This is a genomic window from Streptomyces flavochromogenes (genome assembly GCF_000717595.1).
Classification (GTDB): Bacteria; Actinomycetota; Actinomycetes; order Streptomycetales; family Streptomycetaceae; genus Streptomyces; species Streptomyces flavochromogenes.
This window is the reverse complement of the sequence record NZ_JNZO01000013.1, coordinates 54548-110456: the sequence shown is the minus strand read 5'-3', so window position 1 is coordinate 110456 and position 55909 is coordinate 54548. Positions and strand designations below refer to the sequence as shown.

The following is a 55909-nucleotide window of genomic DNA, read 5'->3' as shown; positions in this document are numbered from 1 at the left end:
TCCCTGCAGAACTGGCAGTCGGAACTCCTGACCGTGGCGGCGATGGCCATCCTCTCCGTCTACCTGCGCCGGCGCGGCTCACCCGAATCCAAGCCTGTAGGGGCCTCGCACGAGGCCACCGGCATCGAGGGGTGACGTCGGCGACGGCAGAGCCGGTCCGGTAGGGCCGGAAGGCCAGGGTTCCGTGGGACCGCGGCTCTACGGCGCCGTGGGCCGGAGGGTCAGGGCACGGTTCTCATTCGTCCATCGGAAGGCCGACGCTCCCGGAGAGGTTCGTGCCCGAGCCGGTCTGTCCAGGCGAGCCGGCCTGTCCGGGAGTGATGCGGCCGCGCCATCCGCCGGTTTCCCGTCCTCGCTCCTCGATGAAGCCCTTGAACCTCCGAAGATCGCCCTTGACCCTGCGGTCGAGGATGCCCATCATGTCGCCCGCCCGCTCGGCCATGCCCTCCGGCTGGAAGTCCATGGCGAGGATCACCCGCGTGTGCCCCTCGTCGAGGCTCTGGAAGGTGACGACTCCCTTCTGCTTGGCGTCGCCGCCCACCGTCCGCCAGGAGATCCGTTCGTCCGGCAGCTGGTCGACGATCTCGGTGTCGAACTCACGCTCGACGCCACCGACCTTCGTCCTCCAGTGGCAGTGCTTGTCGTCGAGCTGGCGAACGTCTTCCACGCCCTCCATGAAGCTCGGGAACTCCTCGAACTGCGTCCACTGGTTGTACACGTGGTGCAGCGGTATGTCGACGTCGATCGATTCCTTCACCATGCTCACGAGAATTCTCCTCCGTGATCCGTGGGCTGTCTGCGGACAATTCGGCGCCTACCCGTCATGCAGGGTGATACTCGCGAAATCGGTCGCCCGTGAGGGGCGCAACGCCCTGCGGCCCGTGACAGCGGTGACCGGCGTAGGCTCGGAGCAGACCTCGAAAGGGATGGTCCGTATGTGCCGCTGGCTCGCGTACTCGGGTTCGCCCCTGTTGCTCGACGCCGTGCTCTACCGCCCTGAGCACTCTCTGATCAACCAGAGCCTCCACGCGCGGATGGGGGTCGAGTCGACCAACGGTGACGGTTTCGGAGTCGGTTGGTACGGCTCGGACGGCGACGGGACGCCGGCGGTCTTCCGCGATGTCGGACCGGCCTGGAACAACCGCAACTTGCGGGAGCTCGCGTCCCATGTCCGCTCTTCCCTGTTCTTCGCCCACGTCCGAGCCTCCACGGGCTCCGCGGTCCAGCAGACGAACTGCCATCCGTTTCGCCACGGTCGCTGGCTGTGGATGCACAACGGAGCCATCGCGGACTTTCCCCGGCTGCAGCGGGACCTGTGCATGGCCGTCGACCCGGTGCTCTTTCCCTCCATGGAGGGGTCGACGGACTCCGAGGTGATGTTCTACCTGGCCGTCACCTTCGGCCTCGACCAGGACGTCCCGGGAGCGGTCGCCCGCATGGCCGGCTTGGTCGAGCGCCTCGGCAAGAGTCACGGCGTCCCGGAACCTCTGCAGATGACGGTGGCCGTGAGTGACGGAGAGCGCGTATGGGCATTCCGCTACTCCAGTCAGGGCAGTGCCCGGTCGCTCTTCTACAGCAGCCGGGCCGAGACCGTGCGGCGCCTTCACCCCGAGCTGGACTACCTGCGGGAGATCTCCGACGAGACCCGCATCGTGGTCTCCGAGCCCCTGGGCGATCTGCCGGGGGTGTGGAACGAACTGCCCGAGGGCAGCTACGCGGTCATTCCTTCAGGCTCGGCCGCGGACTATGTTCCCTTCTCGCCGAGATGAACCGGGACGCCGGCCATCGCGTCCCGCGTCCCCCAGAGGTGTACGTCCCGCCTGACGGGGCAGCCGCCGGTGGAGCGCGCGCTCGAAAGCCGCCGTCCGGCCTTCCCCCCTTCCGGGCGGCGGCGCGGCGCCACGGGCGGCGTCAGCCCGGCTCTCTGCCCCGGCCGAACACCTCGTGACTCTCTTCCGGCCGCACACCTCGTGAACGGCGGGACGCCGAAGGACGGCTTCGGTCGGTGGTGGCCCCACCACGGCGAGATCCTGCGGTCCTCCCTCGCCGGACCGCGCTGGCGTCTGTGGACTCATCTCACTTGTGACGAAATGCCATAGGGGGCATCCGGGTGGCTTTCCTCTCGGATCGCAACGGCCGGCAGTGTTCACGTCGTCGTCATCTGCACGTTGCCCGACGACTGAGGAGACGCTCATGACCGAGTTCCAGGCGCTCACCACGGCTCCGCGCGCACTGTTGGACCTCGACCCGTACCGCTTCCCCGCCGTGTACCTCGACGACCGGCCCGGGGAGACGTCGGCGGCCTTCGGCACCATGGACCGCGACGACTGGCTCGAGCCGGATGCCGCGCCTTCAAGCGGCCTGTCCGACCGTCTCCAGCCGGTCGACCGCCGCCGGCTGGAGCTCCACGCCGCTCTCACCACGGCGGGGATCGCACCCCTGCCGGGCGACCTCGACGCCATCGAGGTGCTGTCCACCCTGGACGACACCACCCACAGTGCGCTCCGCCGATGGCTCGGCCGGTCTGGCACCCACTGACACATCACAAGAGTCGGCCGGTTGAATTCGCCATGCTCCGCCTCCCTGCTCAGGCCGCTTCCGGTCCGGGATAGTCAGCCACTTCGTCGGCTGAAACCGGGAACGAGGTACGTAGAGATGAATTCCTCTGTGCGGTCGGTACGGTGGCTGGCCTCCGTCTGCGACGACCCCGCCGTGTGTCTGAGCGAGTGGAGGCTGAGCGAACGGGGTGTGGTGCTCCTGCCGGCGGGGCGGCTCTGGGACGCCCTCGCCGTCCCGGAGGCACTGGGACACAGCCTGCTGAACGCGGTCGCCCGCTGCGGGCGTTCGACGACCGGCCCGGTGCTCCGCGACAGCAGGCGTCGGGAACTCCTGCTGTTGATGACTCCGGGCAGCCCGGTCACGAGGCCTGGGCGGGCGGCCCGGTACCTGACGACCGGCACCTGGCTGGCCGTCCCCGACCCAGGCCGGAGGGTCACCGGCCTCTCGTGGCTCGTACCACCCGATGGGCGGGGAACGCTGTTCTCCCCACACGAGGTCTATGCCGCACTCGAGCCACGGGCCGGAAGATGAATGAAGGAGCGAGAGAGGAGAGCGGCCGCGTACGCGAGGCTCGGGAGGGTTCACCGGCTGTGGACGTCCGCGACCCGGCTGAGAGCAGCCCGTCTCGAATGGTCTGTCGTGCTGCTCCGTCGCCTGGTCTGGGGGGCCAGCCACGATGTCTACCGACTGAGAGGGAGGCCGCCTGAGGCCTCGGAGCCGAAGGACCGGGAGGTGTAGCGCCTGGTGCCCGGTCGACGGCCGCGTCAGCCGGTCCCACCGGTGCAGGACCGAGTCCTGTGCCGGTGGGTTCAACGGTGCGGGGGGTGCCATTCGGCGAGGAGCAGGGTGGCGTCGTCGTGCAGGCGTTGGTCCTGGTGCACGAGGATCTGCTGGATGAGGCGCCGCAGGGCTTCGGGCGCGGGGAGGCCGTCGGTCAGGGCACGGACGACGGCGTCGGCCAGGCGTAGTTCGCCGAACAGCTCGCCGGCGGCGGAGCGTGCGTCGGTGACACCGTCGGTGAACAGCAGCAGTCGGTCGCCGGGCTGCAGGTGGGTGCTGTGGACGGGCGGGGGCGGCAGGTCATAGCCGGTCAGCCCGAGTGGTGGATGGGGGGTGCGGTCGAGTGCGCCGGTCACCACGCGGCGGTCACGGATCAGCAGCGGTGAAGGGTGGCCGCAGTTGATCCAGTCCAGTCGGCCGGTGGTGGTGTCGAGGTTCGCGATGACGCAGGTCAGCAGGCGCCCCGGGATCCACCGGTCCAAGGTGCGGTCGATCTCTACGGCGATGTCGTCGAGGCGGCCGCCTGCACGCCGGGCGGAGCGGCAGGCGGCCAGCGCCGTGGCGCTGCAGCCGCCGGACGCGAGGTCGTGGCCCATGGCGTCCAGAAGCGTCAGGTGCAGCACTTCTCCGGCCAGGCTGTGGTCGTACGCGTCCCCGCCCACCTCGTACGCGGGTTCCAGGACCGCGCTGGACGTCACCGCCGCGGTGCCGATGGTGCGCGGTGGCAGGAAGGCCCACAGCAGCTCGGCCTGCAGGCTCATCGGCCGGGTGCGCATGGTCTGGGCCAGGAGGTCGCTGTACGGCTGCTTCGCCGCCAGGATCATGGCGACCAGGTCGGCGAGGGCCTCGCACCGGTGCAGCAGGGAGGCATCGAGTTCCGGCGCGGTCACGCGCAGCGCCCCCACCCGGCCGATGCCGTCCACGACCGGGATCCATCCCGTCCGTTCGGAGTCGTCGGCGTCCGGACGGCTCAGCTGCACGGTTTCGGTGCGGTAGGCGCGTCCGGCGAGCGAGTTGTCGATGGGCAGTGTCTCCAGGTCCGTGGTCCCGCCGTCGGCGGTGGACCTTTGCGCCTGCTCGGAAGCCGGCAGCGCGACGAGATCGCGCTGCTGCAGGTCGGACACGTACACGCGGGCACCGGACAGCCCCAGCCGCCGGCCGGCGTCCTGTACGAGACCGGGGATCGCGCGGGGCGCGAGGCGGTGGGCCGAGGCCATCACGTCGGCAAGGACCGAGCCCAGAGTGTCGTTCTCCACCGGCACCAGCCTGCCTTTCGCCGCCGGTCACCGGGCCGACCCCGGTGACCTGCTCATCATGCGCCGGAACAGGACCGACCGCGGCGGGCGCCGCGCGCGACCGGGGCGCTTCCACGAGGCCGGCCCACGGAACAGCGCTCATGCGCGTGCCTCGTCCGGGGTGTCGGCGGGCGCGGCGACGCCCCGCGCCGTACGTCGCGCGGGGCGTCGTTCCACCGGCCTGCAGGGCCGGGTCGGCAGCCGTCAGCGGTGGCCGCGCAGCTTGGAGAGGAGGCGCTGCACCTGGGTGCGCCTGCGGGGGTCGGCGGCGGCCCGGCGGACGGACGCCGCCGCGCTACGGCCCTGGGGGCTGTGGGCGAATCGCTTGATACGGGTCAGCAGTGCGGTCATGGGAATCTCCTTGGATCGCCAGGGCGGGAGGTCTTGCGGGGGATCGCCTATCGGAAGAACGCGAGGTAGTAGTCGACGAGCCCCATCCGGTGCGGCCGCTCGTCGTCCCGGTCGTGGTCGGGGCCGGGTTCGAACGGCGGGGCCTTCTCGATCCGCTGCTTGGAACAGCCGATGTGGAGCCTCTCCGTGCCGGAGTCGACCGCGGTCACGACGCCCGCCGGAACGATGACGCGTCTGCCGGGGATCCAGGGAGCCGTGTCCACCACGACATGGGCCCGGCCGGCCGTGGGCTCGTGGGTGTCGACCGTGCCCGCGAACCCGTCCGTGGCCTCGACCCTGTACCCGGTCAGGTCGAGATGCGCCGCATGGGCCGCGGTCTCTCCGTAGGTCCAGATGTCGTGCGCCATGGATGCCTTCCTTCCGTCGAGGGTGAGTGCCACCGGGCTTCGTGCTCTGCCACTCCGTGTTGCCCGCCGTCGCCGTCCCACACCAACGGATCCGCCCGATCGCGAAGTTCTCCAGGGCGATCCGGCCTGCCCGCCTGTTTCCTGATGCCGGGACAGGGGATCGGGCCCGACCGGGCCTGGGGACGGCGGAATGATCCCCGGAGGGCCGGGTACGCGGACGCTGTCCAACCCGTATGGGAGGAGCAACCATGGGCCTGGGACTGTTCATCATCATGATCGCAGTCGGCGCCATTCTCACCTTCGCGTCCGACTGGGAGCTCGAAGCGGTCGACCTCGATCTGGTCGGCCTGATTCTCATGGCGGTCGGATTCCTCGGAACCGCCGTGTACACGAGCGTCCTTCGCCGCCGCCGGATGGTGGTCCCGCCCGTCGCGCCCACGGTCACCGACGACGACCGGCGTGACCTGCTCTGAGGAGGCCCGCGCGTTCGGTGCCGTGACGTGACGACGCACAACGACAGACGTGACGACGCACAACGACAGAGGAGTGACAGTGATGACCGATCACATCTGGTCCTACAGCACGGAGTCCGGCCACCTGGCGGGCATCGACCTCACCGGATGGCGGGTCGAGGCGGCCGACGGACACATCGGCAAGGTGGACAAGCACTCCGACGAGGTGGACGACGCCTATCTGGTCGTGGACACGGGAGCCTGGATCTTCGGGAAGGAGGTGCTGATCCCGGCGAGCGCCGTGACGCGCGTCGATCTTGAGAACTACACGATCCACCTCGCCCTGACCGAGCAACAGGTGAAGGACGCTCCCGAGTTCGTCTCCGACAAGCACCTCGCAGACCAGCAGTACCGCGAGGAGATCAGCCAACACTACCGCACCGGCGGCCCCTTCTCGGGCGGCACCGGGGCCATCTGACAAGCCCTGGCCGGGGTTTCCCCCAGGTCACACGACGGCGTGGGCCGGACGAGTCTCTGTCCGGCCCACGCCGTCGTACGTCCGTCGTGGTGCGGGGTCTGTCGCGCGACACCACGGGGGACACGAGGTGCCGCGCGTACGACGCACCAGGTTTACTGCAGGCGACTCCGGTGAGACGGCCCTCATGAGTGCTTCGGAGAAGAGTGGACAGAACCCGTTCCCCTGGACCGGGCCGTACGCGGTGCCGGACTATCCGGCCATGGCGGAGACGTACGGACCCGACACGGCGGAGGCGTACGGCCCCGCAACGTCGGAGGTCCACGCGGGCACGGGAGAGCTGCGTGCCCTCCCCGACCTCTTCCCCGAGAAGGGCCGTACGGCCGCGCAGGCGGTCCGCGGCGCCGGGAACACGCTCTGGACCGAAGGTCGTGCGCACAAGGCGGCGACGGCGGGTGCCGTCGCCGGCGCGGCGGCCGCACTCACCCTCGCGTACGCGATGGGCCGGCGGGCAGGGCGACGCCGCCTCGGACCGGTGGCCCTGTTCTTCGAACGCCGCTTCTGAGGAAGAGAGGCCCCCGGCCCTTCCCGGCGGCGCGTCCACCCCGTACCCCGTCCATCCGTCTCTTTCACCACCGTCCTTCGGAGGTAGATGCACATGCTCCCCCTGATACTTGTTCTCCTGCTCATCCTGCTGCTCTTCGGCGCCGGCTTCGCGATCAAGGCGCTCTGGTGGATCGCCGTGATCGTTCTCGTCCTGTGGCTGCTGGGCTTCGTGGCCCGACCGAAGGGCGGCACGGGCCGCTGGTACCGCTGGTAGGCGGTCTCCGTAGTCCACCGGCGGGATGGATCCACCCCCGCCATGAACGAGCCCGGCACGCTCCGAACGGAGCGTGCCGGGCTCGTCCGCGTGCTCGGACGGTCAGCGCCGCATCGCCCTCGGAACGCCATCCTGTGGCCCGTGGAACCCGGGCCGACGGCTTGTTCCGGCCGTCTGACGCGTCACCGCCCTCCTCTTGTCGATCACGGAGGGGTAGTGTCGTCATCATTGCCGTGCGGCAACGATCGTGGCCGGACTCGTCCTGGGGGAGCGGGCGTCCGGCCTGGTGACCGGGGTCGAACGGTCCGTAAGCGGAATCTTGTTGGCGAACGAGGATGGGGCATGTCTGAGACCACGACCGAAGGCTCCTCGACCCGGGTGCGGCCTGGGCCGGCCGCGGTGGGCGAGCCCGAGCTTCGACAGCTCCTGGCGGGACTCACGGCGGTGCGGGACGGTGACTTCGGTACCCGTCTGCCCGACGGGGCGGATGGCCTGATGGGCGAGATCTCCACGGTGTTCAACGGGATGATCGACCAGCTCTCCCTGTTCACCTCAGAGGTGACGCGGGTCGCCCGCGAGGTCGGCACGGAGGGGACACTGGGCGGGCAGGCCGTGGTGCCCGGCGTCTCCGGGACCTGGGCAGACCTCACCGACTCGGTGAACGCGATGGCCGGCAACCTCACCACACAGGTCCGGGACATCGCCCAGGTGGCCACCGCGGTCGCCAGGGGAGACCTCTCCCAGAAGATCGACGTGGACGCGCACGGCGAGATCCTGGAGCTCAAGAACACCATCAACACGATGGTCGACCAGCTCTCCTCCTTCGCCGACGAGGTCACGCGTATGGCCCGAGACGTGGGCACGGAGGGCATTCTCGGCGGGCAGGCCGACGTGAAGGGCGCTTCAGGCACCTGGCGCGATCTGACCGATTCCGTCAACTCCATGGCGGGGAACCTCACCGCTCAGGTGAGGGCGATCGCCCATGTCGCGACCGCGGTCGCCAACGGCGATCTGTCGAAGAAGGTCGACGTCGACGCCCGCGGCGAGATCCTGGAGCTGAAGACGACCATCAACACGATGGTCGACCAGCTGTCGGCCTTCGCCGACGAGGTGACCCGCGTCGCCCGCGAGGTGGGCACCGAGGGCAACCTCGGTGGGCAGGCCACGGTCCGGGGTGCCTCGGGTACGTGGAAGGACCTGACGGACAACGTCAACGTGATGGCGTCCAACCTCACCGGGCAGGTGCGTTCGATCGCCCAGGTCGCCAACTCCGTGGCACGCGGTGACCTCTCCCGGCGGATCACCGTGGAGGCCAAGGGCGAGGTCGCCGCGCTCGCCGACACCATCAACACCATGGTGGACACGCTGTCGGCCTTCGCCGACGAGGTGACCCGCGTCGCCCGCGAGGTGGGCACCGAGGGCCGGCTCGGTGGCCAGGCCCGGGTGCCGAACGTGGCCGGCACCTGGAAGGACCTCACCGACAACGTCAACTCCATGGCGAACAACCTGACCGGTCAGGTCCGGAACATCGCCCAGGTCACCACGGCCGTCGCCAACGGCGACCTCTCCAGGAAGATCGACGTCGACGCCCGCGGCGAGATCCTCGAACTCAAGACGACCATCAACACGATGGTCGACCAGCTGTCGGCCTTCGCCGCCGAGGTCACCCGCGTCGCCCGTGAGGTCGGCAGCGAGGGCCGGCTCGGGGGACAGGCCGAGGTCGAGGGCGTCTCGGGGACCTGGAAGCGGCTGACCGAGAACGTCAACGAGCTGGCCGGCAACCTCACCCGCCAGGTTCGCGCCATCGCCGAGGTCGCCAGCGCCGTGGCCGAGGGCGACCTGACCCGCTCGATCACCGTCGAGGCCTCGGGCGAGGTGGCCGAACTCAAGGACAACATCAACGCGATGGTCGGCTCGCTGCGCGAGACGACGCGGGCCAATCAGGAACAGGACTGGCTGAAGTCCAGCCTGGCCCGGATCTCCGCACTGATGCAGGGCCACCGGGATCTGGCCGTCGTCGCGGATCTCGTCATGGACGAGCTGACCCCCCTCGTCGCCGCTCAGTACGGCGCGTTCTACCTGGCCGAGGAAGGAGCGGGCGGCGTCGAACTCGGCCTCGTCGGCTCCTACGGGCGACCCTCCGAAGACCAGTGGCGCGACCGGTTCCGGCTGGGGGAGTCGCTCGTGGGACAGGCCGCCCGCGGGCGCCGCACCATCGCCGCCGAGAACGTCCCCGCCGACTACGTCACGATCTCCTCGGGACTCGGCAGCACGGCCCGGGGCAGTCTCGTGGTGCTGCCGGTCGTCGTCGAGGACCAGGTGCTCGGCGTCATCGAGCTCATGTCCTTCAGCCCCTTCACCTCCGTGCACAGGGACTTCCTGGAGCAGCTCATGGAGACGGTGGGGGTCAATCTCAGCACCATCGTCGCCAACGCCCGAACCGACGAACTCCTCGACGAGTCCCAGAGGCTGGCAGGCGAACTCCGCTCGCGCACCGAGGAACTCCAGGTGCAGCAGGAGGAGCTCCAGCGCTCCAACGCCGAGCTGGAGGAGAAGGCGGCCCTGCTCGTCACTCAGAATCGCGACATCGAGGCCAAGAACCTCCAGATCGAGCAGGCCCGGCAGGAGCTCGAAGACCGCGCCCAGCAACTCGCGTTGGCCTCGACGTACAAGTCCGAGTTCCTGGCGAACATGAGCCACGAACTGCGTACCCCGCTCAACAGCCTCCTGATCCTGGCTCAGTTGCTGGCCCAGAACCCGACCCGCAACCTCACGGCCAAGCAGGTCGAGTACGCCGGCATCATCCACTCCGCCGGATCCGACCTGCTGCAGCTGATCAACGACATCCTCGACCTGTCCAAGGTGGAGGCCGGGAAGATGGACCTCAACCCGGAGCGCGTGCCCCTGCGCAGGCTCTTCGACTATGTCGAGGCGACCTTCCGTCCCCTCACCTCGCAGAAGAGCCTCGCGTTCTCGGTCGCCACGGCCGCCGGTGTCCCCGTCGACCTGGTCACCGACGACTCGCGGCTCCGGCAGGTGCTGCGGAACCTGCTGTCGAACGCCGTCAAGTTCACCGAGCACGGCAGCGTCGAACTCCGTATCGAACCGGCATCGGACAACGAGCTCCCCGTGTCCGTCCAGCGGGGCGGCCCCGTCGTCGCCTTCCGCGTGACGGACACCGGCATCGGCATCGCCCCCGAGAACCTGGAGGCCATCTTCGGCGCCTTCCAGCAGGCCGACGGGACGACCAACCGGAAGTACGGGGGCACCGGGCTGGGCCTCTCCATCAGTCGCGAGATCGCGTATCTGCTCGGCGGTGCCCTCACGGTCACCAGCGTGGTCGGCGAAGGCAGCACCTTCACCCTCTACCTGCCCGTCACCCGTACCGACTTCACGGAGACGCCCGACCCCGCCGCCCGGCCGGTGGAGGCCACCGCTGTCCGGGCACCGGACCGGGGTGCCCCTCTCGCTCTGCCCGCCGGGCCCGGCGCGGCGACGGCCCGGCCGACACGGCGCCTCCTCGTGATCGAGGAGCGCCCGCGCGGACTCCTCGCCGTCGTCGCCGAGAACGCGGTCGCGCAACTCTCCGCCGACGGAGGGCACGCCGAACGGGCGGACATCGAACTGATCGCGGTCGTCGGTCCCCAGGAGGCGGCCACCGCGCTCGCCACCCAGCCGTTCCACTGCGTCGTGCTCGATGTCGACATGGCGGACGGCGACGCGCTGCGCTTCCTCGACGCCATGGACGGCGACGAGGCGTTGCGTACGGTCCCGGTCCTCGCCCACAACAACCGCAGGCTTCTCGCCGACGACGAGAGCACCCTGCAGGAACTCGCCCGCCGCCGCCCGCTGGAGCTCCTCTCCAGCCTCGACGAACTGCGCGAGCGGATCGCTCTGCACCTGTCCGCCGAGCAGCCTGGTGACGTCGTGCCCCTGGTCCGCGGGGACCACTGGGCCCCGGCACCCCAGGCCATCGACACCACGCTGCACGGCCGGACCGTCCTCGTGGTCGACGACGACGCCCGCAACCTCTACGCCCTCAGCGGCATCCTGGAGCTGCACGGCGTCACGGTGCTGCATGCCGAGAACGGCCGGAAGGGCATCGAGACGCTCCTGGCGAACCCGGCCGTGTCACTCGTCCTGATGGACGTGATGATGCCGGAGATGGACGGCTACACGGCGACGGCACGGATCAGGCAGCTGTCGCAGTACGCGGAACTGCCGGTGATCGCGGTCACCGCCAAGGCGATGCCGGGCGACCGCGAGAAGAGCCTCGCATCGGGCGCCAGCGATTACGTGACCAAGCCCGTCGACGCCGACGAGCTCATCGCCTGCGTCGGCCGCTGGCTGAACGATGGGTAGTCCTCTGACCGTCGCCGTCGCCGTAGGGCCGTCCGGCGCACCGAGGCGAACCCCGCGCCGTTCCGGCGCACCATGTCCCCGTCCGTGCGGCGGCCGCGAGGCCGCCCTGACCCAGGAGTCGCCGTGAGTGGCCCCCGCTTCCGGGACGGAGACCCGCCCGCCGGGCTTCCTCGGGACGGTGTTCTTCCGACACCCGAGACGCCCGCCGGCGTCACGGGTCTCCCGCCCGCCGACAGTGAACGCCCCCCGACGCGGGACGACTGCGCCGATGGCCGGCTCGCCGCCACGGTGGAGCGGCTGCGCGGCGAGGTGCGCGCCGCGCATGCGGCGGCCGAGGGGCGCGCCCTGATCGAACTCGCCAAGGGAGTCCTCGTCGAGCGCCTGGGCTGCGGCCCCGCCCAGGCGGCGCGGCAGCTCGCCGAGCTCGCCGACAGGGCCGGGCTCTCCCGATTGGAGCTGGCCGCGGAGATCATCAACCAGGCGGCCCGCGACCGGGTCGCCGAGGTCGCGGGCGAGTTCGTGAGAACGACCATAGGCGAGTCCGGCACCGCCGGGCCCGCCGACTCGGTCGCCGTGCGTCTGCGTACGGCGGAGAGCGCCGCGCTCGGCGCCGGCGACACCCAGGCCGTCGCCGATTCGCTGCTGGCGCATGCCCTCGAACCCCTGGGCGCCGTCGCCGTGGCGATCTGGACCACCGGCCAGGACGCGTCGCTCAGCCTGCGCGGCCACGCCGGGTTCGGAGCCGACGAGGCGGCCCGCTGGCACTACGTACCGCCGGGGGTGACCACCGCTGCCCGAGAGGCGCTGACCGGCCGTCGCACCGTCTGGTACCCCTCCCTGGCCGCCGCGGGCATCCCCTCGATCGGACGGGCGCGCCACCCCGACGGCGGGCGGGTCGTCGTCCCCGCCGGGACCGGCGGCCGCATCCACGGCGTCCTGGAGATCTGCTGGGCCCGCCCTCTGGACCCCCAGCCGCAGGCCGTGGAACGCCAGATCGAGGCCCTCGCGGAACTCTGTGCCCACACCCTGGAGGCGCTGCCCGAGCAGGCGGCCCCGGCGCACTCCCTCGTCCCCGTCGGTGACGGATCACCGGAGCTGGCCGAACTGTCCGACGGGCTCTACGACCCGGCCCTCGTCCTGACCCCCCACCTGGACGAGGCGGGGAGGCTCGCCGACTTCCGTATCCGGCACGCCAACGCGCACTTCCAGGACCCGGCGGGCCGGCCCCGCGGCGCCGTCGACGGGGCGCTGCTCCTGGAGGCGTACCCCGCGACGGCCGGCGAGAGCGAACTCTTCGAACGGATCGAGCGGGTCTATGCCACGGGTGAGCCCTTCCGTGCCCGCCGCACCCGGCTCACCGCCCTGGTGGACCAGGTGCCGCTCACCTCGCTCGCCGACATCAGCATCAGCCGGCACGGAGGGAGCGTCCTCCTCATCTGGCGCGTCGAGGACGAATCGGCGCGCGTGGCCAGCCTGTTGCAGCACGCCCAGCGTCTCGGCCGGGTGGGCGCCTTCGAGGAGGACGCCCTCACCGGAGAGATCACCTGGCACGGCCAGCTCTTCGAGCTCTTCGGCCGGCGGCCGACGGAGGCGCCGGTCTCCCTGCGCGACCTGGCCGGCCATGCGCACCCCGACGACCACGGCACCATCCGGCACTTCCTCCAGACGGTGCTGCACCAGAGGCAGGTGGGCTCCGCGGCCTTCCGCATGCTGCGGCGCGACGGGGTCACGCGTCACATCCGGGTGACCGCCGAACCAGCCCTGGGAGTCGACGGCGACCTCGAGACCGTCCGGGGCGCCTACCAGGACATCTCGTCGCAGCACTGGACCGAGGTCGCCCTCACGGCCACCCGTGACCAGCTGGCCGCCACGGAGGAGGCGGCCGAGGAACGCAACAGGCTCACCCTCCAGCTCCAGCACGCCATCATGCCGCCGGTCAAACCGCCGCTCGACGCGCCGGCCCTCGACGTCGCCGTGCGCTACCGCCCGGCCGAGACCGAGTCCCTGGTCGGCGGCGACTGGTACGACGCCGTCGTGCTGCCGTCCAAGAAGGTGCTCCTGTGCGTCGGGGACGTCGCGGGCCACGGAGTGGAGGCCGCCACCGGGATGGTGGTCCTCCGCAACGCCCTCCGGGGTCTCGCCGTCACGGGCGCCGGGCCGGGTCAGCTTCTGTCCTGGCTCAACAGCGTCGCCCACCACCTCACCGCCCACGTCACGGCCACCGCCGTCTGCGGGATCTTCGACCCCGGGACCCGCACGTTGCGATGGGCCCGGGCGGGTCATCTACCGCCGGTGCTGGTCCGGGGCAACGAGGCGGCCGACATGCCGCTCCTGCGGGGACTGCTGCTGGGGGCGCTCGCCGAAGCCGAGTACGAGGAGGCGGAGCTCCGGCTCGAACCCGACGACATCGTGCTGATGTACACCGACGGTCTCGTCGAACGGCGGGACACCCCCGTCCAGGACTCCGTAGCCCAGCTGCTCGCCGTCGCCCAGCTGCCGTCCGACAGCCTCGAACAGCGGCTTGACCAGATGCTGGCGCGCAGCAAGTCGGACACCGACGACGACACGTGCGTGGTCGGTGTCCAGGTGTTCTGATCGCCGACCGTCCGTCCGACGACCTTCCCCCCACCTGGAAAGCAGGGAACATGCCCGAGCGAGAATCGAACCTGGATGTCGACGTCGAGATCCGCGACGCCCGCACAGCTGTGCTGTCCGTGGGGGGTGAGTTGGACATGGAGACAGCCGGCCGGCTCGACGGCCACCTGGCGGAACAGCTCAGCCAGGGTCGGCACCATCTGGTCCTCGACCTGTCCGCGCTCGACTTCATGGACTCGTCCGGCCTGAACGTTCTGATCAGGTCGCTCCACAGGGCCCGGGAGGCCGGTGGAGACCTGTATCTCGCCGCGCCGAACTCGGCGGTGCGACGCATCCTGGAGATCACCGGGGTGACGACGACGATCCCGCCGCACGACCGCGTGGCGGAGGCGTTGGCCGCGGCCGACGGCGGGAGATAGCGGAAGGGGGTTCGGTTCCCGGGCGCGGGAACCGGGTCCAGGGAGGAAGGAAGAGGGAGACCGTGTACGAGATCGCCGACGTCGAGCAGGCGCTCCGCCGGGCAGCTCCGCACCGGTTGGTGAGCGTCGTCGAGGACGCCCTCCGGGAGCGCTGCGACGCCCTGCGGGTGGAACTCCGCCTGGCCGACTACGGCTTGCGGACGCTCCAGCTCGTCGAGCGCACCCCCGGGGCGGATCTGTCGGTGCCGATCCACGACAGTCCCCAGGGACGCGCTTTCGATTCCCAGGAGCCGTATGCCGTCCAGGGGCCGGCGTCGGTCCTGCTCCACCTGCCCGTCACCGTCCGCGGTGACCGGCTGGGCGTCCTCACCGCCGAACTGCCTCCGGGAACCGACCCCCGCCCCCTGTTCCCCGGACTCGCCCAGGTCTGCGATGCCCTCGGCCATGAGATCCTGGTGGCCGAGCGTGACACGGACCTGTACGTCCTGGCGCGGCGGGCGACGCGGCTCACGCTCGCGGCGGAGATGCAGTGGCAGCTCCTGCCCGGCCGTTCGTGCGCCCGCCCCGAGTTCGCCCTCGCCGCTCATCTCGAACCCGCCTACGCGATCTTCGGCGACAACTACGACTGGTCGGTCTCCGACGGCCGTCTGACCCTCACCGTCACCAACGGCATGGGAGAGGGCATCGAGGCCGCCCTGCTGACGAACCTCGCGATCAACGCGCTCCGCAACGCCCGGCGGGCCGGTCTCGCCCTCGTGGACCAGGCTGCGCTGGCCGATCAGGCCGTGTACGCACAGTACCGGGGAGGCGCCTTCGTGTCGGTGCTCCTCCTGAGTTTCGACCTGACCACGGGCGAGGTGGAGGCCGTGGACGCCGGTTCGCCCCGGGTCTGGCGGCTCCGGGGCCATTCGGTCGAGTCCATCGACTTCGAGGCGCAGTTGCCCCTCGGCATGTTCGAGGACACCGTCTACGTCCCCGAGCGGTTCACGGTGCAGCCGGGGGACCGCCTGCTGTTCGGCAGCGACGGCGTGTACGCCGCCGTCTCGCCGGCCGGGGAGAGTTACGGCGACCGGGCGCTGGCCCGCGCACTCAGAGGGACGCGTCTGCTGCCGCCCACGCACGTCCCGCAGGCGATGCTCCGGGAGTTGACCGCCCACCACGGCGGCGGCTTGTTGGAGGACGACGCCCTCGTCGTCTGTCTCGACTGGTGCGGCGCCGCGTCAACAGTTGCCGTGTGACAACTGTATCCTTGGGGCAATGCCAGGCGTGTGCCCGGTAGGACACATCATGGGACGACCAGGGGTGGCGATGGGGACATGGGGTGTGCGCCCGGCCGGAGCCGGCGCCGCGCGGAGATCAGGCCGAGCTGACGTCCTTCAGCGGCGTGCGAGGGCGTGACGCGGAGGCCGGCCCGTTCTGCTCCAGGGCCTCGTGGAACCCCGTCAGCCCCCGCAGCAGAGCCTTGCGGCTCGTCGGTGACATGTCCGCGATGACCGCGAGCAGGGCTTTCTCCCGCTGGGCCCGAAGCTCCCGCAGGTACGCCTTGCCGTGCACGGTCAGATGCAGCTCCAGCTGCCTCCGGCTCACGGCGCTGGGCAGACGCTGGACGAAGCCCAGCGCCTCCAGCCGGTCGCACATGCGGCTCACCGAGGGCGGCGCGGAACCGAGCAGGTCGCCGAGGGTGCGCAGGCTGATGCCCTCCTCGCGGTCCAGGCTGTACAGCACGCGCAACTGACTCGCCGAGACCGGTGTCGCCGACACCATGTCCCGGCCGCGCTCCCACAGCACCTCCAGCAGCTCGATGAGCTCCCGGGCGGACTCGGCCGCCTGCTGCGGTTCCCGCGCGGACGGGGCGGGGTTGGTGTTCATGCCTGTCGACACTCCTCGGGCGTCCGGGGCCGAGGACGTCGGCCTTGCGACGGACCGGTCATCTCCACATCTCTCCAGAAGGCGGTACGGATCCGGTGGATCGACACGTGACAGTGGAAGGCGCACTGCGCGGGGCGGCACCACACCTCCTTCTGGACTCCCTCCGTACCAGTCTCACGCAGCTCTACGCCGCGTCCTCCGCCGACCTGCTGCTCATCGACTACGGCTTCACGTCCCTGCGCCCCGTGCCGCCTGTGCAGGCGCCTGCCGGGGTGCCACACGTACCCGTGGACGCGGGCCCCACCGGTCGCGTCTTCCGCACCCAGCAACCATATCTTTTCCGTGATGGCGGGCCCACGGCGACCGTTTACCTTCCCGTCACGGTCCGCGGCGACCGGTTCGGCGTGCTCGTCGTCGTCCTGCCCGCGGACCGAGCCACCCCGGAGACCACCGAAAGCCTCTGCCGTGTCGCCGAGACGCTCGGGCACGCCCTGCGCGTCGCCGACCGCCACACCGACCTGTACCGCAGCACCCGCAGGGCGCACCCTCTCAGCATCGCCGGGGAGATGCAGTGGGGCACCCTCCCGGGCCGGGCCTGCGCCGGGCCGGCGTTCGACCTCCACGCCCACTGGGAGCCCGCCTATACCTCGGGAGGGCATCTCCTGGACTGGAGCGTCACCGAGGACGAACTCCTGCTGATCGTCGCCGACGGCGTGGGCCCCGGCACCCCGGCCGCCCTGGTGAGCACCCTCGCCCTGACGGCGATCCGCAACGCCCGGCGGGCCGGACTCGACCTGGTGGGGCAGGCCAGCCTCACCGACCAGGCACTCTACGGGCAGTACCGGGGGAAGGACGCGCTGGCCGCCCTGCTGCTCCGCCTCGACCTGACCACCGGCGAGATCGAGGTGGTCGACGCCGGGTCGCCGACGCTCTGGCGGATCAGCGGCGCCGTGACCGAGCGCGTCGAACTGGACCGCCAACTGCCTCTCGGCATGTTCGAGGACACCGTCTACACGACCCAGCGCCTGCGTCTTCGGCGCGGCGACCGGCTGGTCTTCGTCGCCTGCGGCACAGGAGAGCGTCCGGCCTCCGGTGCGGACGAGGCACCGGACGGTCCCGTCGCGCGGGCGCTGGCCCTGACCTGCCACCTGAGCGGCGCGGACGCACCCGGAGCCGTCGTGCGGGCGCTGCGTGAGAGACCCTGTGGTACACCGGACGAGGTCCTCGTGCTCTGTCTAGACTGGCGCGGCCAGGGGACGGCGTCACCGGAACCGAGGCGTGACGGGACAGCCCCTTCGCCACCTCCCTGACGCGCCGCCGGTGTGTGATCCCCGTCGAGGGCGGTGTGGGAACCATGAAGACGGGAAAGGCGGAGTAGGAGGTGCCGTGCGCACCCACCGGACGAGGGGAGTACCAGCGCCATGACGGACGCGATGACCGCGGAGCCTGCGACACGGGAGCCCTTCCTGTCCGCGAGTGTCGTCTACGACAACGCCTCCCACGGCGGCACGATCGCCGCCGCCCGCGCCTTCACGGCCGACTTCCTCGCGGCCGCGCCTTCCGTGCGGCGTGAACCGGTGGCCGACGAGCGCGTCGAGCTGGCGCAGTTGGTGGTCAGCGAACTCGTGACCAACGCGGTCCGGCACACCGTCGGCCCCTGCCGACTGCTCCTGGAGCTGCGTCAGGACACCCTGGACATTTCGGTGTTCGACCGCGCGGCCGCCGCTCCCGTACCCCGCGGACACGACCCCCGCCGGATCGGACAGCACGGCGTCGAGATCGTCGTCGCCGTCTGCGAGAGCCTGAGCGTGGAGCCGCAACCGGACGGGAAGCGGGTCCGGGCGTGCCTCTCCCTCCTGCCGGAGTACGCCGGCGCGGCGACCCCGGCGGACCGGCGCCCGCACTGACACACCGGCCCCGGCACGGCGCAGCGGACCCACTCGGCTCCCGGCCCTCGGACGGGCTCTGGTTCCCGCGGCTTCTGCCGACCCTGCTGCCGCGGCCTCTGCCGGCTCTGCTTCCGCGGCCTGTGCCGGCTCTGCCCCGCGGCCTCCGGCGGCTTTGCTCCCGCGGCCACTGCCCCCGCGGCCTCTCCCGGCCCTGTGCCCCGGCTGCCTCCGCCGGCTCTGTTCCCGAGGCCTTCACGAAACCGCGACGCCATCGGCACATCCGTCTCGCGTGCGCGAGGTGTAACAGGGGTGGGACGGGTCAGGCGGACACCGCACCCCCTCGCCACGTCCCCTCAGTCGGAGGTCCTCATGCCCCAGCACCCCGTCGCACCCCTTCCCGCGCCGCGCGTCCTCACCCAGCCCATGGCCATGGAACTGATGACCCCGGACGCGGCGGTCCCGATCGAGACCACCATCAGCTACACCTCCCGGGACCCCCACGCGCTGAGCATCGTCTTCCACCTCCTGGGCGATCCTCCCGTCACATGGCGCGTCGACCGCGAGATGGTCCTCACCGGAGCGCTGACCCCCACCGGTGCGGGGGAGGTCCACCTGCGGCCCGCCCCCGACGGCGGGCTTCTCCTGCGACTGGGCCCGGCCGGGCACTGCGCCATGGTCAGGTGCGACCAGGACAGGCTCGCCCGCCTCGTACGCGACACCTTCCTCCTGGTGCCGCAGGGCACGGAGGAGCGTCACATCGACTGGCAGCCGCTGCTCGCCTCCCTCAGGCGCTGAGGCGGGGTGGGCGGGCCGCCGCCGTGTGTGGACGCCTACGTTGTACAGCCGAACATTTCCTCGCCTTCCCCGGGAGAGCCGCAGCCCTCATCGGCTTTCGCCGACTGATCGGGTGAGCTGGTCGGTCGGGAGCGAACGTCTGCCGACACCGGTGGGCGAGGTGCCGGGTGGGATGCGGCCGGTCAGGCGGTGCAGGGGTTCAACCCGCCGAGCTCTCGGTCGAGTCAGGCGCAGGGATGGACCAGTCCTCCTCGGTTGTGAACTTCGTCCTTGTACGATTCGCCCCACGGAGGTTCGCCCCGGCGAGGTTCGCGTGTGTCAGGTCGGCATCGGTGAGGTTCGCGCCCTGGAGGTCGGCTCCCGCGAGGTCAGCACCTTTCAGGTTTGCATGGGTGAGGTTGGCCCGAGTGAGGTTTGCGCCCGTGAGACGGGCATTGTCCGGTTCTGCACCGGTGAGGTCTGCGCTGCGGAGGTCGGAGCGCATCAGACGGGTTCCCGACAGAGTGGATCCGCTCAGATTCACCTCCCTGAGCTGCGAGTCTGCCAGATCCGCACTCATGAGGGAGGCATGGACGAGACGCGCCTCGGACAGGTTCGCATGGGGCCAGACGGCGAACCTGAGATCCGCGTACGCAAGGTCGGCGCCCACGAGATGGGGGGGGGCTCCAGGCGCACACCACGGAGATCGGAGGACTGCAGGTCGACCAGCGAATGTGCGTCCGCTCCCGGATTTCGGCCGGCAAGCACGCTCACAGCCACCTGGATGTCCGTCGGTGGCTTGAGGCTGACGCCTGTGGGCGCCCCTTTCGGATCGGGAGCATGTTCGCGCACATACGCCGACAAGACCGAGACAATGGTGGGATGGTCGCGCGACGAGTCCTCCATGATGCGCTGGAGTGCGTAGATCCCGCCGAGGCGGACGTCCAGACTCTCGGACCCCAGGTGCTGGACTGCTGCAACGTTGAACCGGTTCGTGATCTGTCCGTGCTCCGCGAGCCGGAGCTCCTCCTTGGTCTGCCCCACGGTCACCCACGTGAACAGCACAGCGGCAACCGCGGCCAGACCCGGCAGAGCCGCCACAGCCAGTTCGAGCCACGGCATGCGTTCCCTCGAACGGCTGTCCCGGCCGGCACGCTCACCCGCCGGCCGCCGGCCGCCGGCCTCGACCAGCACCACCACGCCGCGCGGTTCGGCGCAGGCGTCGAAGGCTGAGGTTCCCAGTCACGATCCCATGACAACCCAGGGGTGAACCGGCCACGCGCCGGTACGCCCGAATGCCTCATTCCGGCCGGCCGGGCGACGGCGGGCCGAAGCAGGCGGTGACGTCCTTGCCGCGCGGGCAGGAGCGGATGCGCACATCGTCGGCGAGGGCGCCGATCAGGAGCAGGCCGCGGCCGCCCAGGGCGTCGTCATCGGGGTGGCGTTGCTCGGGAACACGGGACGACGCGTCGTGCGCGGTCACGTGCAAGCACTCCTCGTCCCACGTGAGGATGAGCTGCGCATCGCTGTGTGCGTGAACGTGGGCATTGGTGACCAGCTCGGAGACGGCGAGCACCACGGAGTCCACCAAGTCCGGCGCGGTACGGTCCCATCCGATCGCCGCCAGATGCTGACGCGTCCAGTCGCGTGCTGTCTTCACGCTGCTGCCGAGGGGGAGCGAGCGAGCCCACCCGACGGCTCTCAGTGAGGGATCCCGTGCCATGACTCTCCTTCGAACGACCGTAGTGACTGCACCTTCCTTCTGCCCAGCGACCTGCCGAAGACGCGGCCCTCGTCCCTCGACGGTCCCGACAGACGCTGCGGGGAGGGTCGCTGACTGCTCCTCACACCCGATACAGGTGAAATGACCGGTGCGCCCGGGATTCTGCTCCTCGGGGAAACCCTCGACAAAATTGTGTGTGTGGACTTGTAGGCTCCGGGTAGGCGAGCTGACACGGGGCCACGACTCCCGACCAGGGACACACGTGAAAGGGGAATGGCGTGACGCTCACGACGATGGCGGCCAAGGGAATTGAGGCCGGGACGGGAACGCTGCCGGTGATCCCGGACGCGTTGGCGGTCGCGCCGAAGGACGCACGGGCGCTGTCGAAGGTCTTCTTCCAGGAGCTCACGACGCTGGAGGAGGGGACGCACGAGTACCAGTACGCGCGCAACACCCTCATCGAGATGAACATGAGCCTGGTCCGTTACGCGGCCGGGCGGTTCCGTCATCGCGGCGACGAGATGGAGGACATCGTCCAGGTCGGCATGATCGGACTGATCAAGGCGATCGACCGCTTCGAGCTCTCGCGGGAGGTCGAGTTCACCACGTTCGCCGTGCCCTACATCGTCGGGGAGATCAAGAGGTTCTTCCGGGACACCTCCTGGGCGGTGCACGTACCCCGCCGCCTTCAGGAGGCCCGGGTGGAACTGGCGAAGGCGACCGAGGAGCTGAGCACGCGCCTGGGCCGGACACCGACGGTCAAGGAACTCGCCGAGCTGATGAGCCTGACGGAGGAAGAGGTCACCGAGGCACGGCTGGCCTCCAACGGCTACAACTCCTCGTCCCTCGACGCCGCTCTCAGTGGCGAGAACGAGGACAGCGAGGCCTCCCTGGCCGACTTCATCGGCAGCGAGGACCCGGCCATGGAGCTGGTGGAGGACTTCCACGCCCTGGCCCCGCTCATCGCCGACCTCGACGAGCGTGATCGCCAGATCATCCACCTGAGGTTCGTCGAAGAGCTCACCCAGTCCCAGATCGGGGAACGCCTGGGCTGCTCCCAGATGCACGTGTCCCGTCTCCTCTCGCGCACCGTGCAGCGTCTGCGCCGAGGCCTGCTCGAAACCGGCTGATCGGTCCACGCCTGACCCCGGCTCAGGGCGGCACCCGGCAGAAGGCACTCCTTCCCCTCGGTGGGGCAGGGGTGCCTTCGGCGTGTGCGGCGGCGACGCACTGGAGATCCGGCACATGAGGACACGGCCGCCGCTTCTCCTGGCCGGGGCAGGCCCGTTGCGAAGGCCGCGCGTTCTGAGTCGTCGTGCGGAAGAGGGCCCGGACGCGACGCGTCCGGGCCCTCGTCCATGCCGGCACGGCGCCGCTCAGCCGCTGCCAGACGGGAGGTTCTCCTTGATCTTGGCGATGGCGAAGCCCCAGCCCTGGGAGACGGTCGGCTTGCCGGGCACGGCCACTTCGGCGGGGTTCGTCACCACGTCCAGGAGCACCGGGCCGGGAACGGCGAGAGCCCGGCGCACGGCCTCGTCCAGTTCACCGGGTTCGGTGACGCGGATGCCGGTCAGCCCGAGGGCTTCCGCCACCGCGGCGAAGTCGGGGTTGTCGAGAACCGTCCCGAACTCGGGAAGCCCGGCCTGCTCCTGTTCGAGCTTGACCATGCCGAGCCGGCGGTTGTCGAAGACCACGAGCTTGACCGGAAGCCGCTCGGACCGGATGGTCAAGAGGTCCCCCAGCAGCATGCTCAGTCCGCCGTCGCCGCAGAAGGCCACGACCTGGCGGTCGGGTGCCCACAGCTGGGCGCCGATGGCCTGGGGCATGGCGTTGGCCATGGAGCCGAGGTTGTACGAACCGATCAGCCGGCGACTGCCGCGCATGCTGACGAAACGGGACAGCCAGACCGTGGCCATGCCGGTGTCGGAGGTGAAGATCGCGTCGTCGGCAGCGTGACGGTCCACCGCGGCTGCCAGTGCCTCCGGGCGGATCTCCTCGTCCCGGTTGTCGAACAGCGCCCGCACCCGCCCGAGGAGACGCTTGTCGTGGGTGGGGTCGGCCAGATCCGCCTGGCCCTCCTGCCACTGCAGGAACCGCTCGCGGGCCTCGTCGAGATGGGACCGGGAGCCGATCGGGGTGAGCAGCGGCAACAGGGCCCGCAGCGTCGCACCGACGTCTCCGGCCAGCCCCACGTCCACCGGAACCCGGCGACCCAGGTGCTCCTCCCGCACATCGATCTGCACGATCCGGCAGTCCGACGGATACCAGTCGCGGTAGGGGAAGTCGGTGCCCAGCAGGAGCAGCGTGTCGCAGGTGTCCAGGGCGTGGGCGGCGGCCGGGTTGCCGATCAGGCCGGTCTGGCCGACCTCGTAGGGGTTGTCCTCCTCGAAACCCTCCTTGCCCTTGAGCGTGAGCACCATCGGCGCAGAGAGGAGCTCGGCGGTGCGCAGCACCTCCTCGCGGGAGTCCCGGGCACCGCGCCCCACGAGCAGGGTGACCCGGGAGCCGGCGGCGATCGCCTCCGCAGCCTCTGCCAGCGCCGGGTCGTCGGGACGGGTCACGGCGGGGCGCGGCAGCGCGAACCGCGGCGGCCGGTCGTCCTCGACCTTCTGATCGCCGAGGTCGCCGGGGACGGTCAGCACCGCCACACCCCGGCGGGTCACGGCCGCTCGCACGGCCGACTCCAGCAGCCTCGGCATCTGGGCGGGGGAGGTCACGGTGGCCCGGTACACGGCCACGTCCCGGAACAGCAGGTCGTTGTCCACCTCCTGGAAGTAGTCGCCGCCCACCTCCGACAGCGGCACCTGGCCGCAGATCGCCAGGACCGGGGCGCCGCTCTTGGCGGCGTCGTACAACCCGTTCAGGAGGTGGACCGAGCCGGGCCCCACGGTGCCCATGCAGACTCCGAGCTCGCCCGACAGCTGGGCGCGCGCGCCGGCGGCGAAGGCCGCGGCCTCCTCGTGGCGGAAGCCGGTCCACTCGATTCCCTCTGTGGTCCTGATGGCGTCGGTGAGGGGATTGAGAGCGTCGCCGACCACGCCGAAGACATGGCCGACGCCAAGGTCCGCGAGCCCGTCGACGATCACTCGGGCAACGGTACGAGACATGGGATCTCCTTTCACGAAGGACGACGACCGGGTCACCGGAGGGTGAACCGGTCAGGATGAGCCGCGTTCCAGTCGCCTGCCCACGAAGGCGGTACGGATGCCGACGCGAGGAGCTGCCCGGCCTTGAGCGGTGCGTACAGCTCGCCGTGGGACCGCACGGTGTCCGGTCCGACCCGGCGCAGCAGCATCCCGGGCGCCAGGTCGCCCGGCTCCTCGACGCCCATGGCGGCCGCGATCTGCAGGGCGCTCCGGACCGTCGCCTCCTGGAAGCGCTGGACGCGGCGTGCTTTGTCCTCGACGTCGAGGGCCCGGGCGCGCCGGGGGTCCTGCGTGGTGACTCCGACGGGGCAGGTGTTGGTGTGGCAGCGCTGGGCCTGGACGCATCCGAGGGCGAACATCATGGCCCGGGCGGAGTTGGTGTAGTCGGCACCCTGGATCAGTCGCTTGACGATGTCGCCGCCGGTGGCGATCTTGCCGGAGGCGCCGATCCGGATCCGGTCGCGCAGTCCCGCGCCGACGAGGGACCGGTGGACCGTCGTCAGGCCCTCGGTGAGGGGGAGTCCGACGGTGTCCGCGAACTCCAGCGGCGCGGCCCCGGTGCCGCCCTCGGCCCCGTCGACGACGATGAAGTCGGGCGTGACGTCCTCCTCCAGCATCGCCTTGCAGACGGCGAGGAACTCGCGGCGCGATCCGACGCACAGCTTGAACCCGACCGGTTTGCCTCCGGCGAGCTCCCGCATCCGGCGCACGAAGCGCACGAGCTCCCGCGGAGTCCGGTAGACGCGGTGGTACGGCGGGGAGATCACGGTGCGGCCCTCGGGGACACCGCGGGCCGTGGCGATCTCGCGGCTGACCTTGGAGCCGGGCAGCACGCCGCCGATGCCGGGCTTGGCGCCCTGGCTGATCTTCAGCAGGACGCAGGCGACCTGGTCGAGGGCGGCCTTCTCGGCGAACCTCCGGGGGTCGAAGTCGCCGTCCTCCGTCCGGCAGCCGAAGTACCCCGTGCCGATCTCCCAGACGAGGTCCCCACCGGGGGCCATGTGGTGTTCCGATATCCCGCCCTCGCCGGTGTCGTGGGCGAAGCCACCGCGTCGGGCTCCTTCGTTCAGGGCGCGGACCGCCCGGCCGGACAGGGAGCCGAAGCTCATCGCGGACACGTTGAGCAGGGCCATGTCGTAGGGCTTGGTGCAGTCGGGGCCGCCGATCCGGACCCGGGGCGGTTCCTTCGGGACGGGGCGCGGGGACATGGAGGGGACGAGGTAGTCGGTGCCCGTCCGGTACAGCTCCAGCTCCGTCCCGAAGGGGTCCTCGGCGTCGGTTCCCTTGGCCCGTTCGTAGACGATGGACCGCGTGTCCCGGTCGAAGGGCGCGCCGTCGATGTTCCGCTCGACGAAGTACTGCTGCACCTCGGGTCGGATCCTCTCCATCGCGAACCGCAGGTGCCCCAGGACCGGGTAGTTGCGCAGGATCGAGTGGCGTCGCTGCACGACGTCGTACGACGCGACCGCCGCGAGCAGGAGTGCGGGGCCGGCCGCGCACCACCACCAGGGGGACATCAGGACGGCCAGGAGGCCGGTGGTGAGGGCGGCGACGGCCGGGAGGAGCACGAGAAGAAGCGTCAGCATGTGGGGCCGTCTGTCCCGGATGGACGGGGCCAAGCGTGCTGCGCCCGAGGCAGCCCGGCCCAGGGGGAGCCCCGGTTGTCGGCGCACGCCGGAACGGGGCTGGGTGCCGGTGTTCCGATTCTTCGCCGGCGCCGAGGGTAGGCGGTCTGGTGTGAGCGTGTGAGGAGTGAGTGATGAGTGCCAAGGAGAAGGCCAAGGCGAAGGCCGAGCAGATCATCGGTAAAGCCGTGCAGAAGACGGCTCATATGCGGGGTGACAAGAGCACGGAGGCCAAGGGTGCTGCTCTGGGGGTCCGCGGAAAGGCCCGTGAGCGGAAGGAGAAGGGTAAGGACTTCTTCAAGAAATAATCCGGTCCGGAGTTGCATGCATGCCCGTATTCCGGGCAGCGGACTCACGCGGGCCTCGTTTTTTCGAGGCCTGGACAAGGCATGGGAAGGTGAAGATCATGGCCGGAGGCAAGAAGGCCAAGAACGTGACGAAAACGGCCAAGGGCAAGGTGAAGGAGACCACTGGTAAGGCCGTCGGCAACGAGAGCCTGGAGATGAAGGGCCGTGCCGAGCAGGTCGAAGGCGACATGAAGCAGGCCGGAGAAAAGGTCAAGGACGCTTTCAAGCGTTGACTCGGCCCGCGATCGCGACGGTCGGCGAGCGGTAGTCGAAGGGAGGAGCGGCCCGAGGGGCCGCTCCTCCCTTCGACTACCGAGCGTCGCCATCAGCGGCCACGTCGTCGCCGACCCGTGGTCCGGTCCTCGTCCTCCTCGTCCTCCTCGTCCTCCTCGTCCTCCTCGTCCTCCTCGTCGTCCTCGTAACCCTCGGCGTCGTCCTCGTACTCCTCGTCTTCCGGCTCGCTCTCGTCGTCCTCTTCGTACGCGTCTTCCGGCTCGTCCTCGTCGTACTCCTCCTCACGTCCCTCGTCGTCCTCGTACTCGTCCTCAGGCCGGCCTTCCTCCTCCTCACCGCCTTCCTCGTCCCCGTCGGCTTCGCCCTCCTCCTCGAGTGCCTCTTCGTGCGAGCGCACCACCTCGCCGTCGCGGATCTCACCGCGCCAGCCCTCGGGTTCGTCATCGGTGAGGGTGACGTGGCGGCGGAAGTGCTTCAGGTCCAGCCGGAGACGCCGGCCTTGCGCCTTCCAGATGTTGCCCGTCTTCTCGAAGAGACCGGAGGGGTAGTACTCGACGGTGAGCAGGATCCGGGTGAGCGACGGGCCCAGCTCGTGGAAGCTGACGCAGCCCCGGGTGGAACCCTTTGCGCCGTCGGAGGTCCAGATGATGCGGTCGTCGGGGACCTGTTCCTGGACCGTTGCCTTCCAACTGCGGGTCGAGGGACCCACCTTGACCTTCCAGTCGCTGGTGGTCTCGTCGCCCTGCGAGACGTTCCGGACGCCCTTGGTGAACCCGCTGAAGTCCTCGTACTGGGTCCAGTGGTTGTAGACCCTGCGCAGGGGGGCGCCCACGTCGACGGTCTCGACGATGCTGGTGATTTTTTGAGTACCGCTCTTCCGCTTGCCTTTGCCCTTGCCGAACAAATTGGAGGCGGCGTCGGTGACTTTGTCTTTCAGTCCCCCGAGTGCCTGGCCTGCCACGGCCTTGACGGGGGAGTCACCTTTCAGCAATCGCCCGCCGATGTCTGTCAGTTTGCCGCCGTTCTCCGCCACGTCGTTCAGCTGGTCCGTGACGTCCCCGAGTTTGTCCGAGGCTTTGTCGGCCAGCTGGCCGGTCTGCGCGGTGAGGAACCCGCCCAGTTCGCTGAGCAGTCGGTCCAGCCCGGACTGGGGCGCCTCGGTGCGGTCTCGGTCTTCGGTTGCCATGACCTACCTCCGCGTCGACGGCTTGCGTGCCGTGGTCTTCTTCGCCGCGGTCTTGCGTGCGGCCGTCTTCTTCGCCGCGGGCTTGCGTGTGGCTGTCTTCTTCGCGGCGGGCTTGCGTGTGGCTGTCTTCTTCGTCGCCGGCGCGCGTGCCGTGGTTTTCTTCGCTGCGGTCTTCTTCGCCGGTGCGGCGGCGGTCTTCTTGGCGCTTGCGGTCTTCTTGGCGGGAGCGGCCTTCTTGGCAGGTGTGGCCTTCTTCGCAGGCGTGGCCTTCTTCGCTGTACTCCGGCTCGACGCCGACCGCTTGGCGGGTGCCGCCTTCTCTGTCGTGCCGGACGCTCCGGTCTTCTTGGCCGCCCCGGCGGGTTTCCGGGCCGACGGCGTGGTCTTCTTCGCCGGTGACGTCCTGCTGCGCCCTTGGGCCGCCTTGCGGGTACGGGACCCGGCGGATGATCGCGGACGGGATGCGGTGCCTTCCGCCGACCGTGAGCGGGACGACGGGCTGGGGGACCGGCGTCGGCGTGGCTTCTCCGGCTCGGCCTCGGCCTCCTCTTCCTCGGGTTCCTCTTCCTCCTCCTGCTCCTCGGGTTCCTCCGCCTCCTGCTCCTCGGGTTCCTCCGCCTCTTCCTCCTCCTGCTCCTCGGGCTCCTCCGCCTCTTCCTCGGGCTCCTCTTCGGGCTCCTCTTCCTCCTCCCACGCCTCTTCGTCTTCCCTGGCCTCCTCGTACTCGGGTTCCTCTTCCTCCTCCTCGGGCTCCCATTCGTCGTCCTCGTCGTACCGTTCGTCTGCTTCCGCGCCCTCCTCCTCGTCCTCCTGGTCACTGCCGCCGCTGCCGATGGCGAGCGTCCGCTCGTGGAGGGAGTCGGCGAGGTCGGCCAGCCGGCGGTTGGCCGCCGCGGTGAAAGCCTGGCGGCCGGCGTTCAGAGCCTCGCCCTTCAACTGCTCCCCCATCTCGGCGATTTGGGGTACGTCCTTGAGCTTGGTGAGCCCCTGTGTGAGGAGCTGTCCCGGCTCGAGGCCGAATCGCCGCCCCGCGAGGTAGGTCGCGACGGTGAACGCGAAGCGAGCCTTCTTCGTCCGTCCGAGTACGTAACCGCCCGCCACCGCGGCTGCCAGGGCGATCTTGGTCGTGTCCTCCATGGCCCTTGTCCCTTCACCGGGCGCCTGCGGGCCGCTCCGCTGCCCGCTCGGGACGTCCCTGGATCAGGTCGCGCGTCCCTCTGAGGACGCGTGAGGACGCCCCGTTGGGGCGGTGGGGTGTTGCCCGTTCTCCCGGACATGGCGTATGTCCCTATATCATGAAATTCTAACCTTTAGTTGGTATCCGTCTTGTGGAGCGCCATGGGCACTGTGGATCCGGATCGGCCTCGACGTAGCGCCTCGCGCGCTTCCGGCGAGAAGCGCCCACCTGCACGGCGGAAGCCGTCGTCGAGCCGGGCGAAGGCCGTGGATCCGGGCTCGGCCATGAGTTCGGCCACCGAGCAACTCGCGAAACTGCTCGGCAGACTTCCCGAGTCCGTCTCCTCGCTCAAGCCCACCGATTCGGGGTGGGAGGCGCAGGTGGAGGTACTGGAACTCGAAAGGATCCCCGACACGACGAGCGTGCTGGCCAGCTACCGGGTCTCGCTGGACGAGGAAGGCACGTTGATCTCCTTCGAGCGAACCCGCCGCTATACCCGAGGAACGATCGATCGGCCGTTCTGATCTCGGTTCGGCCGACGGAAGGAGGCGCCATGACCATGGTGCCGCAGAGCGGCAGCGCCGTCAGCAGGGGCGGTGGCGGCTCCACAGGCAGCCTCTACGACGTCCTGGAACTCATCCTGGATCGTGGCCTGGTGATCGACATCTTCGTCCGCGTCTCACTGGTCGGGATCGAGATTCTCAAGATCGATGCCCGGATCGTGGTGGCCAGCGTGGACACGTACCTCCGCTTCGCGGAGGCGTGCAACAGGCTCGACCTCGAAGCCGGCCGCAAGGCTCCGGCTCAGCTGCCGGAAGTCGTCGGCGGCATGATGGAGGGCGGGGCCCGCGGCAAGTCCAAGGGCGCCCTCACCGGTGCTGTCGAGGCCGTGACGGATTCTCTCACCGGGAAGTCGAACCGTGATGACGAGGAGCCGGACGAGGAAGAGGCCGAGGAGGAGCCCGTCCCCCGGCGTCGACGGCCCGCCGCCCGCCGCCCGGCACGACGGGAGAAGGAGTGACCCATGGCTCTCTACGTCTACGCGATCACCGCGGAGGACCACCCCCTCGACCTCGATGAGCAGTCCGGCGTGGGCTCCGAGCCCGCTCCTGTGCGCGTCGTCGCCTCCGGACCGCTGTGCGCCGTGGTGAGCGACATCTCCGAGAAGATCCGGGCCAAGCGGCGCGATCTGCTGATTCACCAGGAGGTGCAGGAACGCCTCATGCGCGGAGGGCCCGTGCTTCCGCTGCAGTTCGGATACACCGCCGCCGACGAGCCGACGATCGAGAAGGTTCTCCTGAAGGGCGCCGACGGCTATCTGGCCAATCTGGAGAGGCTCGGGGGGTGCGCCGAGTACCACGTCCGAGCGTCCCAGGACGAGGAGGAGCTCCTGCGGCAGATTCTGAGCGAGACTCCCGAAGCCCGAGAACTCAACGAGCGGATACGCGCAGGAGACCCGGATCCCCAGCTCCCGCTGACCCTCGGCCAACTGGTTGCCGCGCAGGTGCAGGAACGGCAGGAGGCCCTGGCGTCCGGGCTTGTCGAGGCTCTCGTGCCGTTCGCTCGGGAGCACACCGTTCGGCAGGCTTCCGGAGCGGACTTCCTCAACTTCTCACTCCTGGTCCCCGACGACCGGCGGGAAGAGTTCCGGGCGGCGGAGTCAAGCCTCGCCGGCCAGATCGGGGACGGGATCGAGATCCGGCTGAGTGGCCCGCTGCCGCCCTACAGCTTCGTGGAGTGACGCCCCCGGAAGGAGGAAGACGATGGGACTGCTGGGAACCCTGTTCACGCTCCCGTTGGCTCCGGTGCGCGGAGTGACCTGGGTTGCCCAGAGAGTGCTGGACGAGGCCGAGGAGGAGTACTACGACCCGGCTCCCGTCTGGCGGGAGCTCTCGGAACTGGAGGACCGGCTGGTGCGGGGGGAGATAGACGAGGAGACGTTCGGGCACCGCGAGGACGAGCTGCTCGACCGGCTCGAGGAGATCACCGCCCACCGTACGCGCGAACCATGACCGGGAATCGAGGACGCTGCCGTGTCTGATCCCCTGCCCGACCGCTTCGGGTCCGTACCGTCCAGGGCGTTGCCGTCGCCGTACGGGCCGAGCTCCTCCGCGAACCTCGCGGACATCCTCGAACGCGTCCTGGACAAGGGCATCGTCATCGCCGGAGACATCCGGATCAATCTGCTCGACATCGAACTGCTGACGATCAAGCTGCGGATCCTGGTCGCCTCCGTGGACAAGGCGAAGGAGATGGGCATCGACTGGTGGGAGCACGACCCCTCGCTCTCCTCGAAGCACACCGGAGGGCGCCTGGAGGAGGAGAACCGCCGGCTCCGCGCCGAGCTGGACGCGCTGCGGCGCGACGCACTGACCGCCGACGGACCCGAGACGCCCTCGTACCGGGAGACGGACACGGTCCACGAGCGGGCCGCGTCCCGCAAGACCTCCGCCTCGGAGCCTGACGAGGATCTTGAGCAGGGTGAGCCGGACGAGGACCTGGACGAAGGGACGACACCACGCCGCGGGGCAGCACGACGTAGGCGCAGCACATGATCGATCGTGAGGGCCTCACCTACGTCTACGCCGTGGTACCCGACACCCCGGGGCTGCGGGCGGCTCTCTCGGACGTCCGCGGGGTGTCCGGCAGCCTCGTGTCCCTCCTCGGCGAGCACGCACCGACCGAGGGAGAGGAGCGCCCCGACCCCCTTGCGTTCGTCACCAGCCGGGTCGCGCAGGACGAGTTCGACGAACGGACGCTGAAGGCGCGCTTCGAGGACCTGGAGTGGCTGGAGGACGTCGCCCGTGCCCACCACGAGGTGGTGCAGACGATCGCCCGCCACGACACCGTCCTCCCGCTACGGCTGGCCACTCTCTACGAGAACGACGACCGGGCACGCGGCGCACTCGCCGCCCAGCGGCACGTCTTCGCCGAAAGAATCGCCCTGCTCCGTGACCGGAGCGAGTGGGGCGTCAAGCTGTACATCAGGTCCACTGGGCCCTCCGAGGACCGAGACGGCGCCGCCGACCCCGGGGGCACCACGACGCTCAGCCCCGGCAAGGCCTACCTGCGGCGCCGTCGGGCCCAGCACAGCGCTCAGGAGAGCCACTACCGCAATGCCCGAGAGGCGGCGCAACGTATCGAGGCCCTCGTTTCCCGGTTCACCACCTACCGCGTACGCCATCCTGCGCAGCACGGCGAACTGGCGGGACCCGAGGAGAACGTCCTCAACGACGCCTACCTCGTCCCGGACGGCCGGACCGAGAGCTTCCGCGCCGCGCTCGCGGCGCTGGCGGCGGACCTCGACGGCGTGCGTGTCGAGGTGACCGGACCGTGGGCGCCGTACTCGTTCGCGATGCCGCCCCCTGAGCCGGCCCCGCACGGCGACGCACGGGAGGGACCGTCACGATGAGCGTCGCCGACCCCACGGACCCCCTGCCCGGCCGTCAAGTAGCCCTCATCGACCTGCTCGACAGGCTACTGAGCGGGGGAGTGGTCCTCTCCGGCGACATCGTGCTCTCGATCGCCGACATCGACCTCGTCCGTGTCTCCCTCCGTGCTCTGATCGTGTCCGTCGGCTCAGAGGCGGATCCCCTCGGATCGCCCAGCCTGGGGCAGGCGTGAGCGGGCACGGCCCGGCACCCGGAGAGCGGAAGCGGCCCCCGAGCGCGTCCCCGCCCCTGGAGGGCGTCGGCGCCGCCCTGGGTGACGCGTTCCGCCTCCTGAAGGCGCCGCCCACCCCCGCCGACGAGCCCGTCCGCCCCGCCCACAGAATCCGGACGGACCGCGAGTCGGTCGAGGAGGACCTCCTCAAACTCGTCCTCACCGTCGTGGAACTTCTGCGCCAGCTCATGGAGAGGCAGGCCCTGCGGCGGGTCGACGCCGGCGACCTCACCGACGACCAGGAGGAGGAACTGGGCGCCACCTTGATGGCCTTGCACGACACGCTGAGCGACCTCTGCGTCGAGCACGGCTTCACGCTTCAGGACCTCAACCTCGACCTGGGCCCCCTCGGACCACTGCTGCCGCCGGCCGACCGCGAACCCGAGTGACGCGACCGTACAGGCCGACGGCGCGCGCAGCGGAATCGGGGGTGCGGTCACGGGGCCGGTCGACGTCGTCGCTACGGGCGCCCGCCTCGCCTGTCGGTGGGGCGAAGCCGCTTTTCTGGGTACTGCTCGCCTCTCCACGCGGCCTCGACGGGCGTCGCTGGGCCGAATGGCCCCGCAGACCACCTGTCCGAGCATCTCCGCCTGCCGTCCGGCGAGGCCGATGCCAGGGTCGAGTGACTGATGCCCGACTCCGCGGGCAGGGGCGGAGAGGGGCGGCGGTGGAATCCGGCGCGGAACGGAAGGGAATGACCATGCCTCGTGGCTCGAGTCCAAAGCGAGAACGGCAGTACGAACACATCAAGGAAAGCGCGGAAGAGCGCGGGCAGAGCACCGAGCGTGCCAAGGAGATCGCCGCCCGGACGGTGAACAAGGAGCGTGCGCGTTCCGGAGAGTCGAAGACCGCGAGCAAGTCCTCGACCCAGGACAGGTCGTCGTCGAAGCGTGGTGGGCAGCGGTCCTCGGGCGGTGCGGAGGGCCCTACCTACGACCAGCTGTACGAGGAGGCCAAGCGCCGCAACATCCACGGCCGCTCGTCGATGAACAAATCCGAGCTCAAGAAGTCGCTCGGCCACTGACACCCAGGTTCTCCTGCCCCTCGACGGTCCGGAGCCTGGAGGACGAGGTGTTCCGAGATGGCCGACACCGGCCGGAGAACGCCGGGCGACGCCGCCGTTCCTCAGGCGGGCGCGCGTCATGAAGTTCGCGGAGGCGTACGATGAACTTTCCCCTGCCCGAGACTGTCGACGCCCTCAAGGGCATGATCGGCGGAGAGATCACCGCCTTGCGCGCGGCCGTGCGCCGGAACGCGGAGCGCCCGCTCGACGGATCTGCCGGTACGGAGCTGACGTCGCCGTTGCAGTCGCTGGCCGTGCTCCCTCCGTCCGCGGAGACGGACGGGACGTCACCCTGCCTGTGCGGCGCCCACGAGCCCGGCGGCAGTGGCGTCTGCTCGGTACTCGCCGCGATCCCGGTCTCGGCCGTACTGCTCGAACCGGTCCAGGACGACTCGGGTGCCATCCTCGACTTCCGCATCGTGGCCGGCAATCGGGTCCGGTCGGCGGACTGGCTCGAAGCACCGGACCACCAGGTCGGCCAGAGGTTCCTGGAGGCACGACCAGGCGCGGCGCACTCGGGACTGCTTGCCGCGTTGGCTGACGTCATGGACACCGGCAAGCCCCTGGACGGGCTCGTGGTGGACTATACGGAGCAGCGGCTCGGCCGGATCCACCGGGCACCGCTGCTGTACTCCGCCGCCCGGTGCGGTGAGCAGGTGCTGGCGACGTGGCAGCCCGTGCAGAGCCAGGCGGAGCTGCTGACGATCGACGCGCAGTTCCTGGCGTCGATGGGATGGGGGCACTGGGATCTGCTGTCCGGGAAGGTCACCTGGTCGGAGGGGCTCAGCCGCATCTTCCACGCTGATGTGCGCATGCCATGGACCCTGGAACAGCTGTGCGACGCCTTGCTGCCGGACGACCTGACGGCCCTCGCGGAGTTCCTCAGCTCGGTGCTGGCCGGCGAGGAGCCCGCCTGGACCCGGATCCGCTTCCTCGTCCTCGGCGAGCTCCGTACCCTCGACCTGCTGGGACGGCCGGTCACCGGCACGGACGGCAGAGCATGGGCGCTCAACCTCGTGGCCCGCGATCTCACGCCACAGATCCGCAGCCGCAGGCGGTTGGCCGAGACGGAGCGTGAGTCGGATCGGCTGAGGCGGCAGACGGAGGCGGAGCGGAGGGTCGCGGACGCGCTGCGCGAGGCGATTCTCCCCACGCATTCCGAGGCGCTCGCCGCGGTCGGGCTGACAGTGGCGGCTTCGTACCGCCCCGCCGAGCCCGACGCCGCGGTGGGCGGTGACTGGTACAAGTGCCGACTGCTCCCGGACGGCAGGGTGCTCATCGCCATCGGCGACGCGTCGGGACACGGCCTGGACGCCGTGGCACGGATGGCCCAGCAGCGGCACGCGCTGGCGGGGCTGGCGCAGACCGGGGCTTCCGCCGGCGAGATCACGACGTGGCTGAACGAGCTGGTGTGCAGTGACCCGGCGGGACAGACGGCCACCGTGGTGGTCGGTCACCTCGACGAGGACAAGGTCCTGCACTGGGCCGACGCGGGGCACCCCGCACCCCTGCTGCTGCGCGACGGCCGTGCCACGTCGCTGCAGGCCGAGCAGAGAGGCCCCCTCCTCGGCGCGCTGCCGGGGTACGCGTACGAGACCGCGTCGACGCGGCTGCGGCAGGGCGATCTCCTGGTGCTCTACACCGACGGCATGGTCGAGCGCCGCGGCGAGGACGTGACCGAGGGGATCGCGCGCTTGACCCACGCGGTGGCGGCCACGTCCCTCGTGGACCCGCGAGGGGTGATCGACGCGCTCCTGGACGACCCCGAGACGGTGGGCCACGAGGACGACGCCTGCCTCCTGGCGATCCGGGTGGACTGAGGGCGCGGCGGCCGAGGTGCCGGCCGTACGCCGCCGTTCCATGGCGTGGCGTTCCGGCGAACCCTTCCCTGGCCGCTGGGACGGTGATGCACCGGCTGAGGGGCGTGCGGACGGTCGCTTCTGTCCGCATACTGTCAGTTGCACCTCTGCTACTGCGCGCGACTCGCGACCGCCCTGCACGGTGTCCACCCTGGAAGGAGACTGTCTTGGTCATCAGCCACACCCTGGCGGACGGGGTCCTGTACGTGACGCTTCCGCCCGACCTCGACGTCACCGAGCGGGCCGCAGCCGCCCTGGAGACGGAGGTGCTCGTCCATGCCCACCGCCCCCGGCTCGTCCAGGTGACGCTGGACGGCACCGCCCCGTCGCCGGCCTCGCTCAGCGCGCTCGCCCGGGCTCGGAGAATGTGCGCGGGTCTCGGTATCCCCCTCACCATCACCGCCGTCGGCCCGGCGACGACGGAACCCGACGACTCCGCCGCCGCGGCGTGAACTCCCGGCCTGAGTCCGGGAAAGACGGCCGCCGATGCTCACGGCAGGGCGGTGCCTCCGGCCGCGTCGACGATGAAGCCGCCGCGGGGGATGTGGGCGAGGGGCGCACGGAGTCGATCCGGCGCAGCGCAATCGGCGCTTCTGCCCACGCCCGTCTCAGGCCGTGGGGTCCCAGAGGCCGCCGGCTTCGTCGCGGGCGAGGTGCTCGGCGTACACGTCGACCTTCCAGGCGATGACGGACCTGCACTCCTCCAGTGCCTGGATCTGTGCGTCGACGCGCTGTCGATGGGTGTCGAGCAGGCGCAGGCGTTCTGCCTCGTTGCCCGGACCCTGCCGTACGAGTTCGGTGAAGCGCTTGAGGTCGGCGAGTGGCATACCGGACTCGCGGAGCCTGACGCAGATCTGCAGCCATTCGACATCCGAGGCCGTGTAGCGCCGCCTGCCGCCGGACGTGCGTCGGACCGGTCCGACGAGCAGGCTCTCGCGCTCGTAGAAGCGCAGGGCGTGCACGCTCAGTCCGGTCCGCGCTGCCACTTCGCCGATGCTCAGCGACGGTGCGGCGGCCTCGGTCGTCATGCTTCTCACCCCTGGACTTGATCTAGACCTCGCTCTAGATCGTAGCGTCGGTGGCATGACCATGAATGAACAGCAGCCGCTGGGCTCCCCCTTCTCCGCTGCGACCTCCGCCACGGACGTCGTGACCGACTGCGACCTTCCCGGCATGACCGCCGTGGTGACCGGGGGCTACTCCGGGCTCGGTCTGGAGACCACCCTGGCTCTGACGGCCGCCGGGGCCCGGGTCATCGTTCCCGCCCGCCGACCGCACGTAGCCCGTGCCGCCCTCCGGGGAGTGAAGGGCTGCCAGGTCGTCGCCATGGACCTGGCGGACCTCGCAAGCGTCCGCTCCGCCGCCGCGCACATCAGCGACATCGCGAAACGGCTCGACCTCCTGATGGCCGTCGCCGGAGTCATGGCCACCCCGGAGCGGCGGGTCGAGCCCGGCTGGGAAGGGCAGTTCACCGCCAACCATCTCGGGCACTTCACCCTCGCCTGTGAGCTCTACCCGCTCCTTGCGGCCGCGGGCGGCGCGCGCGTCATCGTCAACAGCTCCGCCGGGCACACCCTGACCGGGATCCGCTGGCACGACCCGCACTTCCGCACCGGCTACGACAAGTGGCTTGCCTACGGCCAGTCCAAGACCGCGAACGCCCTGTTCGCGGTGCACCTGGACGCCCTCGGGCGTCACGATGGCGTGCGCGCGTTCGCCCTCCACCCCGGAAAGATCATCACTGGTCTCCAGCGCGAGATGGCCCTCCAGGAGCAGATCGACCGTGGATGGGTGGACGAGCACGGCAACGTCATCGGCGTCGGCTTCAAAACCCCTTCCCAGGGAGCTGCCACCGGCCTGTGGGCCGCCACGTCCTCGCTCCTCGACGGCCGCGGCGGGCTCTACCTGGAGGACTGCGACATCGCCGGCGTCTCCACCCCCGACCAGCCCATGGACGACGGTGGCGTCCGCCCGTACGCCGTCGACCCCGACGAGGCCGCACGCCTCTGGGACCTCTCCCTCGCCGCGACCGCCGTCACTCCGATCCTCCGTTGAATCCGCGCTGCCGGTTCCAGCGGGAGGGTGCTGAGGGCGAGGACGCCGACACCCCGGGCCGGCAGGATCAGGGTCACCGTCCCCCGAGCGAGACGGTCACGACGGGGGCGTCAGTCGAGGGGAAGGCCCTGCATCCCCGCGAAGGTGCGGGCTCCCCCACCGTGGAGCAGGGTGCCGTCACAGGCGGGCAGTTCGGCCCGCACCTTCTCCAGCCGCGCGGCATCCACATAGCCCACGGGGATGTCGCCCTTGTCGGTGAAGTCCTTGGTGTAGCCCCGGTCGTTGTCCGTCCCCATGGCCAGGAGGCGCTTGCTGTCGAGGAGCACGCCGTAGTACAGCCTGTCGGAGTTCAGCTTGTCCACGGCGGAACAGAGCACGGGTACCTCCTCGCCGCGCCGCGGGTGGCAATTCGGCTTCGCCTGATTGCACAGTGCGGTGCCACTGACCTTGATCACCTTGCAACCGTCCTCGGACTCGCCCGTGCAGGAGACCGGCATCATGTTGAGGGGCGGGCTCACCGTCGGCCTGGTGTACACGCCGGCCCAGTCCGCCTTGACGGCTGTCCGGTGCACTTCGGGGCGCGCACACAGGTCGATGTCCGCCGTCCCTCCGAATTTGTCGTCCTGCACGGTCGCCGCGTGCTTGTCGGGGCAGTCCCCTGACGCGCCTTCGGCGGTGCGTCCGTCGGCCACACCGCCCGCGGCCGTCGAAGCCGGGACGTCCGGGTTCTTGTCCGCCGTGGATCCGCAGGCGGCGAGCGACAGCGTCAGGACCACTCCCAGGAGGGTGGAGACGAGAACGCGGTGTGACACGGAGGTACCTCTTGTTCGACGGGGGAAGCATGCGACTGCCGGGGCGAAGGGCACGTGGCCGTGCCGCGACACGGGGACCGATGCTCGCAGGATCCGCTGACCAGGGCGTCGGTGGAAGCACGTACTTCGCTACGTATCGGCCGGTCGGCCACCCCGTACTTCGCTCCGTACGGGCCGACCGATCGCACCCTGGATTACGTGGGGCACGTCAGGGAAACCACGGACTCGCGGAACCGCGGAGGGCGGGAGAGTCGTGTCGGTTCGACGAGCCGTACACATCACAGGCGGTCCGCGTGGCGGCCGCCTTCCAGGAGGGCGGGCGGTGTGGCGCGAACGGCGGGGACGTGGGCGCGGAGGGTGGGCAGGACCGGATCGGTGGCCAGTCTCGCGGTCGCCGGGTGGCTGATCTGGCTGCTCCCGATACCCCACCTGGCGGCCGTCCTGGGGTTCGGCCCCGTGGACGGCGTCATGACGATCAGCTCGTGCTACGACGCCACCGACGCGCAGGGGTACGCGGACGGCACCGACTGCACGGGCACGTACACACCGAGGGCGGCCGGCGAGTCCCCGCGTCAGATCACGCTGGACAAGGCTGCCACGTCGCACAAGCCGGGCACCACCGTGGAGGTGCGGATGGCGAGGGGCAGAGCCCACGAGCTGTCGGGCTACGCGCTGGGTACGTGGCTCACCGTCACCGGGCTCATCCTCGGACCTTTCCTCGCCCTGTCGCTGTCGTTCCGTGCCAGTGCGCGGGACGGCACGTTCAGCCACGACGGCGACTACGTCCTGCTCTTCATCGCCGCCGAGTTCGCCGCACTCGTCCTCGGACTCCTCGTGGGCATCGTCGTCTCGATAGGCATCGCCGTGGTCGACCTGCTCGGCTGAGGAGACGGGCCCGCACGGGCCGGGTCCTCAGCGGAGGCACAACAGACGGTGCGGGTCGACTCTCGAACGTTCTTCCGTTCGACGTGATAGACAATGCCGTGGAGTTCGGTAGAGAGATCACACCCGTCGGACCGTCGGACGACGTGGCCACACATCACGACGGCGGGAGCCCCCTCGTCGGCCGCACGGCCGAACTGGGGCTGCTCGACACGGTGATCGACCGGCTGGGCCGCGGTGCCCCGTCCTTCGTCGACATCACCGGCGCGGCAGGCATCGGCAAGAGCCGGCTGATGTCCGAGTTCTGCCTCCACGCACGGCGACGAGGGATGACAGTGCTGCGCGGCCGCGCGGCGGAGTACGAACGGCACCTCCCGTTCCATCCGTTCGCCGACGCGTTCGCCGATCTCGACCACCGTCCGCCGCATGCCCCCGACCTGCTGGACGCGGTCTCCCGTGTTCTCGGCGGCACCGGCGCCGGGCCGTCCCCCGCACCGGTGCCCGCCACCGACGACCGATTCGGCCTCCACCGGTCGGTGGGACGGCTGATGGCGCAACTCGGCCGCGCCGGCGGCCTGGTGGTGGCGCTCGACGACGTGCACTGGGCGGACCCTGCCTCCCTGGAGCTCCTGGACCATCTCGTCCGGCATCCCGTACCCGGCCCTGTCGTCCTCGTCGTCGCCCGCCGAGACCGGCAGACGCCGACCGCGCTCACCGCCGCACTCACCCGTGAGGCCGACACCGGGGCGGTCCTCCGGATCGGTCTGGCGCCGCTCGCGGAACGGGAATGCGTCGAAGGGCTCGCCCCCGACCTGCCGCGCGACCGGGCCGCGCAGCTGTATGCGGCAGGCGAGGGCAACCCGCTCTACTTCCTCTCGCTCCTGCACGCGTACCGCGAGGATGCCGCACGTCGTCCTGCGCCCACCTCGGCCTCCGCCGAGATCGGCCTCGGCGAACTGCCCACCGGACTCGCACCGCTGCTGCTGAACGAGCTGGCCCCGCTGACCCCGTCGCAGCGCCGGACCCTGGAAGTGATAGCCGTGCTCGGCGATCACGCCGTGTCCCCGGTGATCCGTGGGGTGACCGGCCGCACCGACGCCGAACTCGACGACGATCTGGACGCACTGGCGCGACGTGACCTCGTGAGGCCGGGCCCCGGCGGCCGCATGGTGTTGCGCCACCCGGTGATCCGGACCCTGGTCCACGAGTCCACCACGGTGCGGCGGCGCGTCGAGATCCACCACGCCGCCGCCGCGGAGCTGGCCCGCACCGGCGCACCGGCCGTCGAGCAGGCCCAGCACGTCGAACGATCGGTGACCACATGGGACCCGCAGGCATACGCCGTACTGAGGCAGGCGGCCGAGCAGACCGCGTCGACGGCTCCGACGAGCTGCGCACACTGGCTTCGGGCCGCACTTCGACTCCTGCCCGACACGGCTGAACACGCCGCCGAACGACGCGATCTGACGCTGCGGCGCGCACGAGCACTCGGTGTCTCGGGCGGGCTGCGGGAAAGCCGCGACCTGCTGCACAAGGTGATCAGCACGGCCGGCCCCGACGAGACCGGCGTCAGAACGTCGGCCGTCGTGCTGTGCGCACTGACGGAACGGCACCTCGGACGATATCCGGAGGCGACCGCACTGCTGCGCCGCGAGTTGCGCCAGCCGGATCTGTCGCCGTCCGACCGGGTGTCGATCGGCCTCGAACTCTGCTCGTCCGCACCGCACAACGCCTCCTATCCGCAGATGCGGAGCGAGGTCGCACGGACCCTGGCCGATGCCCGGGTCCTCGGCAACGAACTCGGCGAGGCGGGGGCGCTGGCGGTCGCCGCGTTCGGCGAGGCCTACGAGGGCGACGTGGCCGCGGCGAGCGCGTACGCGGTGCAGGCCGCCGGGTTACTGGACGGCCTGCCCGACGACGACCTCACGGCCCTGTGCGAACCGCTGGGCAGACTGGGATGGGCGGAGGCATTCCTGGGCCGCTTCACCGACGCGGAACGCCACGCCGACCGGGGCCTCGGCATCGCCCGGCGCAGCGGCCAGATCTACCTCCTGCCGCTCCTGCTGCTGTGCAAGGCGCACGTACGGATCCAGACCTGCAGGCTGCAGTCGGCCCGGGAACTGGCGGACGAGGCCGAGGACATCGCCCGCGGGATCGGCAGCGGTGAACTGCTCGCGTTCGTCCTGGCCAACAAGGCCCAGGTGCGCGTCGCGGCGTCCGCGCCCGGCGATCCGGAGGCCCTGGCGGCTGCGGAGGAGGCCGTGGCGACCATGGGGCCGAGCGACAACTGGCGGGCCTCCATGGCCTGGTGCATGCTCGGCTACGCGGCGCTCACCGGCGGCGATCCGCACCGCGCCCGGGACGCCCTCCTCCGGGCCGGGGGAGACGACCTGCGTGGCCTGCAACCGTCGATGCGGCCTCTCCTGTCGGAACTTCTCGTCACGGCGGCCCTCTTCACCGGGGACGTCGCATCCGCGTCCGCGTGGTCCGAGCGGGCCCGAAGGGAAGCGGAGCAGCTCGGGCTGCCCGTGCAGCGCGCTTCGGCGATGCGGAGCGCGGCCCAGCTCGCACTGCACCACGGTGACCCCGGCAGGGCGGCAACGCTGCTTGCCGAGGCTGCGGCGGAATGCGCACGGTCGGGTGCGGTGTTCTGGGAGGCGCGGTCGCTGCTGCTCGCGGCCCCGGTGATGACGGCCGCCGGGCGCGGGGAGCGTGGTGAGGTCATGTGGAAGCAGGGGCACCGGCTCGCCACCGGGGGAGGGGCGGGACTGCTGGTGGGTCTGGCCGAGATGACGCGGCCGTCCGCACCCCGCACGCCCTCCACGACCCCGCCGTGGCTGGCCTCCTTCACGGCACGCGAACGGGAGATCGCCGGGCTGGTCGCCGAGGGCCTCACGAACCAGGCGATCGCCGGCAGGCTCTACCTCAGTCCGCGTACCGTCGAGACCCACCTCTCGCGGGTGTTCCGTAAGGCCGAGGTCGCCACACGGTCGGCGCTCGCCGCCCTCATGGCCCGTTCCTGACACCGGGCCTCCGCGGCCGCACGCCTCCAGCACGGGACGGCCCTGCCCGCCGTGCCGAGACCCGCCGTGCACGGCGCCGTGGTCGGGGGCACCACGGGGAGAGCATCCGGCACTCACGCGTCGCGACACGGGCGCCCGGCCGGGGTCGCCCCTAGATCCGCGAGTTGCGCAGCGACTGCCACACGGCCCCGGCCAGCGCCCGCGTCGAGCGGGGGACCGACAGCCTCTCGTGCCGGCGGTACAGGTCCCAGTTGTACGGGACCAGCGAGAGCTTGTTGGAGGAGAGCGAACCCGCCTGATGGGACCTGTACACCGCGAGCGGCTCGGTGAGGCCCCGGGCGTCAGCGCCTTCCCGCATGATCGACAGCCACAAGGCGTAATCCTGCCGCTTGCGCATCTCCGGCATCAGCCGCGAGCCGAGGACATTGCGGTCGTACATCGCGGTCAGAGCGCCGATGTAGTCCCTCACCAGCATCGCGCGGTAGTCGACGTGTTCCCGCGCGCGGACCACCCGACCGTTCGGGACGAAGTCGGCGCTCTCGCCGTCGTAGTCGGCGTCCATCTTGTAGTAGGAGGTGAACGTCAGGGGCGCGTCACCCGCGGCGGCGAATTCGATCTGCCGCTCGGTCTTCTCCGGAAGCCACATGTCGTCGCTGTCGAGGAACGCGACGTAGTCCCCCCGGGCCCGCCCGATGGCGAGGTTGCGCGCCCGGCCGGCACCCCCCTGCTCCGGCGCCGACTCCGGCTTGACGCGCTCGTCCTGCCGGGCGAACTCCATGAGCAGGTCCAAGGAGCCGTCGGAGGACTTGTCGTCGGTGACCAGCAGCTCCAGGTCACTGTGGGTCTGCGAGAGCACCGACCGAACCGCCGCACCGAGCGTCGCTGCCGAGTTGTAGACGGGCATCACGACGGACACCAGGGGCACAGCGCTTCTCCTTGCTCGGTCAAAGACGACGTCCTATTCAAGCACTGGAATCGTAGTGGGGCTGCCATGCATGGTGTCGTCGCCGGTCAGCCCGAGTGCGTGGGCGGGACGGACCCGTCCGGCGTCATCCGTCGGTCAGCTGCCGGACGGCCTTGAGCGTCAGGCCTGCTCCGTCCTCGGACGCCAGGTGTCGTGCCGCTCGCGTGGCGGCTCGTGTGAATGCCTGCTGCTTCACGACCTGGTCGAGCGCGGCGGCGAGCCGTTCGGAGGTGAGGGACCGGAAGGGGATCGGGGCGGTGGCGGCGCCGAGGGCGGCAAGCCGCCGGGCCCAGAACGGCTGGTCCGCGGTCACCGGTACCGTGACCGCCGGCACCGCGGCGCGCAGCGCGGCGGCCGTGGTTCCGGCTCCGGCATGGTGGACCACGGCGGCCAGCCGGGGGAACAGCAGGGTGTGCGGTACGTCACCGATGGTGAGCACGTCGTCGCCGTCAGCCGCGAGCCCGGCGCTGCCGGCCTGAAGAATGCCGCGCAGGCCGGCGCGGCGCAGGGCTCGCACAGCGATCTCGCTCAGTCGTTCCAAGTCGCCCGCCGCCATGCTCCCGAAGCCGATGAGGACGGGCCGAGGTCCGGCACGAAGGAAGTCCTCCACGTCCGCGGGGAGCCGTTCGGCCGGATCATGGTGGGGCCACCAGTTGCCCACCACCTCCAGACCCGGACGCCAGTCCGAGGGGCGTGGCACGAGAGCCGTGCTGAATCCGTACAAGATCGGCCAGTGCGCCCGTTCCTGCCGTCGGCGCATCGTGGAGGCGGAGGCCGGGGGCACCTGCAGACGCCGGCGCAGCCCTGCGGCCGCCTGCTCGTAGACGCGGTCGGCCATGTGGAGAGCGAAGCGTCCGGTCGCACGGTTGGCGAGGCGACCCAGCGAGCGGGAGCCTGTGACAACCGGAGGGAAGTCCCCGGTCGGTGCGGTGGGCTGGAGGTACACGCCGAGGCTGGGTATGCCCGTGGCCTCGGCGAGGTGCCAGCCGAGCGGGGCCGTGGTGGTCGACAGCAGGACGAGATCCGCACCCTCGGCCATCGCGTCGGCGAACCCCTGGCCCAGTTCGGTGATGAACGCGGCCGCGGTGCGCATGAGGGCGCGCCCGCCCACGACGCCGCCGCGCGCCTGCGTGTCGGCGGGGAGACTCCGGAATTCCAGTCCCGCGTCGCGTACGAGGGGTGCGAAGGTGTCCGCGGTGGCGAGGGCGACGTCGTATCCGGCCCGGCGCAGTGCGGCACCCAGGCCCGTGTAGGGCGCGACGTCGCCGCGCGACCCGGCCGCCGCGATGAGGATCTTCATCGGTCCTCCTGGGATTCGGTACGGCGGCTCGTGTGGCGGGCGGCGTTGGCGTGGACCGCCCTGCACGTGTAGGCGGCCAGGCCCGGGCGTTGTTGCGCCGGCGGTACGACCAGGGCGAAGGCACGTGGGTCGGCGACGAAGTCGTCCGCGATGCGCCGGTGCATGTCCGGCGGGCAGGAGGTGAACCAGCGTGAGACGTGCAGACGGTGCTCCTCGGCGAGGTCCATGGCCCGCTCGCCGTCGCTCGGCTCCTCCTCGTCGAAGGCCGCGAGCAGCTCCGCGCGCCATGCGGTGGCCTCGCCCATGAGTTGCCGCCAGTCCTCCTTGGTGTGGGCGGCCGCGCGCGCCATCGCCTCGCGCTGTCCCTCCGAGTGCGCCCACTTCAGCCCGGCCTGGGTGGCGTAGCTGAGGTCGAAGGTGATCTCGCCGAAGACCTCGAAGCGTTCCTGAGGACTCAGGGACACCCCGGTCTGCTGGACCTCGATGGCTCGTTCCGCCACCTCCGCCAACTGCTGCAACCGGGCGATCTCCTCACTCAACCGCCGCTGCCGGGAGCGCAGATGCTCCAGGGCGTTCGCCTGTGGATCCCTGAGGATCACGACGATCTCCTCAAGGGCGAAGCCGAGCTCGCGGTAGAAGAGGATCTGCTGGAGACGGGCCAGGTCCGCGTCGCTGTAAAGCCGGTAACCGGCGTGGCTGCGGCCACTGGGCGAGAGCAGCCCCGCCTTGTCGTAATGATGCAGCGTTCGCACCGTCACCCCGGCGAAAGCCGAGACCTGCCCCACGGAGTAGCTCATCCACCTGCCCCTTCATCGGCCTACAGCCTGAAGCCTGACGTAAGGGGAGGGTCAACTCGCCGAGATCTCCGCCCACTGGATCAGGGAGGACCGTGCGGTGGTCCATGGGTGAGGGCCGAACATCACCAGGGCGCGCGGACCGGGGTGGCGAGGGTGCGCAAGACGCGCGGGCGGGGGGTGCCGCCCGGCCGCGCGTCAACTCCCGTCCGTCAGACCTCGGTCGAGGACGCCCGTGAGCCGTGCTCCCGCGCGGTCGGTCGCGCGGTGTCCCCGCTTCGCACCCGCCGATGCCTGCTCCAACCGCAGCCGCGCCGTACGTCCACGCAGGGTCAGCGTCATCAACTGATTGCCGAACCAGGGTCCGCCGGTGCGCTCCCATCGGACCGCAGGCCTGGCGACCCGCCCGTGGCGGGCGAGGAGATGCCCGATCCCCTTGGCGAACCTGCTCCAGCCGAAACGGAATCCGGCCCGTATGGCGGCGGGCACCGAGTTGTGCAGCGGCGAGCAGGTGAACTGGAAGACGCGGGAGCGCGGCTGCTGCCCGGCGGGCCAGACGGCCTCCGCCACATACGCGTGGTGCACGTCCCCGGAGAGCACGCACACCGTCGCCGGGGCGTCCTCCGCCCTCCCCACCTCGGCGACCGTGTCCGTCAGCCTCCTGAACGACGAGGTGAACGCGGCCCAGTGCTCCAGGTCGGCCCGTCGGCGCAGCCACTCGCCGAAGCGGGCCCAGCGCGGTCCGCGTTCGCCCCGGCAGAGCGCCGCGTGCCAGCCCTCCGCGAAGTGGACCATGGGAGGCAGCAGCCAGGGGAGCGAGGTCCCGATCAGGAGGTGGTCGACGCCGCCCGGGTCGTCGAACGCCTGCGTCCGCAGCCAGGCCGCCTCCTCGGCGTCCAGCATCGCCCGGTGCTGCTCCTCCAGCACCCGCGCGGCCCGGGTGTCGACCATCAGCAGCCGGGTGCGGCCGAAGTCCCTGCGGTAGCTCCAGCGCACCGTCGCAGGGTCGGCTTCGGCGCGTTCCACGAACGCGCGCAGCACCTCCGTTCCGTCGTCGGCCGCCAGGACCGCCGCGTACAGCTTGTCCTCGGCGAGCTCGGCGGGCGAGAGGTTCCCGAGATGCTGGTAGACCCAGTACGACATGAGACCGCCGGTGATCCGCTCGTGCCACCAGGGCGTCGCCCGCATCTCGGCCACCCAGGCGGCGCTGGTGTTCCAGTCGTCGATGACGTCGTGGTCGTCGAAGATCATGCAGCTGGGCAGGGTCGACAGCAGCCAGCGCAGTTCGGGGTCGCCCCAGGACTCGTCATAGAGGTGGGTGTACTCCTCGTAGTCGGCGACCTGGTCCGGCGGGGCGGCGGAGCCGGTGCCGGCCGCCCGCCGGTGCCGGGCGATCCAGGCGCGGGTCTCGGCGGAGGTCTCGTCGGCGTACACCTGGTCCCCAAGGAGGAGGAGAACGTCCGGACGCTCGCCCTCGGGGTCGGCGGCGAGCCGGGCGGAGAGGGTGTCGAGGACGTCGGGGCCCACCGGATCGGTCCGGCCCTCGGCAGGCGCCGCCCATCGGCACGAGCCGAAGGCGACCACCGCGCCCGTGGCCGCGACCGGCGGCGTGTGGATGGTGCTGGGCGGCTGGGGCGAGTCCGCGAGGGGCCAGACCCGCCGGCCGTCGAGCAGCACCTCGTACGTGGTGGCGGATCCGGCGGCGAGTCCGGACACCACCACCAACGCGTAGTGATGGCCGCAGACGGAGAACGTGCGAGCAGAACCCCCTGCGCCGCCCGGGCACCGGACCTCCGCCGTACACGCCCGGTCGGTCTCGACCCACACCGTCGCGCGCGTACCCGACTCCCAGTCCACGTGACGCAGGAGCGGGCCCAGCCTCAGACCGGCCATCGCGAGTCCCCTTCCGGCGCTCCGCACGGTACGGAACGGCCGCTCCGTACGGTACTGAACGACGATGGAATCAGCGCCGTTGTGGCGTCCCGCCCCGCCGCGCCGCGCCGTGTCCGGCGGACCCGGGAGCGTCGTTGCAGCGGTCGTTCAGGAACGCCGGCCGCCGTCGCCGCCTGCCGCCGGTGCCTCGCCGGTCTGCGGTCGTCCGCGATGGCGGCGGCCGACCTCGTGGCCCGGGCCGGACCCGCATCCGCCGGGGTGGCAGACCTTCAGGGGGTGGTTCGCACGGGGAAGCTGAAGGTGCGTCCCTGTTCCTTGAGCCACGGCAGAACCTGCTTGAGGGCCTCGACGGTCTGACCGCGGTCGCCGCCGCCGTCGTGGAAGAGGATCGTCGGCCCGTTGGACAGCTCGCTCTTGACCGTGCCGACGATGGCGCCCGTGCCGGGCTTCTCGAAGTCCTTGGTGTCCACGTTCCACCCCAGCGGCCGCATGCCCGCCTCGGCGGCGATGCGCCGGCTCTCGGGGGTGAACGCACCGCCCGGCGCCCGGTAGTACTCCACCTTCGCACCCCCGGAGGCTTCCTCGATCATCCGCTTCGCGTCCAGGATCTCCTGCTTCTGGTACGCGACGGGCTTCTTGTCCATCCCGGTGTCGTGGGACGTGGTGTGGTCGCAGAGGCGGTGCCCGTCCGCGACGACCTGCTTGACCAGGTCGGGGAACTCCTTCGCCCGCGGTCCGACCATGCAGAACACCGCCTTGACGTTGTGCTCCCTGAGGACTTCCAGCACCTTGGGCGTCCACTGCGGGTCGGGCCCGTCGTCGATGGTGATGTTCACGGCCTTCCCGCCCGCCTCGGCGGCATGGGCGATCCCCTGGGGCATCCTCACCGTCGACACCGGCGGCGGGCCCGATGCCGGGTCCTGCGTCCGCCCCTCGGGTCCGGTCCCCTGCGAGCCCGCCTCCGTCCGGGCTGCGGCCTCGGTGTTCGTCAGCGCGGTGGCCCCCCACGCCGCCAGGCTGATCGCGACCGCCGAAGCCGCCACGGCTATGTGCGCGGTGTACTTGCCCTTCAGCCCCATGTCCTGCCACTCCTTGCCGGTTCTCTACGCTCTCCCGGAGGGGAGGACGGAAGAGAAGGCCGGAAGGTTTCAGCCGACCCGCCCCCAAGAGCGGAAACCTGCGGCGTGCGCTGCTCAGACCGTGGTGCTTCTCCTGAACCAGCCGCTGAACGGCGGCGCCCCCGCCGTGGATTCGGCCCCGGCTCCCGTCCCCGCCCCGGTGCCTTCGCCGAGAGCGTACCGCTCGGCCCTCGCCAGTACCCTCTCCGCCTCCGCCCGCCAGGTCGCCGCATCCGCGTCCGGCCGGGGCGGCGGCAGGAAGGGGCCGCGCTCCGGCGCTTCGGAGGCCGCTCCGAAGAAGTCGCCGCCCTTGCGCTTGAAGTCGTCCGTTCCCCACGGGCGGCCGTGGCCCCGAGCGGGGACCTTCTGGAGGTGGGGGATGTGCTTGGCGCAGTGGATGTACGCCTCCTCCACGGTGATCACCACCCACACCAGGGCCCGTCGGCCGGGCACTTGGTCGGCCGGGAGCCAGGGGTGGGCGCGGCGCATCTCGTCGTCGGCCACGCTCCTGGCACGGCCGTTCACGTGGAGGCCGATGCGGTCCCGGAGGAAGTCGACCATGAGGATGCCGACCTGCGGGTTCTCCTCGATGTTGCCCAGGCTGGCGTGGACGCCGTTGCCCCGGTACTCGGGGTAGGCGAGCGTCGCGTCGTCCAGGACGTGGAGGAAGCCGGGCGGGCCGGCGCGGAAGGTGTTGTCGCACGCGCCGTGCCGGTCGGCGGTGGCCAGGAAGAACATCTCCTGCCGGTTCACGAACTCGCGCATCCGGTGGTTCAGCCGGTCGAGGACCTGGTCGGCGTAGAAACGGTCCGCGCGCAGGGTGGTGCCCATGCGCTGCTGGACCAGGTGTTCGCCGTCGCTGCCCGGACGGGTGGTGCGGAGGGCCGTCGTCCCCTGCCGCCCGGCGTGTTCGAAAGTACTCACGTCGTTGCCCCGACCAGTTCTTCGATGGAGTCGTGCCGTATGCGGTGGGAGGGGACGCCGATGCCCACGAGGGTGTCGACGCTGCGCCGGATCATTCCGGGCGGGCCGGACAGGTACGCGTCGTACGTGTGCCACGGGCCGAATTCGCGCACGGCCTCCGGGATGCCGCCGGACAGGAGGCCGACGGGACCGTCGTCCACGACCGGGTGCACCGAGAGCCAGGGGTGCGACTGCTGCAGCCGGAGCATCGTGTCGATGTCGTAGAGGCCGTGGTCCCGGCGGGCGCCGTAGAACACGTCGACGGAGCGGAGCCGACCGTGCTGGGCGACATCCTCCACCAGGGCCTTGATGGGCGCGATGCCGGTGCCGCCGCCGAGACACAGCAGCCCGCTGTCGCTGGTGTGGTCCACGGTCATGGAACCCGTGGGAGGACCGAGCCGGATGACGTCTCCGGTGCGTGCGCGGTGGACGAGGGCGTTGGAGACCCAGCCCGCCGGTACGGCCTTGACGTGGAAGGACAGGAGCCCGTCGGAACGGGGCGCGGAGGCGAAGGAGTAGTGCCGCCAGACCCGCGGCCACCAGGGGGTCTCCAGGGCCGTGTACTGCCCGGCGAGGAAGGGGTACGGGCCGTCGGGCCGGACCGTGACGACCGCGACGTCCTTCGTACGCATGACATGGGCGACCACCTCCGCCTGCCACCAGGCGGGCGCGCGGAGTTCGTCCTCGGTCGCCGCGTCGATCATGATCTGGGAGATCGTGGTGTAGGCGCCCACCCACGCGGCCTCGGTCCGTGGCCCCCAGGTCTCCGGGGCGTGGCGAGCGAGGGCGCCGATCAGGGCCTCGCCGACGGCCGGATAGTGCTGGGGGAGGGTGCCGTACTTCCGGTGTCCGCGCCCGAGGTGGGTGAGGTACGTGGTCAGGGTGACGGGGTCGTCCGCGTGGGTCGCGGCGGTGAGCAGGGCCTTGAACAGCCGGTCGCGCTGGGTGTCCATCGCGGCGGGGAAGAGGTCGCGCAATCCGGGGTGGTGGAGGAAGAGCAGTGCGTAGAAGTATGACGTGACGCGGTCGGCGATCGGCTCGATCTCGGCCATCGTGCGGCGCAACAGCTCCGTGGCGGAGGGAACCGCCGCCGCTGCCGGGGCCGGTCGGCGCTGCGCCGGGCGCGCGGATCCCGGGGCCGACCGGCCGGTCTCCGGGTGCCCGGGCCGCTGGGGCCCCCGCGCTCCCGTCTGACCTCGCCCGAACCAGCCCCCGTCCTGACCGCCGGCAGCGGCAGCGGCACCGGAGCCGTCGCCGTCCGCCGACGGGGTGGTCGGAGCTTCCATCGGTCTGCCTCGCCTCGAACGTCTCTGGTCGGTCTTCGCCCACGGGGTCTGCATGTGCCCCGATTTCCTTGTCGCCCACGGAGTTCGACGAATACTCGGACAGGTGAGCGGGCCCGACCATACCCCGCCCGTCGGAATTCCGGGGATTCCGGCGACAGCCCTCGCCGCGAAGGCGTTCTGCCTGTTCAGGGGATGGTTACTAATGAGTTGGGAGGGTTCGAAAGTGTTTCCGGTACGGCATCGTCGAGGAATTCGCCGACCGAAAACTCACGCGGTGACCCGAACTTCTCCACATCTTCACGACCGGATCAGCGAGGGGCCGGTCACGGTGATGTCGGTGAAGCCGGGCCATCCCGAACATCTCGGCGCCACCGGGGCAGCCTGGGCGGTGCCGCAGCGCACCCGGAACCAAGAGACACATCGGACATGTTCCACTCCGTGCAGTTCGACGCCCGAGAACTCCCGGCCCCGATGAAGGTCCCCGCGCGGCCCGAGTCGCCGGGGGGCGTGCGCTTCCGTTTCCATGCCTCCTGCGGAATTCTGAGGGTGAGCCACGACCGGTCTCACGGGGCGCGGCCTGGGGGAGAGGGGTGCGCCGCATGGAGGCGCTGGAGTGGGGAGATCTGCGGTCGACGGGTCCCTGTCGGACCCTGAAACGCGGGGACCGGGCGTGGTGAACGCCGCTGCGGGGATGCGGCGGTGGCATTTCTCCCCCGGCCGAGGGGCCGTGTCGGCTCCAGCCGTCGCGGACGGCGGGGTGTACGTCGGCAACGCATCCGAGGTGTACGCCGTGGACGCGGTCACCGGGCAGCCGTGGTGGAGGTTCTCCACCGCCCTGGCGCGGATCGACACCACTCCGCCGGCGGTGGTCGACGGGACGGTGTTCATCGGCACCGATGACGAGGCCGGCCACGTGTACGCGAGGGACGCGCGCACGGGGCGGCACATCTGGAAAGCGAGCACCGGTGCGCCCGTGTCTTCGTCCTCCCCGGCCGTGGTCGACGGGGTGGTGTACGTCGGCAATCAGAAGGGGCTGTACGCCCTTGACGCCGCGAGCGGGGAACGGCGTTGGGAATTCCGTCCGTGCGCGGTGTTCGCGCGCCCCGCTGTGGCCGACGGCGTGCTGTATGTGCACGCCGGCGGACGGGACGGCGGCGGCCTGTACGCCGTGGACGCACGCACCGGGGAGCAACGATGGAGGTTTTCCACCGGCCGCGAGTGGAACGAGGAGTCGGCGCCGGCGGTAGCCGGAGGGATGGTCCATGTCGGCAGCGGAAGCAGTCTCTACACGGTGGACGCCCGCACCGGGCGGCAGAGATGGACGTTTCTCACCGGTCACTATGTGACCGCCTCCCCGGTGACCGCGAACGGAACCGTCTACTGCGGAAGTTGGGACAGGAACCTGTACGCGCTGGATGCCGCCACTGGAGGGATGCGCTGGACATTCGCCACCGCTGGGGCGATCGCCTCGTCCGCAGCAGTGGGCGGTGGGCTTGTCTATGTCGGCAGCCGGGACTTCAGCCTGTACGCGGTGGACGCGGCCACCGGTGAAAAGCGCTGGGAATTTCCCACCAGTGACGGGGTGAATGCTCCCGCGGTCGTGGACGGAATGGCGTACATCGGCACCCGGGACGGCCATCTCCACGCCCTCCGGACCCCGGTCCCTCCGCCACACGAAGCCACGGCCTGAGCGCGAGGCCCGCAGGGTTTCAAGCGCTCCCGGCCGATTCCGCGCCTCAGGAGTGCGGGGCCGAGTGACCAGGGTCTTTCGGTCCAAGCCACCAGTCCAGCAGCGGCGTCCCCCCATCGCGCCGGACGTGCCGTGTACTCGCCTGCGAAGTAACGTGAAAGGAGGCGGGAATCCCGCAATTCATGCCAGGGAATACAGGCTGCTCCGGACGCGCCGACGTACGCCGTCCCGCGCAGGCCCGTCGACTGGCGACACCCGAGCCGGAAGTGCGGAGCCGCACGGAACGGCCCTTGGCCGTCCCGTGTCCCGCATGATTCCGGCAGAGCGACGCAGTCGGGGGTCGGGGCAGCTTCAGGCTTTGGTCACCCGCACAGGAGGTCACGGATCATGTCCGTCTCCGCCCCCTTCCCCGTGGCGTTCAATGGAGCATTCGACCGGTTCGTCGTCACGATGGGCAACCGCATTATTGTCACTACCGGTTGACCGGTTCGTGGTCACGATGGGCAACCGCATCATCGTCATCACCCAGAACGGTGGTGTGTTCGGCCACGACATCAATGGCAACACCGTCGGTCCCGCCTTCGCGTTCGGCGGATCCAAGGTCGCGTTCAACGGAGCGTTCGACCGGTTCGTCGTCACCATGGGCAACCGCATCATCGTCACCACCCAGGACGGCGGCGTGTGGGCCCACGAGGTCGTCGGCAACACCGTGGGGCCCGCGTTCCCGATGAACTTCGTCCTCTCGCACTTCACCTTCGCGAGCGACATCTCCGCCGCGAACCGGCAGCGGACGCTCGACCGGCACAGGTTCGCGCTCACGCGGATGGCGGCATGCGGCAACCTGTCGGCGCAGGAGAGGACGAAGCTCCACCAGGCCTACGACCGCGCCATTCACCACACGACCAACACCACGGCCGGCGTGAACGCGAGCGCGACCGTCGGAGGCTCGCGCCTCAATGTCAACTTCGGGGTCCTGTTCCCGCAAGGCGATGAGGAGATCTCCCAGACGCTCATCCACGAGATGATGCATTGCGCCGGCTTCACCCACCCCACTCGGCGTGACCCTCCCGCAGGCAGCAGCTGCGCCGCGCCCAATCCCGCCGTGTTCGACTGCCCCGGCGACAACGGCGTCTACTACGGCACGCCCCCGCTGCGGGCGGAGTTCTGCATCGCGGGCGACCAGAGCGACGTGCGCTCCCGACTCAGGGGCAAGGCGGCCGTGGAGAGCTGCGTCATCGACGAGAACGGACTGGCTACCGTCCACACCGAGGCCTCGCGTCAGCCGCTCGGCGCGGCGTCGTAGCGTCCTCCTGCGTCGCACGGACGTGGTCCACGGCATCTCCGGCTGCCGCTCCCGATGGTGCTCTGCACGCACGGGCAGGCGTCAGCCGGACGGCCGGCCCGGCCGGTGGCACGGCAGCCGCCGCCCCACCGGCCGGGTCCCGTCCGGCAGCCCGCTCGCTTCGGCCGGACGGCCCAACCATCGGCCGGGTGAGCCGGGTTCCGTCGCGTCGATGACTCGGCTGCCGACCGGCAGGGTCTATCTCTTGACGGAGACAGACGACTCATCGGGAGTAAGCCATGGGCCTCATCACCATCGAGATGTTCGCGACCCTCGATCTCGTCGGACAGGCGCCCGGCGGCCCTGACGAGGACCCGGTGGGATTCCCGTTCGGCGGCTGGCAGGCACCCCTGCTGGACGAGGTCGGCGGGGCGCAGATCGGCGCAGCCTACGAAGGCACGGACGCTCTCCTGCTCGGCCGGCGGACGTACGACATCTTCGCCTCCTACTGGCCGCACCAGGACGGCGGCGAGGACGGCGAGATCGCCACGCTGTTCAACAGCATCCCGAAGTACGTGGCGTCGCGCGGCAGGCCCGACCTCTCCTGGGCCGGGTCCACGCAGCTCGGCCCGGACCTCGCCGACGCGGTGCGCGAGATCCGTGACCGGCACGAGGACGTGAAGGTCGTGGGGAGTCTGAACCTCGTGCAGACCCTGCTGCGCGAGAAGCTCTTCGACCGCCTCGATCTCTGGCTGCACCCGGTCGTGCTCGGCGTCGGGAAGAAGGTGTTCGACGACGGCGCGGTGCCCACCAACGTCACGCTCCTCGCGCCCCCGGTGGCCGGCCCGACGGGGACCGTGTTTCTGCGGTACGGGATCGCGGACGGCACTCCCGGGACGGGGGACATGAGCCTGCCCGATCGCGGTCTCGGCAGAAACGGCTGAGGCCCCGCCAGGCCGGCGCCGAAGTCGTCGTCGCGGCGACGTTCCCGGATACCGGGAGCTGCCCGGCGGGAATCAGCGCTCGGCGTCACCGAGTGCTGTCGGAGCGAGGACGGCGGCCGCCAGGTGCTCGCGGAACCAACGGTGACCCGGGTCGGCCGAGTTGCGGGGATGCCAGGCCATTCCGAGGTCCATGGGTGCCAGGTCGAGCGGGACGGCGAACGTCCGCAGCCCCATGGCGGAGACGGTACCGGGGAGCCAGTCGGCCAGGCTGAGCGCGACGAGGTCGGTGTCCCGGACGAGCATCATCGCGCTCGTGTGGCTGGGTACCACGATCGCGGTCCGGCGCCGCAGTCCGAGTTCCGCCAGCGCGTGATCGATGGGCCCGAGGCGCTTGCCGAGCCGCGAGATGCCGATGTGGTCGGCCGCGGCGAACCGGCGGGCGTCGATCGGCCCGTCGAAGAGGGGATGATCCTGGCGGGCGATGCCGACAGGCGTCATCCGCGCGAGCTGTCGGGTGCGGATCTCCGGGTCCAGGTGCCCGAGGACGCCGAGTTCGACGTCGACCCAGCCCTGCCGCAGGCCGGGGCCGCCCTCGACCGCCTCGGGCAGGAAGACGACGTCCACCTGCGGGGCCTCCGCGTGGATCCGTTCGGTCAGGTTCGCCGCCAGTCCCACCAGGAGCAGGTCGGTGGCCTGCACCGTGAACGTGCGCTGCAGACGTGCGGCGTCGAAACCGGGACCGGGCCGCAGGACGTTGTCGCAGCCGCGCAGCAACGCGCCCACCTCTTCCCGGAGTTCCAGGGCGCGCGGGGTCGGGACCATTCCCTGGCCGGCGCGGACGAGCAGCGGGTCGCCGACCGCTCGGCGGAGCCGGGCCAGGGTGCGGCTCACCGCCGCGGGCGAGGTACCGAGGCGTTCCGCTGCCCGGGTCACGCTGTTGTCCTGGAGCAAGGCGTCCAGGACGCGCAGCAGGTTGAGGTCCATCTATCGCTCCTGAACTGCGTGTTTGCGTCTGAGGCAATGATTGGATGCTCATCCTTGCATTGTTGTGGCGCTCTGTGGCGCGGACAGTGGAGACGCCCGCGGAATCCCGCGGCATCCTCCCTCCGCCCCTCTCAAGGAGCCGCTGTGCCCCAGTCCCCCCGTACCGGTCGGAAAGGCGATGTCCTTGCCGTCGTCAGCCAGAGCGGGCCGACCGTCTCGTTCTTCGACGCCGCCTCCGACCGCCACCTCGGGCATGTGCAGGTCCCGGCCGAGCCCCACGAGTTGTGCTTCGACGCGACGCACCGGCTCCTGTGGTGCACGCTGACGTACCAATCGGGCTACTACCACGCGAACGGAGGCCGGCGCACCGACCTGGCCGTCATCGACCCCGACACCCGCCGGGTCGTCGAGATCGTCGACATCGGTCCTGAACACGGGCCGCACGGCCTGGCGCCGGACCCGGCGCGCGGACGGATCTACGTCAGTGTGGAGGGTGCCGCGAACCGGCCCGGCGGTGTCGTGGTGATCGACACGGCGACCCGCAGGCCTGTGGGCAGGATCGACACCGACGCGCCGGGCCCGCACTGGTTCGCCATCGACCCGGCGGGCACCACGGGGTACGCCACCAACAAGGAGGCACCGTTCGTCTCGGTCGTCGACCTCGAACGCGGCGTCCTCACCTCGAAGGTCGAGGTACCGGGCAGCGAGGGCCTCGCCGTCTCGGCCGACGGCACACACGTCTTCGTCGCCGCGCCCTACGCCGACTTCTCCGCCGCCGAAGGCCGACCGACCACGGGAATCCGGATCATCGACGCCCGCACCTCGTCCGTCGTCGACACCCTGCCCACG

Annotated in this window: 57 protein-coding genes and 1 pseudogene (2 of these 58 cut by a window edge); 36 read left to right on the top strand and 22 right to left on the bottom strand. The window is 70.6% G+C overall.

What is annotated here, in order from left to right; genetic code table 11:
* Positions 1-135, top strand: a pseudogene (locus IF00_RS43805) (DUF6766 family protein) (its annotated part extends 81 nt beyond the left edge of the window); the annotation flags it as partial.
* A 100-nt stretch (positions 136-235) separates the two neighbouring features.
* Here the strand turns inward: IF00_RS43805 and IF00_RS0117545 are convergent.
* A complete protein-coding gene (locus IF00_RS0117545) occupies positions 236-766 on the bottom strand; it encodes an SRPBCC family protein (protein ID WP_051820346.1) in 531 nt (176 codons plus the stop codon).
* Positions 767-935: 169 nt separating this feature from the next.
* Here IF00_RS0117545 and IF00_RS0117540 point away from each other — a divergent pair, with 169 nt between their 5' ends.
* The 3 genes from IF00_RS0117540 to IF00_RS45050 all read left to right on the top strand — a co-directional run bounded on the left by IF00_RS0117540 (position 936) and on the right by IF00_RS45050 (position 3090).
* Positions 936-1769, top strand: a complete 834-nt coding sequence (locus IF00_RS0117540; protein WP_030319099.1) for a class II glutamine amidotransferase — start codon at positions 936-938, stop codon at positions 1767-1769.
* A gap of 424 nt (positions 1770-2193) precedes the next feature.
* Complete coding sequence (locus tag IF00_RS0117535) at positions 2194-2538, top strand: hypothetical protein (RefSeq protein ID WP_030319098.1); 345 nt, start codon at positions 2194-2196, stop codon at positions 2536-2538.
* 117 nt (positions 2539-2655) lie between these two features.
* The gene (locus tag IF00_RS45050; protein WP_037638437.1) at positions 2656-3090 is read left to right on the top strand and encodes a hypothetical protein; all 435 of its coding nucleotides are present in this window, start codon (positions 2656-2658) and stop codon (positions 3088-3090) included.
* Positions 3091-3368: 278 nt separating this feature from the next.
* Here IF00_RS45050 and IF00_RS0117520 read toward each other — a convergent pair whose 3' ends face one another.
* From IF00_RS0117520 to IF00_RS0117510, 3 genes are all read right to left on the bottom strand, one after another.
* Positions 3369-4595, bottom strand: a complete 1227-nt coding sequence (locus IF00_RS0117520) for a PP2C family protein-serine/threonine phosphatase (protein WP_245234550.1) — start codon at positions 4593-4595, stop codon at positions 3369-3371.
* Between the two features lie 243 nt (positions 4596-4838).
* Entirely contained in the window at positions 4839-4985 is a 147-nt protein-coding gene (locus IF00_RS46135; RefSeq protein WP_167346867.1) for a hypothetical protein, read from the bottom strand.
* 47 nt (positions 4986-5032) lie between these two features.
* Entirely contained in the window at positions 5033-5392 is a 360-nt protein-coding gene (locus tag IF00_RS0117510) for a hypothetical protein (RefSeq protein ID WP_030319091.1), read from the bottom strand.
* A 248-nt stretch (positions 5393-5640) separates the two neighbouring features.
* Here IF00_RS0117510 and IF00_RS0117505 point away from each other — a divergent pair, with 248 nt between their 5' ends.
* From IF00_RS0117505 to IF00_RS0117470, 8 genes are all read left to right on the top strand, one after another.
* Entirely contained in the window at positions 5641-5865 is a 225-nt protein-coding gene (locus IF00_RS0117505; RefSeq protein ID WP_030319089.1) for a DUF6458 family protein, read from the top strand.
* A gap of 82 nt (positions 5866-5947) precedes the next feature.
* Positions 5948-6322: a ribosome maturation factor RimM gene (locus IF00_RS0117500; protein WP_030319085.1), complete on the top strand. Its 375-nt coding sequence runs from the start codon at positions 5948-5950 to the stop codon at positions 6320-6322.
* A gap of 184 nt (positions 6323-6506) precedes the next feature.
* The gene (locus IF00_RS0117495) at positions 6507-6884 is read left to right on the top strand and encodes a hypothetical protein (RefSeq protein WP_158710476.1); all 378 of its coding nucleotides are present in this window, start codon (positions 6507-6509) and stop codon (positions 6882-6884) included.
* A 93-nt stretch (positions 6885-6977) separates the two neighbouring features.
* Positions 6978-7139: a DUF5670 family protein gene (locus IF00_RS0117490; protein ID WP_030319080.1), complete on the top strand. Its 162-nt coding sequence runs from the start codon at positions 6978-6980 to the stop codon at positions 7137-7139.
* 342 nt (positions 7140-7481) lie between these two features.
* Positions 7482-11501, top strand: a complete 4020-nt coding sequence (locus IF00_RS0117485) for a HAMP domain-containing protein (RefSeq protein WP_030319078.1) — start codon at positions 7482-7484, stop codon at positions 11499-11501.
* Between the two features lie 72 nt (positions 11502-11573).
* On the top strand, positions 11574-14096 hold the full coding sequence (locus tag IF00_RS0117480; RefSeq protein WP_388311321.1) for a SpoIIE family protein phosphatase: 2523 nt from the start codon (positions 11574-11576) through the stop codon (positions 14094-14096).
* Between the two features lie 50 nt (positions 14097-14146).
* Positions 14147-14515, top strand: coding sequence for an STAS domain-containing protein (locus tag IF00_RS0117475; RefSeq protein ID WP_030319075.1), 369 nt, complete (start codon positions 14147-14149; stop codon positions 14513-14515).
* 62 nt (positions 14516-14577) lie between these two features.
* Entirely contained in the window at positions 14578-15753 is a 1176-nt protein-coding gene (locus IF00_RS0117470) for a PP2C family protein-serine/threonine phosphatase (protein WP_030319073.1), read from the top strand.
* Between the two features lie 118 nt (positions 15754-15871).
* On the opposite strand, the gene IF00_RS0117465 is transcribed toward IF00_RS0117470, so the two are convergent.
* A complete protein-coding gene (locus IF00_RS0117465; protein WP_030319071.1) occupies positions 15872-16384 on the bottom strand; it encodes a MarR family winged helix-turn-helix transcriptional regulator in 513 nt (170 codons plus the stop codon).
* 107 nt (positions 16385-16491) lie between these two features.
* Here IF00_RS0117465 and IF00_RS0117460 point away from each other — a divergent pair, with 107 nt between their 5' ends.
* The 3 genes from IF00_RS0117460 to IF00_RS42690 all read left to right on the top strand — a co-directional run bounded on the left by IF00_RS0117460 (position 16492) and on the right by IF00_RS42690 (position 19068).
* On the top strand, positions 16492-17694 hold the full coding sequence (locus IF00_RS0117460; protein WP_245234549.1) for a PP2C family protein-serine/threonine phosphatase: 1203 nt from the start codon (positions 16492-16494) through the stop codon (positions 17692-17694).
* Positions 17695-17805: 111 nt separating this feature from the next.
* Complete coding sequence (locus IF00_RS0117455; RefSeq protein ID WP_030319068.1) at positions 17806-18291, top strand: ATP-binding protein; 486 nt, start codon at positions 17806-17808, stop codon at positions 18289-18291.
* Positions 18292-18642: 351 nt separating this feature from the next.
* Positions 18643-19068, top strand: coding sequence for an SsgA family sporulation/cell division regulator (locus tag IF00_RS42690; RefSeq protein ID WP_051820343.1), 426 nt, complete (start codon positions 18643-18645; stop codon positions 19066-19068).
* 199 nt (positions 19069-19267) lie between these two features.
* On the opposite strand, the gene IF00_RS48035 is transcribed toward IF00_RS42690, so the two are convergent.
* The 3 genes from IF00_RS48035 to IF00_RS0117440 form a co-directional block, all read right to left on the bottom strand.
* Positions 19268-19717, bottom strand: coding sequence for a pentapeptide repeat-containing protein (locus tag IF00_RS48035; protein ID WP_106975825.1), 450 nt, complete (start codon positions 19715-19717; stop codon positions 19268-19270).
* Positions 19624-20247 (bottom strand): hypothetical protein, encoded by a 624-nt coding sequence (locus tag IF00_RS45650; protein ID WP_051820337.1) that lies wholly within the window; start codon positions 20245-20247, stop codon positions 19624-19626. Before IF00_RS45650 ends, IF00_RS48035 begins: the two co-directional genes overlap by 94 nt.
* Positions 20248-20347: 100 nt before the next feature.
* Entirely contained in the window at positions 20348-20770 is a 423-nt protein-coding gene (locus IF00_RS0117440) for an ATP-binding protein (RefSeq protein ID WP_030319065.1), read from the bottom strand.
* Between the two features lie 293 nt (positions 20771-21063).
* Between IF00_RS0117440 and IF00_RS0117435 the strand changes: the two genes are divergently transcribed.
* Positions 21064-21900 carry an RNA polymerase sigma factor SigF gene (locus IF00_RS0117435; RefSeq protein ID WP_388311465.1) on the top strand — a complete coding sequence of 279 codons (837 nt, stop codon included), beginning with the start codon at positions 21064-21066 and terminating at the stop codon, positions 21898-21900.
* 246 nt (positions 21901-22146) lie between these two features.
* Here IF00_RS0117435 and IF00_RS0117430 read toward each other — a convergent pair whose 3' ends face one another.
* Entirely contained in the window at positions 22147-23877 is a 1731-nt protein-coding gene (locus tag IF00_RS0117430; RefSeq protein WP_030319061.1) for a thiamine pyrophosphate-dependent enzyme, read from the bottom strand.
* Between the two features lie 32 nt (positions 23878-23909).
* Positions 23910-25502 (bottom strand): FMN-binding glutamate synthase family protein, encoded by a 1593-nt coding sequence (locus IF00_RS0117425; protein WP_030319059.1) that lies wholly within the window; start codon positions 25500-25502, stop codon positions 23910-23912.
* 173 nt (positions 25503-25675) lie between these two features.
* Between IF00_RS0117425 and IF00_RS46130 the strand changes: the two genes are divergently transcribed.
* Together IF00_RS46130 and IF00_RS0117415 are read left to right on the top strand one after the other, a co-directional pair.
* Positions 25676-25849: a hypothetical protein gene (locus IF00_RS46130; RefSeq protein WP_167346865.1), complete on the top strand. Its 174-nt coding sequence runs from the start codon at positions 25676-25678 to the stop codon at positions 25847-25849.
* Positions 25850-25947: 98 nt separating this feature from the next.
* Positions 25948-26121, top strand: a complete 174-nt coding sequence (locus IF00_RS0117415; protein ID WP_030319058.1) for a CsbD family protein — start codon at positions 25948-25950, stop codon at positions 26119-26121.
* Positions 26122-26213: 92 nt separating this feature from the next.
* On the opposite strand, the gene IF00_RS0117410 is transcribed toward IF00_RS0117415, so the two are convergent.
* A complete protein-coding gene (locus tag IF00_RS0117410) occupies positions 26214-27308 on the bottom strand; it encodes an SRPBCC family protein (RefSeq protein ID WP_030319053.1) in 1095 nt (364 codons plus the stop codon).
* 3 nt (positions 27309-27311) lie between these two features.
* A complete protein-coding gene (locus IF00_RS46445) occupies positions 27312-28445 on the bottom strand; it encodes a hypothetical protein (protein WP_030319051.1) in 1134 nt (377 codons plus the stop codon).
* Between the two features lie 201 nt (positions 28446-28646).
* On the opposite strand from IF00_RS46445, the gene IF00_RS0117400 reads away from it, so the two are divergent.
* The 11 genes from IF00_RS0117400 (at position 28647) to IF00_RS41305 (ending at position 35522) form a co-directional block, all read left to right on the top strand.
* Positions 28647-29009 (top strand): gas vesicle protein GvpO, encoded by a 363-nt coding sequence (locus IF00_RS0117400; protein ID WP_030319049.1) that lies wholly within the window; start codon positions 28647-28649, stop codon positions 29007-29009.
* 29 nt (positions 29010-29038) lie between these two features.
* On the top strand, positions 29039-29506 hold the full coding sequence (locus IF00_RS0117395; protein WP_030319046.1) for a gas vesicle structural protein GvpA: 468 nt from the start codon (positions 29039-29041) through the stop codon (positions 29504-29506).
* Between the two features lie 3 nt (positions 29507-29509).
* Positions 29510-30226 carry a GvpL/GvpF family gas vesicle protein gene (locus IF00_RS0117390; protein ID WP_030319044.1) on the top strand — a complete coding sequence of 239 codons (717 nt, stop codon included), beginning with the start codon at positions 29510-29512 and terminating at the stop codon, positions 30224-30226.
* 22 nt (positions 30227-30248) lie between these two features.
* Entirely contained in the window at positions 30249-30497 is a 249-nt protein-coding gene (locus IF00_RS0117385) for a gas vesicle protein GvpG (protein ID WP_030319042.1), read from the top strand.
* 21 nt (positions 30498-30518) lie between these two features.
* The gene (locus IF00_RS46985) at positions 30519-31040 is read left to right on the top strand and encodes a gas vesicle protein (RefSeq protein ID WP_030319040.1); all 522 of its coding nucleotides are present in this window, start codon (positions 30519-30521) and stop codon (positions 31038-31040) included.
* Complete coding sequence (locus IF00_RS0117375; protein ID WP_051820335.1) at positions 31037-31897, top strand: GvpL/GvpF family gas vesicle protein; 861 nt, start codon at positions 31037-31039, stop codon at positions 31895-31897. The genes IF00_RS46985 and IF00_RS0117375 overlap by 4 nt, the downstream gene beginning before the upstream one ends.
* Positions 31894-32109: a gas vesicle protein gene (locus IF00_RS0117370; protein WP_030319036.1), complete on the top strand. Its 216-nt coding sequence runs from the start codon at positions 31894-31896 to the stop codon at positions 32107-32109. Before IF00_RS0117375 ends, IF00_RS0117370 begins: the two co-directional genes overlap by 4 nt.
* Positions 32106-32537 (top strand): gas vesicle protein K, encoded by a 432-nt coding sequence (locus IF00_RS0117365; RefSeq protein WP_030319034.1) that lies wholly within the window; start codon positions 32106-32108, stop codon positions 32535-32537. Before IF00_RS0117370 ends, IF00_RS0117365 begins: the two co-directional genes overlap by 4 nt.
* A 311-nt stretch (positions 32538-32848) precedes the next feature.
* Positions 32849-33172: a hypothetical protein gene (locus IF00_RS0117360; RefSeq protein WP_030319029.1), complete on the top strand. Its 324-nt coding sequence runs from the start codon at positions 32849-32851 to the stop codon at positions 33170-33172.
* Positions 33173-33312: 140 nt separating this feature from the next.
* Positions 33313-35031 (top strand): PP2C family protein-serine/threonine phosphatase, encoded by a 1719-nt coding sequence (locus IF00_RS0117355; RefSeq protein WP_030319027.1) that lies wholly within the window; start codon positions 33313-33315, stop codon positions 35029-35031.
* A gap of 206 nt (positions 35032-35237) precedes the next feature.
* Positions 35238-35522: a hypothetical protein gene (locus IF00_RS41305; RefSeq protein ID WP_051820333.1), complete on the top strand. Its 285-nt coding sequence runs from the start codon at positions 35238-35240 to the stop codon at positions 35520-35522.
* Between the two features lie 156 nt (positions 35523-35678).
* Here IF00_RS41305 and IF00_RS0117345 read toward each other — a convergent pair whose 3' ends face one another.
* Positions 35679-36098, bottom strand: a complete 420-nt coding sequence (locus tag IF00_RS0117345) for a MerR family transcriptional regulator (protein ID WP_030319023.1) — start codon at positions 36096-36098, stop codon at positions 35679-35681.
* Between the two features lie 55 nt (positions 36099-36153).
* Here IF00_RS0117345 and IF00_RS0117340 point away from each other — a divergent pair, with 55 nt between their 5' ends.
* Positions 36154-37125, top strand: coding sequence for an SDR family NAD(P)-dependent oxidoreductase (locus IF00_RS0117340; RefSeq protein ID WP_030319021.1), 972 nt, complete (start codon positions 36154-36156; stop codon positions 37123-37125).
* A 110-nt stretch (positions 37126-37235) separates the two neighbouring features.
* Here the strand turns inward: IF00_RS0117340 and IF00_RS0117335 are convergent, their stop codons facing one another.
* Entirely contained in the window at positions 37236-37937 is a 702-nt protein-coding gene (locus IF00_RS0117335) for a hypothetical protein (RefSeq protein ID WP_030319018.1), read from the bottom strand.
* Between the two features lie 375 nt (positions 37938-38312).
* Between IF00_RS0117335 and IF00_RS0117330 the strand changes: the two genes are divergently transcribed.
* Together IF00_RS0117330 and IF00_RS0117325 are read left to right on the top strand one after the other, a co-directional pair.
* Positions 38313-38822, top strand: coding sequence for a hypothetical protein (locus IF00_RS0117330; RefSeq protein ID WP_245234548.1), 510 nt, complete (start codon positions 38313-38315; stop codon positions 38820-38822).
* 143 nt (positions 38823-38965) lie between these two features.
* On the top strand, positions 38966-41842 hold the full coding sequence (locus IF00_RS0117325; RefSeq protein WP_030319015.1) for a helix-turn-helix transcriptional regulator: 2877 nt from the start codon (positions 38966-38968) through the stop codon (positions 41840-41842).
* A gap of 151 nt (positions 41843-41993) precedes the next feature.
* Here IF00_RS0117325 and IF00_RS0117320 read toward each other — a convergent pair whose 3' ends face one another.
* The 7 genes from IF00_RS0117320 to IF00_RS0117290 form a co-directional block, all read right to left on the bottom strand.
* Entirely contained in the window at positions 41994-42767 is a 774-nt protein-coding gene (locus tag IF00_RS0117320) for a glycosyltransferase family 2 protein (protein WP_030319013.1), read from the bottom strand.
* A 124-nt stretch (positions 42768-42891) separates the two neighbouring features.
* Positions 42892-44106, bottom strand: coding sequence for a nucleotide disphospho-sugar-binding domain-containing protein (locus IF00_RS0117315; RefSeq protein ID WP_030319011.1), 1215 nt, complete (start codon positions 44104-44106; stop codon positions 42892-42894).
* On the bottom strand, positions 44103-44903 hold the full coding sequence (locus IF00_RS0117310; RefSeq protein WP_030319009.1) for a MerR family transcriptional regulator: 801 nt from the start codon (positions 44901-44903) through the stop codon (positions 44103-44105). The genes IF00_RS0117315 and IF00_RS0117310 overlap by 4 nt, the downstream gene beginning before the upstream one ends.
* Before the next feature lie 195 nt (positions 44904-45098).
* Entirely contained in the window at positions 45099-46793 is a 1695-nt protein-coding gene (locus IF00_RS0117305; protein WP_037638432.1) for an alkaline phosphatase D family protein, read from the bottom strand.
* 269 nt (positions 46794-47062) lie between these two features.
* Positions 47063-47872 carry a polysaccharide deacetylase family protein gene (locus IF00_RS0117300; RefSeq protein ID WP_030319007.1) on the bottom strand — a complete coding sequence of 270 codons (810 nt, stop codon included), beginning with the start codon at positions 47870-47872 and terminating at the stop codon, positions 47063-47065.
* Positions 47873-47986: 114 nt separating this feature from the next.
* Positions 47987-48835, bottom strand: coding sequence for a pyridoxamine 5'-phosphate oxidase family protein (locus IF00_RS0117295; protein ID WP_030319002.1), 849 nt, complete (start codon positions 48833-48835; stop codon positions 47987-47989).
* Positions 48832-50160, bottom strand: a complete 1329-nt coding sequence (locus IF00_RS0117290; protein ID WP_209439772.1) for a globin domain-containing protein — start codon at positions 50158-50160, stop codon at positions 48832-48834. The genes IF00_RS0117295 and IF00_RS0117290 overlap by 4 nt, the downstream gene beginning before the upstream one ends.
* A 613-nt stretch (positions 50161-50773) precedes the next feature.
* On the opposite strand from IF00_RS0117290, the gene IF00_RS0117285 reads away from it, so the two are divergent.
* From IF00_RS0117285 to IF00_RS0117270, 3 genes are all read left to right on the top strand, one after another.
* Complete coding sequence (locus IF00_RS0117285) at positions 50774-51850, top strand: outer membrane protein assembly factor BamB family protein (RefSeq protein ID WP_280922620.1); 1077 nt, start codon at positions 50774-50776, stop codon at positions 51848-51850.
* A gap of 421 nt (positions 51851-52271) precedes the next feature.
* Complete coding sequence (locus IF00_RS42685; RefSeq protein WP_158710474.1) at positions 52272-53153, top strand: hypothetical protein; 882 nt, start codon at positions 52272-52274, stop codon at positions 53151-53153.
* Positions 53154-53431: 278 nt separating this feature from the next.
* On the top strand, positions 53432-54076 hold the full coding sequence (locus IF00_RS0117270) for a dihydrofolate reductase family protein (protein ID WP_030318995.1): 645 nt from the start codon (positions 53432-53434) through the stop codon (positions 54074-54076).
* 72 nt (positions 54077-54148) lie between these two features.
* Here the strand turns inward: IF00_RS0117270 and IF00_RS0117265 are convergent, their stop codons facing one another.
* A complete protein-coding gene (locus IF00_RS0117265; protein WP_030318993.1) occupies positions 54149-55060 on the bottom strand; it encodes a LysR family transcriptional regulator in 912 nt (303 codons plus the stop codon).
* A 144-nt stretch (positions 55061-55204) separates the two neighbouring features.
* Here IF00_RS0117265 and IF00_RS0117260 point away from each other — a divergent pair, with 144 nt between their 5' ends.
* Positions 55205-55909 carry the 5' portion of a YncE family protein gene (locus IF00_RS0117260; RefSeq protein ID WP_030318992.1) on the top strand. It continues 345 nt past the right edge of the window, so the window shows 705 of its 1050 coding nt (coding positions 1-705); its start codon is at positions 55205-55207; its stop codon lies beyond the right edge, outside the window.

Bases quoted from the DNA above. Each gene is read 5' to 3' on its own strand.
- IF00_RS0117495 (WP_158710476.1), top strand. From the start codon at position 6,507: ATGAGTGCTTCGGAGAAGAGTGGACAGAACCCGTTCCCCTGGACCGGG.
- IF00_RS0117480 (WP_388311321.1), top strand. From the start codon at position 11,574: ATGTCCCCGTCCGTGCGGCGGCCGCGAGGCCGCCCTGACCCAGGAGTC.
- IF00_RS0117430 (WP_030319061.1), bottom strand. From the start codon at position 23,877: ATGTCTCGTACCGTTGCCCGAGTGATCGTCGACGGGCTCGCGGACCTT.
- IF00_RS0117315 (WP_030319011.1), bottom strand. From the start codon at position 44,106: ATGAAGATCCTCATCGCGGCGGCCGGGTCGCGCGGCGACGTCGCGCCC.
- IF00_RS0117375 (WP_051820335.1), top strand. From the start codon at position 31,037: ATGATCGATCGTGAGGGCCTCACCTACGTCTACGCCGTGGTACCCGAC.
- IF00_RS0117435 (WP_388311465.1), top strand. From the start codon at position 21,064: ATGGCGGCCAAGGGAATTGAGGCCGGGACGGGAACGCTGCCGGTGATC.
- IF00_RS0117490 (WP_030319080.1), top strand. From the start codon at position 6,978: ATGCTCCCCCTGATACTTGTTCTCCTGCTCATCCTGCTGCTCTTCGGC.
- IF00_RS0117410 (WP_030319053.1), bottom strand. From the start codon at position 27,308: ATGGCAACCGAAGACCGAGACCGCACCGAGGCGCCCCAGTCCGGGCTG.
- IF00_RS0117310 (WP_030319009.1), bottom strand. From the start codon at position 44,903: ATGAGCTACTCCGTGGGGCAGGTCTCGGCTTTCGCCGGGGTGACGGTG.
- IF00_RS0117400 (WP_030319049.1), top strand. From the start codon at position 28,647: ATGGGCACTGTGGATCCGGATCGGCCTCGACGTAGCGCCTCGCGCGCT.
- IF00_RS0117415 (WP_030319058.1), top strand. From the start codon at position 25,948: ATGGCCGGAGGCAAGAAGGCCAAGAACGTGACGAAAACGGCCAAGGGC.
- IF00_RS0117425 (WP_030319059.1), bottom strand. From the start codon at position 25,502: ATGCTGACGCTTCTTCTCGTGCTCCTCCCGGCCGTCGCCGCCCTCACC.
- IF00_RS42690 (WP_051820343.1), top strand. From the start codon at position 18,643: ATGCCCCAGCACCCCGTCGCACCCCTTCCCGCGCCGCGCGTCCTCACC.
- IF00_RS0117345 (WP_030319023.1), bottom strand. From the start codon at position 36,098: ATGACGACCGAGGCCGCCGCACCGTCGCTGAGCATCGGCGAAGTGGCA.
- IF00_RS0117360 (WP_030319029.1), top strand. From the start codon at position 32,849: ATGCCTCGTGGCTCGAGTCCAAAGCGAGAACGGCAGTACGAACACATC.
- IF00_RS0117485 (WP_030319078.1), top strand. From the start codon at position 7,482: ATGTCTGAGACCACGACCGAAGGCTCCTCGACCCGGGTGCGGCCTGGG.
- IF00_RS45050 (WP_037638437.1), top strand. From the start codon at position 2,656: ATGAATTCCTCTGTGCGGTCGGTACGGTGGCTGGCCTCCGTCTGCGAC.
- IF00_RS0117390 (WP_030319044.1), top strand. From the start codon at position 29,510: ATGGCTCTCTACGTCTACGCGATCACCGCGGAGGACCACCCCCTCGAC.
- IF00_RS0117300 (WP_030319007.1), bottom strand. From the start codon at position 47,872: ATGGGGCTGAAGGGCAAGTACACCGCGCACATAGCCGTGGCGGCTTCG.
- IF00_RS0117265 (WP_030318993.1), bottom strand. From the start codon at position 55,060: ATGGACCTCAACCTGCTGCGCGTCCTGGACGCCTTGCTCCAGGACAAC.
- IF00_RS0117500 (WP_030319085.1), top strand. From the start codon at position 5,948: ATGACCGATCACATCTGGTCCTACAGCACGGAGTCCGGCCACCTGGCG.
- IF00_RS42685 (WP_158710474.1), top strand. From the start codon at position 52,272: ATGGAGCATTCGACCGGTTCGTCGTCACGATGGGCAACCGCATTATTG.
- IF00_RS0117385 (WP_030319042.1), top strand. From the start codon at position 30,249: ATGGGACTGCTGGGAACCCTGTTCACGCTCCCGTTGGCTCCGGTGCGC.
- IF00_RS0117395 (WP_030319046.1), top strand. From the start codon at position 29,039: ATGACCATGGTGCCGCAGAGCGGCAGCGCCGTCAGCAGGGGCGGTGGC.
- IF00_RS46445 (WP_030319051.1), bottom strand. From the start codon at position 28,445: ATGGAGGACACGACCAAGATCGCCCTGGCAGCCGCGGTGGCGGGCGGT.
- IF00_RS0117440 (WP_030319065.1), bottom strand. From the start codon at position 20,770: ATGGCACGGGATCCCTCACTGAGAGCCGTCGGGTGGGCTCGCTCGCTC.
- IF00_RS0117465 (WP_030319071.1), bottom strand. From the start codon at position 16,384: ATGAACACCAACCCCGCCCCGTCCGCGCGGGAACCGCAGCAGGCGGCC.
- IF00_RS0117305 (WP_037638432.1), bottom strand. From the start codon at position 46,793: ATGGCCGGTCTGAGGCTGGGCCCGCTCCTGCGTCACGTGGACTGGGAG.
- IF00_RS0117270 (WP_030318995.1), top strand. From the start codon at position 53,432: ATGGGCCTCATCACCATCGAGATGTTCGCGACCCTCGATCTCGTCGGA.
- IF00_RS0117290 (WP_209439772.1), bottom strand. From the start codon at position 50,160: ATGGAAGCTCCGACCACCCCGTCGGCGGACGGCGACGGCTCCGGTGCC.
- IF00_RS0117455 (WP_030319068.1), top strand. From the start codon at position 17,806: ATGACGGACGCGATGACCGCGGAGCCTGCGACACGGGAGCCCTTCCTG.
- IF00_RS0117505 (WP_030319089.1), top strand. From the start codon at position 5,641: ATGGGCCTGGGACTGTTCATCATCATGATCGCAGTCGGCGCCATTCTC.
- IF00_RS0117355 (WP_030319027.1), top strand. From the start codon at position 33,313: ATGAACTTTCCCCTGCCCGAGACTGTCGACGCCCTCAAGGGCATGATC.
- IF00_RS0117540 (WP_030319099.1), top strand. From the start codon at position 936: ATGTGCCGCTGGCTCGCGTACTCGGGTTCGCCCCTGTTGCTCGACGCC.
- IF00_RS46135 (WP_167346867.1), bottom strand. From the start codon at position 4,985: ATGACCGCACTGCTGACCCGTATCAAGCGATTCGCCCACAGCCCCCAG.
- IF00_RS0117340 (WP_030319021.1), top strand. From the start codon at position 36,154: ATGACCATGAATGAACAGCAGCCGCTGGGCTCCCCCTTCTCCGCTGCG.
- IF00_RS0117535 (WP_030319098.1), top strand. From the start codon at position 2,194: ATGACCGAGTTCCAGGCGCTCACCACGGCTCCGCGCGCACTGTTGGAC.
- IF00_RS0117510 (WP_030319091.1), bottom strand. From the start codon at position 5,392: ATGGCGCACGACATCTGGACCTACGGAGAGACCGCGGCCCATGCGGCG.
- IF00_RS0117370 (WP_030319036.1), top strand. From the start codon at position 31,894: ATGAGCGTCGCCGACCCCACGGACCCCCTGCCCGGCCGTCAAGTAGCC.
- IF00_RS46130 (WP_167346865.1), top strand. From the start codon at position 25,676: ATGAGTGCCAAGGAGAAGGCCAAGGCGAAGGCCGAGCAGATCATCGGT.
- IF00_RS0117475 (WP_030319075.1), top strand. From the start codon at position 14,147: ATGCCCGAGCGAGAATCGAACCTGGATGTCGACGTCGAGATCCGCGAC.